Source organism: Pseudomonas sp. C2B4 (genome assembly GCF_013359695.1).
Taxonomy (GTDB): domain Bacteria; phylum Pseudomonadota; class Gammaproteobacteria; order Pseudomonadales; family Pseudomonadaceae; genus Aquipseudomonas.
In genome coordinates, this window is record NZ_JABFMU010000040.1 from 1 (window position 1) to 56,072 (window position 56,072).

General features: G+C 59.2%; 50 protein-coding genes and 5 tRNA genes. 32 read left to right on the top strand and 23 right to left on the bottom strand.

Features of this window, described 5'->3' with window-relative positions:
* Positions 1–263 precede the first annotated feature (263 nt).
* Positions 264–887: a glutathione S-transferase family protein gene (locus HNQ83_RS21815; protein ID WP_175390851.1), complete on the top strand. Its 624-nt coding sequence runs from the start codon at positions 264–266 to the stop codon at positions 885–887.
* A 128-nt stretch (positions 888–1,015) separates the two neighbouring features.
* On the opposite strand, the gene HNQ83_RS21820 is transcribed toward HNQ83_RS21815, so the two are convergent.
* Positions 1,016–1,456, bottom strand: coding sequence for a CBS domain-containing protein (locus tag HNQ83_RS21820; protein ID WP_175390852.1), 441 nt, complete (start codon positions 1,454–1,456; stop codon positions 1,016–1,018).
* Positions 1,457–1,772: 316 nt separating this feature from the next.
* Between HNQ83_RS21820 and HNQ83_RS21825 the strand changes: the two genes are divergently transcribed.
* Positions 1,773–4,133, top strand: a complete 2,361-nt coding sequence (locus HNQ83_RS21825; protein WP_175390853.1) for a DNA polymerase II — start codon at positions 1,773–1,775, stop codon at positions 4,131–4,133.
* On the opposite strand, the gene HNQ83_RS21830 is transcribed toward HNQ83_RS21825, so the two are convergent.
* Complete coding sequence (locus HNQ83_RS21830) at positions 4,098–4,568, bottom strand: DUF1810 domain-containing protein (protein ID WP_175390854.1); 471 nt, start codon at positions 4,566–4,568, stop codon at positions 4,098–4,100. The genes HNQ83_RS21825 and HNQ83_RS21830 overlap by 36 nt on opposite strands.
* A gap of 27 nt (positions 4,569–4,595) precedes the next feature.
* On the bottom strand, positions 4,596–5,417 hold the full coding sequence (locus HNQ83_RS21835) for an aldo/keto reductase (RefSeq protein WP_175390855.1): 822 nt from the start codon (positions 5,415–5,417) through the stop codon (positions 4,596–4,598).
* 175 nt (positions 5,418–5,592) lie between these two features.
* On the opposite strand from HNQ83_RS21835, the gene HNQ83_RS21840 reads away from it, so the two are divergent.
* Positions 5,593–6,342 carry a hypothetical protein gene (locus HNQ83_RS21840; RefSeq protein WP_175390856.1) on the top strand — a complete coding sequence of 250 codons (750 nt, stop codon included), beginning with the start codon at positions 5,593–5,595 and terminating at the stop codon, positions 6,340–6,342.
* A gap of 216 nt (positions 6,343–6,558) precedes the next feature.
* Positions 6,559–7,344, top strand: a complete 786-nt coding sequence (locus tag HNQ83_RS21845) for a sulfite exporter TauE/SafE family protein (protein ID WP_175390857.1) — start codon at positions 6,559–6,561, stop codon at positions 7,342–7,344.
* Positions 7,345–7,378: 34 nt separating this feature from the next.
* Here HNQ83_RS21845 and HNQ83_RS21850 read toward each other — a convergent pair whose 3' ends face one another.
* On the bottom strand, positions 7,379–7,747 hold the full coding sequence (locus HNQ83_RS21850) for a VOC family protein (RefSeq protein WP_175390858.1): 369 nt from the start codon (positions 7,745–7,747) through the stop codon (positions 7,379–7,381).
* Between the two features lie 181 nt (positions 7,748–7,928).
* On the opposite strand from HNQ83_RS21850, the gene HNQ83_RS21855 reads away from it, so the two are divergent.
* Positions 7,929–8,492 (top strand): DUF4174 domain-containing protein, encoded by a 564-nt coding sequence (locus tag HNQ83_RS21855; protein ID WP_175390859.1) that lies wholly within the window; start codon positions 7,929–7,931, stop codon positions 8,490–8,492.
* Between the two features lie 345 nt (positions 8,493–8,837).
* Here HNQ83_RS21855 and HNQ83_RS21860 read toward each other — a convergent pair whose 3' ends face one another.
* From HNQ83_RS21860 to ampC, 4 genes are all read right to left on the bottom strand, one after another.
* Complete coding sequence (locus HNQ83_RS21860; RefSeq protein ID WP_175390860.1) at positions 8,838–11,006, bottom strand: autotransporter outer membrane beta-barrel domain-containing protein; 2,169 nt, start codon at positions 11,004–11,006, stop codon at positions 8,838–8,840.
* 104 nt (positions 11,007–11,110) lie between these two features.
* Positions 11,111–14,677, bottom strand: a complete 3,567-nt coding sequence (locus tag HNQ83_RS21865; RefSeq protein ID WP_175390861.1) for a transporter substrate-binding domain-containing protein — start codon at positions 14,675–14,677, stop codon at positions 11,111–11,113.
* 3 nt (positions 14,678–14,680) lie between these two features.
* Positions 14,681–15,304, bottom strand: coding sequence for a response regulator transcription factor (locus tag HNQ83_RS21870; protein ID WP_175390862.1), 624 nt, complete (start codon positions 15,302–15,304; stop codon positions 14,681–14,683).
* Between the two features lie 300 nt (positions 15,305–15,604).
* Positions 15,605–16,759: a class C beta-lactamase gene (gene ampC / locus HNQ83_RS21875; protein ID WP_175390863.1), complete on the bottom strand. Its 1,155-nt coding sequence runs from the start codon at positions 16,757–16,759 to the stop codon at positions 15,605–15,607.
* 149 nt (positions 16,760–16,908) lie between these two features.
* On the opposite strand from ampC, the gene HNQ83_RS21880 reads away from it, so the two are divergent.
* The gene (locus HNQ83_RS21880; RefSeq protein ID WP_175390864.1) at positions 16,909–17,787 is read left to right on the top strand and encodes a LysR family transcriptional regulator; all 879 of its coding nucleotides are present in this window, start codon (positions 16,909–16,911) and stop codon (positions 17,785–17,787) included.
* A gap of 124 nt (positions 17,788–17,911) precedes the next feature.
* Here the strand turns inward: HNQ83_RS21880 and gudD are convergent, their stop codons facing one another.
* Positions 17,912–19,255, bottom strand: a complete 1,344-nt coding sequence (gene gudD / locus HNQ83_RS21885; RefSeq protein WP_175390865.1) for a glucarate dehydratase — start codon at positions 19,253–19,255, stop codon at positions 17,912–17,914.
* A gap of 26 nt (positions 19,256–19,281) precedes the next feature.
* Complete coding sequence (locus tag HNQ83_RS21890) at positions 19,282–20,628, bottom strand: MFS transporter (protein WP_175390866.1); 1,347 nt, start codon at positions 20,626–20,628, stop codon at positions 19,282–19,284.
* 281 nt (positions 20,629–20,909) lie between these two features.
* Between HNQ83_RS21890 and HNQ83_RS21895 the strand changes: the two genes are divergently transcribed.
* The gene (locus HNQ83_RS21895) at positions 20,910–21,620 is read left to right on the top strand and encodes a FadR/GntR family transcriptional regulator (RefSeq protein ID WP_175390867.1); all 711 of its coding nucleotides are present in this window, start codon (positions 20,910–20,912) and stop codon (positions 21,618–21,620) included.
* Between the two features lie 125 nt (positions 21,621–21,745).
* Here HNQ83_RS21895 and HNQ83_RS21900 read toward each other — a convergent pair whose 3' ends face one another.
* Positions 21,746–22,654 carry a DMT family transporter gene (locus HNQ83_RS21900; protein ID WP_175390868.1) on the bottom strand — a complete coding sequence of 303 codons (909 nt, stop codon included), beginning with the start codon at positions 22,652–22,654 and terminating at the stop codon, positions 21,746–21,748.
* Positions 22,655–22,752: 98 nt separating this feature from the next.
* On the opposite strand from HNQ83_RS21900, the gene HNQ83_RS21905 reads away from it, so the two are divergent.
* Positions 22,753–23,616, top strand: a complete 864-nt coding sequence (locus HNQ83_RS21905; RefSeq protein WP_175390869.1) for a LysR family transcriptional regulator — start codon at positions 22,753–22,755, stop codon at positions 23,614–23,616.
* Positions 23,617–23,721: 105 nt separating this feature from the next.
* Here HNQ83_RS21905 and yegQ read toward each other — a convergent pair whose 3' ends face one another.
* The gene (yegQ, locus tag HNQ83_RS21910) at positions 23,722–25,047 is read right to left on the bottom strand and encodes a tRNA 5-hydroxyuridine modification protein YegQ (RefSeq protein WP_175390870.1); all 1,326 of its coding nucleotides are present in this window, start codon (positions 25,045–25,047) and stop codon (positions 23,722–23,724) included.
* 167 nt (positions 25,048–25,214) lie between these two features.
* Here yegQ and HNQ83_RS21915 point away from each other — a divergent pair, with 167 nt between their 5' ends.
* On the top strand, positions 25,215–26,282 hold the full coding sequence (locus tag HNQ83_RS21915) for an AI-2E family transporter (RefSeq protein ID WP_175390871.1): 1,068 nt from the start codon (positions 25,215–25,217) through the stop codon (positions 26,280–26,282).
* On the opposite strand, the gene HNQ83_RS21920 is transcribed toward HNQ83_RS21915, so the two are convergent.
* The 3 genes from HNQ83_RS21920 to HNQ83_RS21930 form a co-directional block, all read right to left on the bottom strand.
* Positions 26,279–26,470 (bottom strand): hypothetical protein, encoded by a 192-nt coding sequence (locus HNQ83_RS21920; protein WP_175390872.1) that lies wholly within the window; start codon positions 26,468–26,470, stop codon positions 26,279–26,281. The genes HNQ83_RS21915 and HNQ83_RS21920 overlap by 4 nt on opposite strands.
* A 115-nt stretch (positions 26,471–26,585) precedes the next feature.
* Positions 26,586–26,780 (bottom strand): hypothetical protein, encoded by a 195-nt coding sequence (locus tag HNQ83_RS21925; RefSeq protein ID WP_175390873.1) that lies wholly within the window; start codon positions 26,778–26,780, stop codon positions 26,586–26,588.
* Between the two features lie 346 nt (positions 26,781–27,126).
* Entirely contained in the window at positions 27,127–27,492 is a 366-nt protein-coding gene (locus tag HNQ83_RS21930; RefSeq protein ID WP_175390874.1) for a hypothetical protein, read from the bottom strand.
* Positions 27,493–27,736: 244 nt separating this feature from the next.
* Here HNQ83_RS21930 and HNQ83_RS21935 point away from each other — a divergent pair, with 244 nt between their 5' ends.
* Positions 27,737–28,555, top strand: a complete 819-nt coding sequence (locus HNQ83_RS21935) for a shikimate 5-dehydrogenase (protein ID WP_175390875.1) — start codon at positions 27,737–27,739, stop codon at positions 28,553–28,555.
* A gap of 213 nt (positions 28,556–28,768) precedes the next feature.
* Positions 28,769–29,287 (top strand): cupin domain-containing protein, encoded by a 519-nt coding sequence (locus tag HNQ83_RS21940; RefSeq protein ID WP_175390876.1) that lies wholly within the window; start codon positions 28,769–28,771, stop codon positions 29,285–29,287.
* Positions 29,288–29,407: 120 nt separating this feature from the next.
* On the opposite strand, the gene HNQ83_RS21945 is transcribed toward HNQ83_RS21940, so the two are convergent.
* Positions 29,408–30,052: a YceH family protein gene (locus tag HNQ83_RS21945; RefSeq protein ID WP_175390877.1), complete on the bottom strand. Its 645-nt coding sequence runs from the start codon at positions 30,050–30,052 to the stop codon at positions 29,408–29,410.
* A gap of 139 nt (positions 30,053–30,191) precedes the next feature.
* Here HNQ83_RS21945 and HNQ83_RS21950 point away from each other — a divergent pair, with 139 nt between their 5' ends.
* Positions 30,192–30,701, top strand: a complete 510-nt coding sequence (locus HNQ83_RS21950) for a DUF1993 family protein (RefSeq protein WP_175390878.1) — start codon at positions 30,192–30,194, stop codon at positions 30,699–30,701.
* Between the two features lie 77 nt (positions 30,702–30,778).
* Here HNQ83_RS21950 and sstT read toward each other — a convergent pair whose 3' ends face one another.
* Positions 30,779–32,011, bottom strand: coding sequence for a serine/threonine transporter SstT (gene sstT / locus HNQ83_RS21955; protein WP_175390879.1), 1,233 nt, complete (start codon positions 32,009–32,011; stop codon positions 30,779–30,781).
* Positions 32,012–32,290: 279 nt separating this feature from the next.
* Between sstT and HNQ83_RS21960 the strand changes: the two genes are divergently transcribed.
* Positions 32,291–33,451 (top strand): MFS transporter, encoded by a 1,161-nt coding sequence (locus HNQ83_RS21960; protein WP_096510023.1) that lies wholly within the window; start codon positions 32,291–32,293, stop codon positions 33,449–33,451.
* Here HNQ83_RS21960 and nhaR read toward each other — a convergent pair.
* The gene (gene nhaR / locus HNQ83_RS21965) at positions 33,438–34,337 is read right to left on the bottom strand and encodes a transcriptional activator NhaR (protein ID WP_175390880.1); all 900 of its coding nucleotides are present in this window, start codon (positions 34,335–34,337) and stop codon (positions 33,438–33,440) included. The two genes, HNQ83_RS21960 and nhaR, sit on opposite strands and share 14 nt — an antisense overlap.
* Positions 34,338–34,472: 135 nt before the next feature.
* Between nhaR and HNQ83_RS21970 the strand changes: the two genes are divergently transcribed.
* Positions 34,473–34,715: a hypothetical protein gene (locus tag HNQ83_RS21970; RefSeq protein WP_175390881.1), complete on the top strand. Its 243-nt coding sequence runs from the start codon at positions 34,473–34,475 to the stop codon at positions 34,713–34,715.
* Between the two features lie 28 nt (positions 34,716–34,743).
* Positions 34,744–35,493: a TerC family protein gene (locus HNQ83_RS21975; protein WP_175390882.1), complete on the top strand. Its 750-nt coding sequence runs from the start codon at positions 34,744–34,746 to the stop codon at positions 35,491–35,493.
* Positions 35,494–35,564: 71 nt separating this feature from the next.
* On the opposite strand, the gene HNQ83_RS21980 is transcribed toward HNQ83_RS21975, so the two are convergent.
* Positions 35,565–35,735, bottom strand: coding sequence for a hypothetical protein (locus HNQ83_RS21980; protein ID WP_175390883.1), 171 nt, complete (start codon positions 35,733–35,735; stop codon positions 35,565–35,567).
* A 167-nt stretch (positions 35,736–35,902) separates the two neighbouring features.
* On the opposite strand from HNQ83_RS21980, the gene HNQ83_RS21985 reads away from it, so the two are divergent.
* The 3 genes from HNQ83_RS21985 to HNQ83_RS21995 all read left to right on the top strand — a co-directional run bounded on the left by HNQ83_RS21985 (position 35,903) and on the right by HNQ83_RS21995 (position 37,161).
* A complete protein-coding gene (locus HNQ83_RS21985; protein ID WP_175390884.1) occupies positions 35,903–36,631 on the top strand; it encodes a peptidase C39 family protein in 729 nt (242 codons plus the stop codon).
* 90 nt (positions 36,632–36,721) lie between these two features.
* Positions 36,722–36,928: a DUF6021 family protein gene (locus HNQ83_RS21990; protein WP_175390885.1), complete on the top strand. Its 207-nt coding sequence runs from the start codon at positions 36,722–36,724 to the stop codon at positions 36,926–36,928.
* Positions 36,929–36,945: 17 nt separating this feature from the next.
* Positions 36,946–37,161: a hypothetical protein gene (locus HNQ83_RS21995; protein ID WP_175390886.1), complete on the top strand. Its 216-nt coding sequence runs from the start codon at positions 36,946–36,948 to the stop codon at positions 37,159–37,161.
* Between the two features lie 58 nt (positions 37,162–37,219).
* On the opposite strand, the gene pbpG is transcribed toward HNQ83_RS21995, so the two are convergent.
* Together pbpG and folD are read right to left on the bottom strand one after the other, a co-directional pair.
* Positions 37,220–38,158, bottom strand: coding sequence for a D-alanyl-D-alanine endopeptidase (gene pbpG / locus HNQ83_RS22000; RefSeq protein ID WP_175390887.1), 939 nt, complete (start codon positions 38,156–38,158; stop codon positions 37,220–37,222).
* Between the two features lie 237 nt (positions 38,159–38,395).
* Positions 38,396–39,250, bottom strand: a complete 855-nt coding sequence (gene folD / locus HNQ83_RS22005; RefSeq protein WP_175390888.1) for a bifunctional methylenetetrahydrofolate dehydrogenase/methenyltetrahydrofolate cyclohydrolase FolD — start codon at positions 39,248–39,250, stop codon at positions 38,396–38,398.
* A gap of 275 nt (positions 39,251–39,525) precedes the next feature.
* Between folD and HNQ83_RS22010 the strand changes: the two genes are divergently transcribed.
* The 12 genes from HNQ83_RS22010 (at position 39,526) to HNQ83_RS22065 (ending at position 49,971) form a co-directional block, all read left to right on the top strand.
* Positions 39,526–39,602: transfer RNA gene (locus tag HNQ83_RS22010), tRNA-Arg, on the top strand.
* 32 nt (positions 39,603–39,634) lie between these two features.
* Positions 39,635–39,710, top strand: a tRNA-His gene (locus tag HNQ83_RS22015).
* 57 nt (positions 39,711–39,767) lie between these two features.
* Positions 39,768–39,852, top strand: a tRNA-Leu gene (locus tag HNQ83_RS22020).
* Between the two features lie 78 nt (positions 39,853–39,930).
* Positions 39,931–40,006 (top strand) — tRNA-His (locus HNQ83_RS22025).
* Positions 40,007–40,408: 402 nt separating this feature from the next.
* On the top strand, positions 40,409–41,719 hold the full coding sequence (gene tig, locus HNQ83_RS22030) for a trigger factor (RefSeq protein WP_175390889.1): 1,311 nt from the start codon (positions 40,409–40,411) through the stop codon (positions 41,717–41,719).
* A gap of 93 nt (positions 41,720–41,812) precedes the next feature.
* Positions 41,813–42,448 (top strand): ATP-dependent Clp endopeptidase proteolytic subunit ClpP, encoded by a 636-nt coding sequence (clpP, locus tag HNQ83_RS22035; protein WP_090456702.1) that lies wholly within the window; start codon positions 41,813–41,815, stop codon positions 42,446–42,448.
* A 112-nt stretch (positions 42,449–42,560) separates the two neighbouring features.
* On the top strand, positions 42,561–43,844 hold the full coding sequence (clpX, locus tag HNQ83_RS22040; RefSeq protein ID WP_175390890.1) for an ATP-dependent Clp protease ATP-binding subunit ClpX: 1,284 nt from the start codon (positions 42,561–42,563) through the stop codon (positions 43,842–43,844).
* Between the two features lie 161 nt (positions 43,845–44,005).
* Positions 44,006–46,402 carry an endopeptidase La gene (gene lon, locus HNQ83_RS22045; RefSeq protein ID WP_175390891.1) on the top strand — a complete coding sequence of 799 codons (2,397 nt, stop codon included), beginning with the start codon at positions 44,006–44,008 and terminating at the stop codon, positions 46,400–46,402.
* Between the two features lie 149 nt (positions 46,403–46,551).
* Positions 46,552–46,824 carry an HU family DNA-binding protein gene (locus HNQ83_RS22050; protein WP_002552737.1) on the top strand — a complete coding sequence of 91 codons (273 nt, stop codon included), beginning with the start codon at positions 46,552–46,554 and terminating at the stop codon, positions 46,822–46,824.
* Positions 46,825–46,877: 53 nt separating this feature from the next.
* Positions 46,878–46,955, top strand: a tRNA-Leu gene (locus tag HNQ83_RS22055).
* A 102-nt stretch (positions 46,956–47,057) separates the two neighbouring features.
* Positions 47,058–48,929, top strand: coding sequence for a SurA N-terminal domain-containing protein (locus HNQ83_RS22060; protein WP_175390892.1), 1,872 nt, complete (start codon positions 47,058–47,060; stop codon positions 48,927–48,929).
* A 199-nt stretch (positions 48,930–49,128) separates the two neighbouring features.
* The gene (locus HNQ83_RS22065) at positions 49,129–49,971 is read left to right on the top strand and encodes a DUF2242 domain-containing protein (RefSeq protein ID WP_175390893.1); all 843 of its coding nucleotides are present in this window, start codon (positions 49,129–49,131) and stop codon (positions 49,969–49,971) included.
* Between the two features lie 382 nt (positions 49,972–50,353).
* Here the strand turns inward: HNQ83_RS22065 and HNQ83_RS22070 are convergent, their stop codons facing one another.
* Both HNQ83_RS22070 and HNQ83_RS22075 read right to left on the bottom strand, forming a co-directional pair.
* Positions 50,354–51,394, bottom strand: a complete 1,041-nt coding sequence (locus HNQ83_RS22070; RefSeq protein WP_175390894.1) for an AraC family transcriptional regulator — start codon at positions 51,392–51,394, stop codon at positions 50,354–50,356.
* A gap of 3 nt (positions 51,395–51,397) precedes the next feature.
* Positions 51,398–52,528: a nitrilase-related carbon-nitrogen hydrolase gene (locus tag HNQ83_RS22075; protein ID WP_175390895.1), complete on the bottom strand. Its 1,131-nt coding sequence runs from the start codon at positions 52,526–52,528 to the stop codon at positions 51,398–51,400.
* A 549-nt stretch (positions 52,529–53,077) separates the two neighbouring features.
* Here HNQ83_RS22075 and HNQ83_RS22080 point away from each other — a divergent pair.
* Both HNQ83_RS22080 and HNQ83_RS22085 read left to right on the top strand, forming a co-directional pair.
* Entirely contained in the window at positions 53,078–53,767 is a 690-nt protein-coding gene (locus HNQ83_RS22080) for a chitosanase (RefSeq protein ID WP_175390896.1), read from the top strand.
* A gap of 253 nt (positions 53,768–54,020) precedes the next feature.
* The gene (locus HNQ83_RS22085) at positions 54,021–56,060 is read left to right on the top strand and encodes an FAD-dependent oxidoreductase (protein ID WP_175390897.1); all 2,040 of its coding nucleotides are present in this window, start codon (positions 54,021–54,023) and stop codon (positions 56,058–56,060) included.
* Positions 56,061–56,072 lie beyond the last annotated feature (12 nt).

The window sequence follows — 56,072 nt, forward strand, 5'->3', positions numbered from 1 at the left end:
GAAAACCGAGAAAGCGATGCTGAGAAGGGTTTGGCGTTTCATGATCGTGTGCTCCGGGGTGTAATGGGTTGGTATGGAGCAGATGTTACGCCGCAGGATTTTTAAGAGAACTTGATTGAGGTGATTGCGAACATCGACGGGATTGATAGACCGGGCGACTCACCCCTTGCGGGTTTGATGATGCAGTCGTCGGATCGCTGGGGCGCGGTCGGTGGCGGGTTCTACACTGGTTAGCTGGCGCGAGCCATCGCAAGGAGAGGTGTATGTATCAGCTCTACGGTTATCAAAACTCTGGCGCCGCGGCGATTGAGGCTGCCCTTGTGCTGTGCGGGGTTGCGTTTCGCTTCATCGATGTCGAGTCGTCCGCGGAAGCCGCCCAGGATCTGCGCAAGCTCAATCCCCTCAAGCAGATCCCGACCCTGCAGTTGCCTGACGGCAGCATCCTGACCGAGAGCGCGGCCATCCTGATTCACCTGGGGCTGACGTTTCCCGAGTCGAAACTGCTGCCGGACAACCCTGCCGACCGCGATCAGGCCATACGCGGCCTGGTCTACATTGTCAGTAATTGCTACGCCGCCATCGGCGTCATCGATTACCCGGAACGCTGGCTGGCCGAGGCGGATGACGCTTCGCGCAAAAACCTGATCGCGGGCAGTCGCGCGCGGCTGCACTGGAGTTGGGAAGTGTTTGCCGATCAGTTTTCGGCAGAGTTGTATCTGGACGACGAGAGGCCTGGCGCTCTGGATGTACTGGCGGCGGTGATTACACGTTGGGCAGGGACCCGGGAGCATCTGCGCAACACCCGGCCGGGCTTTTTCGCCTGGCTGGAACGCATCGACCGCCATCCGATATTGGCCCCGGTCTTTGCCCGGCACTGGCCCTCCTGAACACTGAAAATCTTCCCTGTGGGAGCGAGCCTGCTCGCGAATACGGTGTATCAGCCAATGCATGCGGCGACTGACACACCGCTTTCGCGAGCAGGCTCGCTCCCACAGGGATGTGTGGTGATTTCCAGTTACTCGCCGCGAATGTACTGCTCCAGCTGGCGAATCAACTCTGCCTGTTCGGCGATGGCTTCCTTGACCAGGTCACCGATCGACAGCAGGCCGATCAGCTTGCCGTCTTCCACTACCGGCAGGTGACGCAGGCGTTTGTCGGACATGATGCCCAGGCAGGTATCGACAGTCTGGTGGGTGTCCACGGTAATCACTGGGGAGACCATGATGTCGCGCACCGGCGTGCCCACCGAAGAGCGCCCGTGCAGTACCAGTTTGCGCGCATAGTCGCGTTCACTGATGATGCCCAGCACCTGGTCGTTATCCACCACCAGCAAGGCACCGACGTTCTTTTCGGCCATCTTCATCAGCGCTTCCAGCACCATGTGATCAGGTTTGATCTGGTGCACTTCCTGGTTTTTCTGATCTTTCAACTTGAGCAGTTGCGCGACGGTTTTCATGGCGGTTTCCCGGGTGTTGTCGTTGTCCTTGAAGAATCGTAGACCCAAGCGCGCAGGGCAAGAGCGAAAGCGTCGGATAATGCGCAAAAAACGTCATTTGGTGGTTTTTCCTCTTCAAACTTCACCTGGACGCGGTTACCGACACACCACATATCCAATGTGGGAGCGAGCCTGCTCGCGAATGCGGTGGGTCAGTCGGCACTTGTATTGGTTGACACACCGCCTTCGCGAGCAGGCTCGCTCCCACAGAGATCGCATCCAGGTCTCATTGAGCGCGTAGAATCAACACCCTGAATCAACTCCGAGGTTTGCAGTGGTGGATTTACCCCAGGGCTTCGTCCTGACCCGGCATTGGCGCGATACCCCGGCGGGTACGGAAGTCGAGTTCTGGCTGGCAACCGACAGCGGTCCCCGGCGCCTCCGTCTGCCTTATCAGCCGTCGGTGGCGTTCATCCCGGCTTGCCAGCGCGAGCAGGCCGAGGCGTTGTTGCATGACGAAAAGAACGTCGAGCTCAAGCCCCTGGCCCTGCAGGATTTCGAACACCGGCAGGTCGTCGGCCTGTATTGCCGACAGCACGGCCAATTGATGCGCCTGGAAACCAGTCTGCGCCGGGCCGGCGTCGACGTGTACGAAGCCGACGTGCGTCCGCCGGAGCGCTACCTGATGGAGCGCTTCATCACCGCACCGGTGCGCTTTGGCGGCACACCGGGGGCCGATGGCCTGCTGCTCGATGCGCAGATGAAACCCGACCCCGACTACCGGCCGAACCTCAGGCTGGTGTCCCTGGACATCGAAACCACCGCCCAGGGCGATTTGTACTCCATTGCCCTGGAGGGCTGTGGCGAGCGTCAGGTGTACATGCTCGGCCCGGCCAATGGCGACGACAGCGCGGTAGATTTCCAGCTCGAGTACTGCGAGTCGCGCACCGTGCTGCTGAAAAGGCTCAACGACTGGTTCGCCCGACATGACCCCGACGCCCTCATCGGCTGGAACGTCGTGCAGTTCGACCTTCGGGTGTTGCACGAGCACGCCCGGCGTCTGGGCGTGCCGTTGAAACTGGGACGCGGCGGCGAGGAAATGCAGTGGCGCGAACACGGCAGCGGCAACCATTACTTCGCGTCCGCCGCCGGCCGGCTGATCATCGACGGCATCGAAGCCCTGCGTTCGGCGACCTGGAGTTTCCCGTCATTCAGCCTGGAAAACGTCGCGCAAACCCTGCTCGGCGAAGGCAAGTCAATCGACAACCCTTACCAGCGCATGGACGAAATCAACCGCATGTTCGCCGAGGACAAACCGGCGCTGGCCAAGTACAACCTCAAGGACTGCGAGCTGGTCACGCGGATCTTCGCCAAGACCGAGCTACTGAAGTTTTTGCTGGAGCGATCCAGCGTCACCGGTTTGCCGGTGGACCGCATGGGCGGCTCGGTGGCGGCGTTCACCCATCTCTACATGCCCTTGATGCATCGCCAGGGCTTCGTCGCCCCCAATCTGGGCGGCAAACCACCGCAAGCCAGCCCCGGCGGTTTTGTCATGGACTCGCAACCGGGCCTGTACGAATCGGTGCTGGTGTTCGACTACAAAAGCCTCTACCCCTCGATCATCCGCACGTTTCTCATCGACCCGGTGGGCCTGATCGAGGGGCTCAAACATCCTGACGATGCCGATTCGGTGCCGGGTTTTCGCGGGGCGCGGTTTTCCCGTACCCGTCATTGCCTGCCGTCCATCGTCGCCAGGGTTGCCGAAGGCCGGGAAACCGCCAAGCGCGAGCACAACGCGCCGTTGTCCCAGGCGCTGAAGATCATCATGAACGCGTTCTACGGCGTACTCGGTTCCAGCGGTTGCCGCTTCTTCGACACGCGCCTGGCGTCGTCCATTACCTTGCGCGGCCACGAAATCATGCTGCGCACCCGCCAGTTGATCGAAGCCCAGGGGCACACGGTGATATATGGCGACACCGACTCTACCTTCGTCTGGCTGCGTCGCGCCCATGGCCAACAGGAAGCGGCGCAGATTGGCCAGGCACTGGTGGGCTACGTCAACCAGTGGTGGCGAGACCACGTGCGTGAAGAGTACGGCCTGGAGAGTGCCCTGGAGTTGCAGTACGAAACCCACTACAAGCGCTTTCTGATGCCGACCATTCGCGGCGCGGAGGAGGGCAGCAAGAAGCGTTATGCGGGGTTGGTCACCCGTGCCGATGGCACTGACGAGATGGTCTACAAAGGCCTGGAAACGGTGCGGACCGATTGGTCGCCGCTGGCCCGGCAATTCCAGCAGGAGCTGTACCTGCGGATCTTTCAACGCAAGCCCTATCAGGACTACGTGCGCGACTACGTGGCCAAGACCCTGGCGGGCGAGTTCGACGAGCGCCTGATTTATCGCAAGCGCCTGCGCCGTACCCTCGACGACTACCAGCGCAACGTCCCGCCGCACGTTCGGGCGGCACGCATCGCGGACGATTACAACGACAGTCAGGGCCGTCCGCGTCAGTACCAGAACGGTGGCTGGATCAGTTACGTGATCACCGCCGCCGGCCCCGAACCGCTGGAAATCCGCACGGCGCCCATCGACTACGACCACTACATCAGCAAACAACTGCAACCGGTGGCGGACGCGATCCTGCCGTTTGTCGACGATGATTTCTCAACCCTGATTGGGGGGCAACTGGGCCTGTTTTGAGTCCATCAGCGACAATGTCCAGTCGTCCAGGATGCCATGGAAGTACTGGTTCAAGGCTTGATGAAACGGACTGTTTTCGGGAGCGACCTCGGCAAACAGCGTCATCGACGAATGAAATTTCAGGTCGTCCGGATGGCCGAAAATCGCCGCCACCGAACGCTGCTGGATGTTCAGCACTTCATGGGTGCACGTGCGCAACCGGGCACCGAGCACAGGGTGATCAAGGTAGGCCTGGGCCTCTTCCCGGGAGCGGATCGCATAGCGCCGGGACATTTCGCTGTCACCCAGGCCGGCGAATTGTGGAAACACGAACCACATCCAGTGGCTGCGCTTGTGACCGGCGTTCAGTTCGGCCTGGACCCGGTCGAACACCGGGTCTTGCGCCTGGATAAAGCGCTGCAGGTTAAAGGCGTCCGATTGATCGGTGCTTCTCATGGCGAAGCCCTCTGGCAGCGTGATGGCTCAGACCATGGCCAGCCGCTGCTTGCGTTTGGGCGCGTGAAACGCTTGGTCCAGCGCCTCCAGATCCCCGGTTTCAAGCTGCAGTCCGGCGGCTTGGGCGTTGAGTTGCACATGCTCGGGGCGAACTGCCTTGGGAATGGCGATCACGCCATTCTGGCGCAGTAGCCAGGCCAGCGAAACCTGGGCAGGCGTCACGCCATGACGGCTGGCTACCTGCTTGAGTATGGCATTGGCCAACATCTGCCCTCCCTGGCCAATCGGACAATAGGCCATGACGGGCATCCTGTGCTGCTGGCACCAGGGCAGTAAATCAAATTCTATCCCGCGTTCCTCCAGGTTGTAGAGCACCTGATTGGTGGCGCAGGCCGGGGCGTCCAGTTCCAGCAGATCATCGACGTCAAAATTGGACACACCCCAACGGCCGATCTTGCCGGCTTCGCGCAGGCGTTCGAAGGCGTCGACGGTTTCTTCCAGTGGGTACTGGCCGCGCCAGTGCAGCAGGTACATATCGATGTAATCGGTGTCGAGCCGGCGAAGGCTGCGTTCGCAGGCCTCGGGGATGCCCTTGCGACTGGCGTTGTGCGGGTAGACCTTGCTGACCAGGAACACCTTGTCGCGCTGACCGGCGATGGCTTGCGCCACGACCTCCTCGGCGCCGCCTTCGGCATACATTTCGGCGGTGTCGATCAGGGTCATGCCCAACTCGATACCCAGGCGCAGGGCGGCGACTTCCTCGTTGTGGCGGGATCGGTCTTCGCCCATTTGCCAGGTGCCCTGGCCGATGGCTGGCACGTTGATACCGGCCAATTCCACAGTGCGCATTGATACCTCCTTTGATGACCCAATCATGTGTGATGGGCAACAGCATAGCCCCCGAGGTTCCTGCCGGTGATCGATTGCTTGCCGCCGACACTGCACTTTTTTGCAAACGATGGCTCTACCCTTGGCCAGCCCGCGGCGATCCCCACCGCAGGCCCATGCCCAAGTTCAAGAACCCATGGCTCGAGCGTTACCCTTCGATTCCCCCCATTTGCGTCGCTGTCGCCTGCTGCTGAGCGGCCTGTTCATGTGCCTCGCCACCGGCTGCAGCCACCAGGACGGCAATGGCCTGTTCACCCAGTTGCGCGAAGGCAAACCCCAGGAATTCCTGCAAACCAGCGTCGACCGCATGGCCACCCTGACCATGCGCGACAACCTCGACAGCCTCTATGTGCTGATGAACAAGCTCTACCTGCGTAATCCGGACGAGTTGAAAAAATCCGGTTTCCTCGACGCCCGCACCGCGGGCAAGCAAGTGCGCATGGCGATCGAACAGCAACAGCCGCTGCCCACCCTGGGCGGTAAAAAAGACCTGGCGGCGCTGCGCTTCGCCATGAGCCCGGAATTTCTCGGTGACCGGGTCGGCGCGTTCATCTATGCCATTGGCAGCATGCTGGTCACCGCCCACGGCAATCGCCTGGAGTTTTACATGACGGATGCGATCAACCCGACCTTCGTCAGCAACGCCGCGCGCAACATCGAAATCGCCACCTGGATCTTGAGCCAGCGGCAGAACAAGGAGGGCCAGCCCCTGCTGTTCTCCAATGAGATCTCGGAGGAGGGCAGCAACCTGAGTTTTGCCGTGGAGTTCGGGAAGATCGTTGCCCGGCTGGACCTGCTGACCCAGATGCTGGATGAGCGCTATCGGCGGATCGGCTTGAATTATGCGCAGAGTTTGCTGTTTCTGAATTTCCTCCCAGTGCAGTAGCAGCGCCAATTTCCCTGTGGGAGCGAGCCTGCTCGCGAAGAGGGGGTGTCAGTCAACATTTGAAGCGACTGACATTACGCCTTCGCGAGCAGGCTCGCTCCCACAGGGTCAAGTGTGTGTTGGGTATAAAGATAGATCGCATCGATATATGTAGTTATAAGAAAAATCGCTATGCTGCGGGCCTGAAATTTCCCTGCGGTCTATGTGGGCGTATTAATGGATTTAGTGAACATCGGGTTGGTCGTTGCCGGGCTGGTCGTCGGCTTCATTGTCGGCATGACGGGCGTGGGTGGCGGATCGTTGATGACCCCCATCCTGCTCTGGTTCGGCATTAACCCGGCCACCGCCGTCGGCACCGACCTGTTGTACGCGGCCATCACCAAATCCAGTGGTGTGCTGGTTCACAGAAAGAACAAAAACATCGACTGGGCGATTACCGGTTGGCTGACCCTCGGCAGTGTGCCGGCGGTGGCGATGACGCTGTGGTTCCTGAGCAGTCTGAACGAAGCGCCCGATGCGATGAACGCCATCATCAAACAGGCCCTGGGCTTCGTCCTCTTTGCCACGGCGCTGGCGATCCTGTTCAAGAAACGCCTGCTCGATTTCGCCCACAAACGTGCCGGTGGCCACTACAACCCCACTGGCCTGCGTTTGAATGTGCTGACAGTGATTACCGGCCTGGTGCTGGGCACTATGGTGGCGCTGACCTCCATCGGCGCCGGGGCCCTGGGTACTGTCGCGTTGTTCATCCTCTATCCGATGCTGCCGACCCGCCGACTGGTGGGCACGGAAATCGCGCACGCGGTACCCCTGACGCTGGTCGCCGGCCTTGGCCATGCGAGCATGGGCAATATGGATTGGCACGTACTGGGTTACTTGCTGGTGGGTTCGTTGCCGGGGATTTACCTGGGCAGCCACCTGACCGGGCGCGTCTCCGATGAGTTGTTGCGTCCTTGCCTGGCCACGATGCTGGTATTGATCGGGTACAAATTGGCGTTCTAAGTTGCGCTGAAGTAAGAAAGGCGTAACGCCGACTTCATTCGCGGGTGAATATTTCCAACAGATGCCCGTCCGGGTCATCGAAATACACCCGCCGTCCCCCCGCGTAATCATTGATCTGCTTCGGCCGCTGTTTGCCCGGATCGGCCCACCACGGCTGCCCGCGCGCCTCCAGGCGTGCGAATGCATGGTCGAAAGCATTGTCATCGAGCAAAAACGCGTAGTGCTGCGAGGCAATCGGTGGGTCGTTGTCGTAGAAGTCCAGCGACACATGATTGTCGAACCGCACGATCAGCATCGGCCCGAAGGGTTCCGGGGCGGACAGACCGAGCACTTCGACCAGAAAATGTGCCGACCGGTGTTTGTCGCGGCACCAGACAATGGTGTGGTTCAGCCGGACGCTCATGGAAGGGGCCTCGCGCGGGATCAGGCAACTGCTTTGTGATGTTTTCAGATTAGCCCAGCCTGTTGCGCATTGACTGCCCTGACCTAAGCTTGGGTCAAGGCGAGACACATTTGCGAAGCGTCACCGGAACGAACGCCGCAATGCGCAATCAGTAGAGCGTGGATATCAAAAGGAGATGCGCATGCTCATCAGGTCACTGACCCTGGCTACCCTGCTGGCGATTGCCGGCCCCCTGTTCGCCGCCGATGGCGATTCACCGCTGGATATCGACAGGGGCAGGGCTCGACCACTGATTGTCATCGCGCCGAGTACCGCAGATCCCGTCTGGAGAAACCTGAAACAATCCATGGAAGAGCCGGCCAACAAGCAGGGGCTGACCGAGCGCAACATCAGGGTGTACAGCGTGCTGAACATGTCCGGCCAACTCGACGGCAAGGATCTCGGCCAGCAGGACACCATGGCCTTGATCCGTGCATTGAAACTGGGAGCCGGCGCGTTGCCGAAAGTGATTCTCGTGGGCAAGGACGGCGAGAAGAAACTCGAAAGTTCGGGGGAGGAATCGAAGACGGTCGACCTGAAAAAAATCTTCGACACCGTCGACGCCCTGCCGGCGACCGAGAAGGAAGCGGTTGTGCCAACACCGCCACCGGTGGCCGCGGAAGCCGCTCCGGCCAAGGGCGCCAAAAACGGCAAACCCGCCAAACCGGCGAAGCCCGCCAAGCCGCCTGAGCAGCCGGATGATTGATTTGATGCCCGGCTTTTGTGTCGAATGATGTACCTGTGGGAGCGAGCCTGCTCGCGAAGGCGTCAGGTCAGTCGCCATAGGTATTGACTGATACACCGCATTCGCGAGCAGGCTCGCTCCGACATTGTTTTTTAGCGCCAGCCTGTTTACCAGTTGTAGCGATACCCCACAAAACCCGCCTGAGCAGCCGGATGATTGATTTGATGCACGACCTTTGCTGCGAATGATGTACCTGTGGGAGCGAGCCTGCTCGCGAAGGCGTCAGGTCAGTCGCCATAGGTATTGACTGATATACCGCATTCGCGAGCAGGCTCGCTCCCACATTGTTTTTTAGCGCCAGCCTGTTTACCAGTTGTAGCGATACCCCACCGTCACTGCCCACGGCTGTTCGATGTCGCTGCCCTTGGTGTAGGCGCCTTCGACGTAGACGTTGTGCTTCTCGGCCGCCGTCACCATCACTCCGCCACCGATCTCGCCCCGTGATCCCGGCAAGCTACTGTCCAGTTTCGCCCCACTGACCATCACGTGGCTGTCACCGGCGTGTTCGGTGATCCAGGTGGCCTTGGCGTACGGTTTTACCGTGACACCCTTGCCCAGTTGCAGGTCGCGCCCAACCACACCACCGACACGGCTTTGCACCGACATCATTGCATCCTGTTCGACACTCAAACCGTTGCTGGCGGTGTAGCGGCCTTCGCTGATACGTGCCACTTGCAGTCCCGCTTGAGGCTCGACGAACCAGCCCTGACCCAGGTCGATGTGCTTGCCGACCTGCACGTCCGCGCTCACCGCATGGTTTTTGTAATGCGCCTTGACCTTGTCGCCGAGATTGCTGGTGATGTTGATGTCATTGTCCAGGCGGCTGTACTTCAGTGCGCCATCGACATACAGGCCACTGCGGTCCAGGTAACTGGCATAGCCGCCGAGCGTCATGCTGTCGATCGTGCCTTTGCTGGCTTCGCCGAAATCCTGCCGGCCCTGACCCTGGCCAACCAGTCCACCGACGTAGAGCGTGCCGTCGGCGAAGGGCAGGGCCTTGTCTGCACCGATCTCCATGCCATTGATCTGTTGCTGGAAAGCGCGGCTGCTGCCGGTGTCCAGGCGCTGTTCGGCGCCATAGCCACGGGTCCACAGACCACCCTGATCCTTGCCCGAGCGCAGGTCGCCGAAATGGTCGACGGTGGCGCTCATCTGGGCGCCGATCAAGGCCGCACTGGCGGCCTGACTGGCGACCGCTGCGTTGGCGCCCTTGCTCAGGGTTTCAGCTTGAGGACGGCGCGGTGGCTGCACAGGGTTGTCCGGCTCAGCAGGCGCCACAGGAAAAACCGGAGCCACCGGGTCCACCGGGTCCACCGGCGCCACCGGATCGGCTGGATCAACCGGCTCTTGTGTTTCATTCGTGCCTTCTGGCTGCTCGACTTCGGCGAGATTGGCCAGGTACCAATCGTCACCTTGCTGCTGCAACTGATAGCGATAGGCGCCGGCATCCACGGTCTGGCCATGGAGGTTGAAGCTGCCGCTGCCGCCATTGCCGTCCACCAGCAGCAGTCTCTGCAGTGCGCCACTGGGCGCGTTACCCGAATCGGCGACCACCAGCGTATGCGTGTCGCTGACCGGGCCCTGTACCTTGAGCAGGTCACCTTGCAGCGCGGCGAGGTCAGTGTTCATCAGGAAGCTGCCGTTGCCGGTCAGCGGGCCTTTGATTGTCAGGGTGTGGAAGCCGTTGACCGCCGGGTCGGCGAAGCTGACGTTGCCGTCGACGTGGGTGTTGAAGCCGAGGATCGCATCACCCTTGAGTTGCAGCGATCCCCCCTGATTGATCGTGGTTTCACTGGCTTGGGCCTGATCACCCATGACCATGAGGCCGCCCTGATTGACGGTCGTGTTGTGCACGACGGTGCCCGCCTCGATATCCAGTTGGCCGCCCTGATTGACCACGGTATCGCTGATGGACGCACTGTCGAACACCGACATAAGGCCGCCATTATTCACGGTCGTGTGGTCGGCAAGGGCGTCGCCGAAGACATTCATCTCGCTATTGTTGACGCTGGTGTTGCGAGCCTGCGCTTGCATGGAGACAAACATCGCACCGCCCTCGAGCCGGGTGTTGCTGACGGTCGCGTTTTCCGAAGCATCGAAAAAACCACGGTTGACCAGGGTGCCGACGGCTGTGGCCGAACCCACTACGACCATCTGGCCACCATTCACAATGCTGTCCTGGGCGGACGCGTTGTCATTGATTTGCAGCCATCCGGTGTTGTGGACCTCGGTACCGACCGATGCTCCCAAATCATAGATATTGATGTGGCCGTAGCTCACCGTACTGTTGACGATCGTCCCGCCGGTGCCGATGTTCACCGTGCTGTTGTCATTGACCACCAGGTTGGTTTCGGAGGTCGTTTGGCAACTGATCGTGTCGCAACTGTCCGCGAACGACGCACCAGGCGCAGCACCCAACAGCAGCAAGGCGCTTGAAACCGATACACGCGATAACCGCAAACCAACCTTGATCATTTGGAGCCACCGTCTGGATGGGAAAGTGGCGCGAATTCTCCGGTTGGGGGTGATGTGGGTAACGCGGCGGTTTCCTAATTTCTTGTGGGAAACTTCCTACAAGGCTAGGGGATGATGCTGGCCCGAATGCTGTCCTGAAGGCAGGTCATTTGCAGGGTAAAGGCCTCCACCAATCGGGCCAGTTCGTGGCTTGGCGCTTGAGCTTCGCACCCCTGTTCGAGCTGTTCGCAAGCGCCGATCAACGGCATTGCGTGGATGATCCGCGCACTGCCGAGGATCTTGTGGCAACGACGTTTGACCGCCACCAGGTCACCGGCCGCGTGCAGTTGTTGCAGCGCATCGAAGTCCTCCTGATTGGTGCGCAGCACGGTGGCGAGTAACTGCCGCGTCATCGCCTCATCGCCATCGGTGATTTCCTGGACCTTGTTGATATCGAAGCAGGCGGTCGTGTCCTGCCCGACCTGCTCAGCCTGGTGCAGGTAGCGTTCGAGGGCCGGGCGCGTCACCGGTTTGAACAGGCAGTCGTTCATGCCCGCTTCGATGCAACGTTGGACTTCCTGCGGCTGGGCATTGGCCGTCAAGCCGACGATGTGGGTGACGGTTCGCCCTTCACGGGCTTCGATTTCTCTCATGCGACGGGCCATCTGCTCGCCACTCATCTGCGGCATATTGCTGTCGGTAATGACGTAATCGAACGTTTCCTGCTGCCACAGGCGCAAGCCTTCCACGCCGTTCTCCGCGCAGCGCACCCGCATGCCCAGGGATTCCAGCTGCCGTTGCAGCACCACGCGATTGAACTCGTGATCCTCGACAATCAGGATGGTGCGCTCGGGCAGGGTCCAGACCTGTTCAGGCTCGAGCGATGGCGTGGCTTCGTCCTCGGTCATCGCGGCCACATCCAGCGTCAGTGTGAAACTTGAACCCTGTCCCGGTTCGCTGACACAGGTCAACCGCCCGCCCATCAGTTGCGTCAGTTGCTGACAGATCGCCAGGCCCAGGCCGGTACCGATCTGCACTTCGGTATCGCTCGATCCGAACTGCGTATACGGCTGGAACAGGCGCTCGCGCTGCTGCCCGGTCATGCCGATGCCGGTATCCCGCACGTGCAGGTTCAGCAGGGTGGGTTCGTTCTCGGGGGCAAGCGTCAGCTCGACACTGACCGTGCCCTGCGGGGTGAACTTGATGGCGTTGCTGATCAGGTTGGACACGATCTGCCGGAACCGCAGCGAGTCCAGGTCCACGGCAATGTCCGGTCCGTGATTGACGAAGGTCAGCGCCACGTTTTTCTGTTGGGCGAGGCTGGCGAAACCCTCGATGACGGTGGTGACCAGGCGCACGGGATGACAGGCGCCACTGCGCAACTCGAACTTTCCCGACTCGATTTTCGACAGGTCGAGAATTTCGCCGATCAGCTCCATCATGCCGCCCGCGGACTTCTGCGCGATGTCGATCAGCTCGCTGTCGGGACGCTGGTCACGCAGCAATTCGAGCACACCAATCAGCGCGCTCATCGGTGTGCGGATTTCATGGCTCATCACCGCCAGGAAGTGACTCTTGCCGCGGCTGGCCGCTTCTGCCAGGTCTTTGGCCTGGTGCAGGGCGTGTTGCAGGTGTTGCTGTTCGGTCAGGTCGATCCAGCCGCCGATGACACCGGTCATGGTGCCATCGGAATCACGATAGGGCAGGGCCCAGTGATAGATGTGGTAGGTCCTGTCGTTGACCGTCATGGTGAAGTTATCGAAGGACGGTTCGCCACTGGCGAGGGTGGCGCGGTGGATGCGGTTGTAACTGCGGGCGTCGTCCAGGAGCAGGATGTCCGCTTCGATCAGGCTCTTGTTCAACACATGATTGAGACTGACTTGCATGGTTTGCAGATAGGCACGGTTGCAGGTCAGCAGCAGGCCCTGGCGGTCGCGTACGTAGATGGGATGTGGCGTGCCATCGACCAACACCTTCATGAACACCAGTTGGTCGTTCAAGGCTTTTTGCGCCTTCTGCCGTTCGGCGATCTGCCGGCGCAGCCCCAGGTTCCAGGCCAGAAAGGCCAGTACCACCACCCCCAACCCCAGCACCGCCCGGTAGAACCAGTTTTTGTAGGCATTCCAGCCACCCTGGCTTTCCTGCGGGTCCTGCCAGCGAGTGGCCAGGTCGGTGAGCTGGTCGGGACTGATGTCGAGCAATGCTTTGTTGAGGATCGACATCAGTTCGGTGTTTTGATGGCCGGTCGCGAAACTGACCAGCGCAGGTTGGGCACCGATCACCGAATCGATTTGCAGGCGGCCACGGAAAAAGCGGTCGATCAGGTAAGAAGCGCCCAGTTGCGGCTGAATGACGCCTTCTACGCTACCTTCGGCGAGCAATTCGTAGGATTCGATGGGGGCGTCGACCTCCACCCGTTGAATGTCCGGCCACTCACGCTCCAGCCAATTGGCGGCAGGCGAACCCTTTATGATCGCCACGCGCTGGCCTTTCAGACCGGTCAGGCCCGTGTGTTCGGGCTGGACGCGGGTTGCCAGCACGAAGGGGTTCATCACGTAAGGGCGGGTGAACGCCAGGCTGGCCTCACGGTGTTCGCTGTACGTCAGCGCACCAATGATGCTCGCCGGGTCACGCTGCACCCGGCTGACCATGGCGTCGACAGAGGTAATATTGACCGGGCGGAAAACCAGCCCCGTGCGATCGTTGATCGCTTCCAGCACATCAGCCGCCATGCCCCGCAGCTGCCCGTCGGCATTGAAGAAACTGAAGGGCGAGTACAGGTCGTTGGCCAGCACATCGATGTACGGATGATCCTTGATCCATTGCTGTTCCGACGGCGTCAGTTGCAGCCGGTTATAACCCAGTTTCGGGTTGTCACCGATGCCCCAGCGGCGGGCGATCGCGGCGTGTTCCTGGGGTGAAATCCTGGACAGGGCATTGTTGAGCAAGGTGCGCAGCTGGTTATCCTGAAGCCGGACGGCAAAGCTGAAGCCCAACCCTTCGGAGTCGCGCTGGATCATCTGCTTCAGGCTCTGTTGATAGTTGCGGTCCAGCATGTACTGCGCGGAAATGGCGTCAGTCAGCAACACGGTGCCTTCGCCATAGGCCACCAACCCGAGCCCTTGCATGGTCGAGAGCACCGGCTTTACGGTCAGCTCTGGAAACAGGGCGCTCACGCGCTCCTGTGAAATCCAGTCGGGATCGAACAATACTGTGGTGCCCGACGGTGGCCGTTTATCTGGCCAGTGGGTGCCGAATCGGCTGACCAAAACGGCCTGGTCGTAGGCGTAGGGGGCGCTCATCAACAGATCGGCATGGTTTGCCTCCAGGTGATTGATCCGCGGCACCAGATCCACTTCATTGTGCTGCAGGGCGGCCAGGGCCTGTTCCTGGCTGGCAAAGCGTTCCACCTGTAGGCGAACGCCCAGCCCCCGGGCCAGGACATCCAGGTAATCAGCCGACAAGCCTTCGTAATCCTTGTGACTGGCGGTCAGGTCCAGCGGCGGTCGGTCGGGCAGGTACACGCCAACGCGCAACACGGCTTTATCCGCGAGCCATTGGCGTTGCGAGGTATTGAGCGTCAGGGCAATGCTGCTGTCGGCGGCACGGCTGAGCAAAGACAGGGTTTCGGCGGGCGCCGGCAATGACAGGAGCAACAGCAGGCCCAGCAGCATTCGAGAAATCGTGGTCATGATTCAGACCAGATCATTGCGCTTGGCGAATTCGATCAGTTCCAACAGCGTGTTTACCTTGAGTTTTTGCATCAGTCGGGTTTTGTAGGTGCTGACGGTTTTGTTGCTCAGCAGCATGTCGTCGGCGATTTCCTTGTTGCTCCTGCCCAGCGCCAGGCCGTGCAGCACCTTGAGTTCACGGCGTGAAACGGCACTGAGCAATTGCGCATCGTTCTGGGCGAAATCGCTTTTGCGTACCGAGCTGTAGGTGCCGATGGGAAACCAGGTCTTGCCGCTGGCCACGGCCTTGAGTGCGGTGGTGATCTCCACGGGATCGTCGGCTTTCGAAAGATAGCCCGTGGCACCGGCGCGCATGCACTGTGCCGCATAGGCCTGGCTTTTCAGACCGGTATGCACCAGCACATGGGCGCGATTGCCGGCGATGCGCAAACGCTCGATAACGGTAATGCCATCGATTTGCGGGATGTCGAGGTCCAGCACTATGGCATCGGGATCCAGCTCGAGCGCTTTGCTCAGGGCGTCCACGCCGTTGTCGCACTCGCCGACGATCTCATGACCTTCACGGGTCAGAATCATCCCGATTGCCATGCGCACCACTGCGTGATCATCGACCAACAGCACTTTCATCGATCCGTCCTCATGCTCTGATTCAGCATAGTCCCGCTACCGGATAGAACCCGACGGAGCTGATGCATGACCTGACGCGGTAAAAAAGAGGCGCGAATCCTACTGGTTTTGTGTGGGTATGCAAGGCGGGGATGGCGTGGGGGCGCTTGTAGATGTCGGGGAGGCCCGGTTTAAAGCGGGTATCCGATTAACCCTGTGGGAGCGAGCCTGCTCGCGAAAGCGGTGTGTCAGGCAACATCAACGTTGAAGGCGCCGGCCTCTTCGCGAGCAGGCTCGCTCCCACAGGTGAGGGTTTTCGGATTACTTGCCCAGCGCCGTCAATATTGAATGAGCGATTTTGATCCGTTCCGGGTTCGGGTAGTTTTTGTTGGCGAGGATCACGATGCCGATGTCTTTCGCGGGCACGTACGCCACGTAGGCACCGAAGCCGCCCGTGGAGCCGGTTTTGTTGAACAGTACGCTTCCCGGTCGAGCCTGCGGTGGGTTCAGCCACTGGACTTTTTGCGCTTCCAGGGCCATCTGCGAAGAGTTGCCCGCCTGCAATGTCTCGAGGGTGACCGGGTAGTGGTAGTACTCCCAGCCCAGGCCCTGGGTCATGTCGCCGACGGTGTAGTAACCGGTGTGGGTGGTGGCGATGGCCTGTTGCAAGGGCTTTTCCAGCGCCATCGGTTTCATGTTCGCTTCGACATAACGCAGCAGATCGGCGGCGCTGGTTTTCACGCCATAGGCCTCTGAATCCAGTGCGCCAGGGCCGACCCGCACTGGTTTGCCGTCCTTGTTGTAGCCTTGGGCGTAAAGGCTCATCTGATCCTGCGGCACGTTGAGGAAGGTGTGCTTCAAGCCGAGTTTTGGCAGCAGGGTTTTCTCCATGACCTCTTCAAAGGGTGCGCCCAGGCTTTGCGCCGCCAGATAGCCGAACAACCCCAGGCTCGGGTTGGAATACTGCCGATGGCTGCCAGGGGCGTACACCGGTTTCCACTGTTTGAAATAACCGAGCATCTTGTCCGGCGCGTCGGCTTCGCTTGGAAATTGCAACGGGAGGCCGCCGCCCGAGTAGGTCCCCAGTTGCAGCACGCTGATGTCGTCGAATGCACTGCCCCGCAGCGATGGCAGGAGGTGACTGGCCTTGTCCGACAGAGCGAGTTTGCCGTTGGCCTGTGCATAGGCGGCGAGGGTGGCGGTGTAGGTTTTGCTCACCGAGCCAATCTCGAACAGGGTGTTTTCGGAGACGGCGCTGCCGTTTTCCTTCGAGGCGACACCGTAGTTAAAGTAATGCGGCTGGCCATTGAGGGTAATGGCAATGGCCATGCCGGGGATTTGCTGTTGTTGCATCACCGGTTCGATGACGGCGTTGACGATGGATTCGATGCGGTCGTCAGCCATGGAGGGGCTGGCGCCGAGGAGCAGTGCCAGAGCACCGTAGAGTTTGAGCTTGTTGAGGTTTTTATCAGGCATGACTGAGTCACTTCCATGAGTATTCAGGATGTTGGTCGAACAGTTTTGCGATCCCGGCCCCGGATCGGCGAAGCAAATCTATGCAGTCTGTTTCGGTTGGACAACCGATGATATTTTGCACGAGCCATTAGAAAAATTTGGGGGTGGTCATGATCCGGCCGCAATTACCGCTCAATGCGCTGCGCGCCTTCGAGGCTTCGGCGCGGCACTTGAGTTTTACCCGGGCCGCTGTGGAACTGTGCGTCACGCAGGCCGCGGTGAGTCATCAGGTCAAAAGCCTGGAGTCGCAACTTGGCGTGACGCTGTTCAAGCGCTTGCCTCGCGGGCTGATGCTGACCCGTGAAGGGGAAACCCTGTTGCCGGTGCTGCGCGAGTGCTTTGACCGTATTGCCGACACCCTGGAGTGTTTCGAGGGCGGGCATTTTCGTGAAGTGTTGACGGTAGGGGCGGTGGGGACGTTCGCGGTGGGTTGGCTGTTGCCACGCCTGGCGGACTTCCAGGCGAAACATCCGTACATAGATTTACGTCTGTCGACCAACAACAATCGCGTGGATGTCGCTGCGGAAGGACTGGATTACGCCATTCGTTTTGGCGCCGGGGCGTGGCATGGCATTGAAGCAGTACGGGTGATCGAGGCGCCGCTGTCGGTGTTGTGCGTGCCCGGGATTGCCCGGCAATTGAAATCACCGACTGATCTGTTGCAGCAAACGCTTTTGCGCTCCTATCGCACGGACGAGTGGCCGGAGTGGTTCCTTGCGGCCGGGCTTTCGACGCTGGGGGCCTCGCCGGGGAGCATTGTCTTCGACTCGTCACTGGCGATGATGGAGGCTGCTCTGCAAGGCGCAGGCGTGGCGTTGGCGCCGCCGCTGATGTTTTCGCGGCAATTGGCGGCGGGGGTGATCCAGCAGCCTTTTGCGATTCATATCACCACCGGCAGCTACTGGTTGACCCGATTGCAGTCGCGACCGGAAACGTCTGCGATGGGGGCGTTTCGCGGGTGGTTGTTGCAAACGGCACAGATGAATTAACTAACTCAACACCTGTGGGAGCGAGCCTGCTCGCGAAGGCATTCTGTCAGTCACATTGATGCTGGATGTGCCGACGCCTTCGCGAGCAGGCTCGCTCCCACAGGGATGTTCAGTGATACCGTGCTTAGCGCACCAGACACGGCCGCTTGTTATCGAACGTCCAGCCGGGAATCAGGAACTGCATCGCCACGCTGTCATCCCGCGCACCCAGGCCCATGCCTTTGTACAGTTCATGGGCCTTGGCCAGTTGATCCCTATCCAGCTCGACCCCCAGCCCCGGTTTTTGCGGCACCTGCACGCAACCGTCGACGATCTGCAGCGGTGCTTTGGTCAGGCGCTGGCCGTCCTGCCAGATCCAGTGGGTGTCGATGGCGGTGATCTCGCCCGGTGCGGCCGCCGCGACGTGGGTGAACATCGCCAGGGAAATATCGAAGTGGTTGTTGGAGTGCGAACCCCAGGTCAGGCCCCATTCGTGGCACATCTGCGCGACGCGGACCGAACCCTGCATGGTCCAGAAATGTGGGTCGGCCAACGGGATGTCCACCGATTGCAACTGGATCGCGTGACCCATTTCCCGCCAGTCGGTGGCGATCATGTTGGTTGCGGTTTTCAGGCCCGTGGCACGGCGGAACTCGGCCATGACTTCGCGACCCGAGTAGCCGTTTTCCGCGCCGCAGGGGTCTTCTGCATAAGCCAGCACCTTGTGCTGGTCGCGGCATAAACGGATGGCTTCCTTCAGTGACCAGGCACCATTCGGGTCGAGGGTGATGCGTGCATCGGGGAAGCGTTCGGCCAGGGCGGTGACCGCTTCGATTTCGGCGTCGCCGCTGAGCACGCCGCCCTTGAGCTTGAAGTCCTTGAAGCCGTACCGCGCATGGGCGGCTTCGGCGAGGCGTACCACGGCGTCGGCGGTCATGGCCTTTTCGTGGCGCACGCGGAACCAGTCGTTGTCGGCGTCCGGCTCGCTGCGATAGGCGAGGTCGGTGTCGTTGCGGTCACCGACGTAGAACAGATAGCCGAGCATCTTCACTTCGTCGCGTTGCTGGCCTTCACCGAGCAGGGCCGCGACCGGCACGTCCAGATGCTGGCCGAGCAGGTCGAGCAGGGCGGCCTCCAGACCTGTGACGGCATGAATGGTGATGCGCAGGTCGAACGTCTGCAAACCACGGCCGCCGGCATCGCGGTCGGCGAAGGTCTGGCGCACCTGGTTGAGGATCTTCTGATAAGTGCCGATCGGGCTGCCGACCACCAGGCTGCGGGCGTCTTCGAGGGTCTGACGAATGCGCTCGCCACCCGGTACTTCGCCGACGCCGGTGTGGCCGGCGTTGTCCTTGAGGATCACGATATTGCGGGTGAAAAACGGGCCATGGGCGCCGCTCAGGTTGAGGAGCATCCCATCGTGGCCGGCCACCGGGACGACTTCCATGCTGGTGATGATCGGGGCTTTGGCGGTTTCGTGCGTGGTCATTTTCTTGTCCTTCTCAAAAGCAGAATTCAGGCGTGATTCGTCGCAGGGGCACCGGCTGCAACGGCAGGTGCGGACTTGGGTTTATTGCGGGCGGCGAAGACGATGATCGCAGCGATGATCGAGGTCGCGGCCAGGCCATACAGCCCGCCCTGGATGGAGCCGGTACGCTCTTCCAGCAGGCCGAAAGTGGTGGGTGCGACGAAGCCGCCGAGGTTGCCCACCGAGTTGATCAGTGCGATCACGCCCGCAGCGATGCGTGCATCCAGATAGGCCTGGGGAATCGGCCAGAAACACGACGACGCCGATTTGAAACCCAGTGCGGCAAAGCAGATCGCCACGAAGGCGAAGATCGGCCCTCCGGTGGTGGACATGAACATCCCGGCAGCAGCGATCAGCAGGGCGACCGCGACCCAGGCTTGCTGGTGCTTCCACTTGGCCGACAGCGAAGCGAAGGCATACATGCCGATGATCGACAGCAACCACGGAATCGAGTTGAACATCCCGACCTGGAAGTCGCTCAGGTCGCCCATCTTCTTGATGATGCTTGGCAGCCAGAAGGTGGCGGCGTAGATGGTCAGCTGGATGAAGAAGTAGATCACGCAGAAGAGGATGATCTGCCGGTCCTTGAGCAGTCTGCCCAGTGACGGCTTGATCGGCGTCGCCGCCTCACGAGCCAACTGTTCGTCGTCGATGGCCTTGACCAGTGCGTCTTGCTCGTCGCGGGTCAGCCATTTGGCGTCGTGGGGTTTGGAGTCCAGCCAGAACCAGACAAAGGCGCACAAGCCCACCGAGAACATGCCCTCGATGAAGTACATCCATTGCCAGCCATGCATGCCCAGGCCGCTGATTTGCAGGAGCAGGCCGGACAGGGGGCCGGAAATCAGCGAGGCAATCGCCGAGCCGCTGAGGAAAATCGCAATCGCCTTGCCGCGCTCCGCCCCGGGCAGCCAGCGGGTGAAGTAGTAGATCACGCCGGGAAAGAAGCCGGCTTCCGCCACGCCCAGCAGGAACCGCAAGATATAGAAATGGGTTTCGTTCTGGATGAAGGCCATGCCGGCGGCCACCAGGCCCCAGGTCAGCATGATGCGGGTCAGCCAGATACGGGCGCCGACTTTCTGCAGAAGGATGTTGGAAGGGACCTCGAACAGCGCGTAACCGATGAAGAACAGACCGGCGCCGAACCCGTAGGCCGCAGCGCCAATGCCCAGGTCGTGCTCCATGTGGGCGCGGACGAAGCCGATGTTCACGCGGTCAATGTAGTTGACGATGAACATGATGACGAACAGCGGCAAGACGTGGCGTTTGACTTTCGAGATCGCGGACTTCAGGGCCGAATCGCCACCCTGGTCCATTGCGGAAATGGATGTATTCACTGCGTTTTCTCCCACTCGTTATTTTTATGCGGGGTGTGACAAGGTGTTGTGTTGTTGATAGACATCATACAACTAGATTTTTTCGATCTGCAACCGCCTTTGTTCAATGAAATCGCCATTATTCAGCTATCTGTTATTCTTTTTGGGGTTTTTCAGGGCGTAAAATTTTACTGCTTTTCGGAGTTTGTTGAGTGTTGTCATACAAGTTGAGCGATGTTTTCAGGAGATTCCACACAAGCGCAGTGCTACGATTCCATTAGCGCTGCCTTTGGATGAACGCCATGCAAGAAGACCTCGACGCCCCTGCCCGCAAGCGCAGCCACAATCTGGCCCACGACCTGGTGGCCAAGCTGACCCAGAGCATCCTGCTGGGACAGATGCTGCCCGGCGACAAGCTGCCCTCAGAGAACTCGATCGTTCAGGAGTACGGTGTCAGCCGCACCGTGGTGCGCGAGGCGATTTCCAAATTGCAGGCCTCCGGGCTGGTGGAAACCCGCCACGGCATCGGCACCTTTGTGCTGGAGCGCGCACCGGAGCAGGGTTTGCGGCTGAATGTCGATACCGCGCTGGGAGTGCGCAGCATTCTGGAATTGCGCATGGGCCTGGAAACCCAGGCGGCGGCACTGGCCGCGAGCCGTCGCACCGACCAGCAACTGGCACAGATGCGCGAAGCCCTCGATGACTATCAAAGCCTGCTGGCCAACAACGACAGCTGCGTCGAAGCCGACCGGCGTTTTCATCTGCTGATCGCCGAGGCCACGGGCAATCTGTGTTTCACCGAGATCATGCAGCACCTGGGCAGTGCCATGATTCCCCGAACCCGGGTCAATGCCGTCGAGCGCGGGGCGGTGGACTTGAGCAAGCTCGGGCAACTGGCGAACCTGGAGCACGAGGCGATTCTCAACGCCATCAAGCGCCAGGACCCGGACGCGGCGCGGGCGGCGATGTGGCTGCATTTGACCAACAGTCGGGACCGGTTTTCGCCGGGTTGATCGGGCCAGCATCGCATTTCCCCTGTGGGAGCGAGCCTGCTCGCGAAGACGGCGGCACATCCAGCATTAATGTGTCTGATAGTCCGCCTTCGCGAGCAGGCTCGCTCCCACAGGAACTTCATAGATCAGACACGCGCGGCTTGAACAACGGGCCGCCGCTCCAGATTCAACGCCAGCACACTGATCAACACCACCACCGCACCCACCGCCACCATCAAGGTCGGCCGCTCACCCAGTCCCACGGACGCCATGGCCATCGCCGTCGGCGGCACCAGATACAACGTCATCGTCGCCCGGCTCAGGTCCACATGCGCCAGCACGTAAGCCCAGGCCAGATAGGCCAGCGCACTCGGGAAAATCCCCAAGGCAACCACCGCGAACTGCACGCGCAGTGGCGCATTGACGACCTGATCCGCCAATCCGGGCAGGAAAATCAACAGCAGCGCCGTGCCGGACCAGACCGTGTAACACACCAGCGTCAACCCGTCGTATCGCCCGGTGTGATGTTTTTGCAGGGCGAAGTAAAGACTCCAGGACAACGCTGCCAACAGGATCAGCAAGCCGTGGGCGTCGATGCTGCCCAAGCCATGATCGCCCGCCACCACAATTACCACGCCGATCAAGCCGAGGATCACGCAGCCCCAGCGCCAGACGCTCACCCGATCCTTGAACACAAAGCGCGCCAGCAAGGTGCTGAACAGTGGCGTCGATTGCGCCAGCACGCTCGACGCGCCGGCGCTGACCCCTTGTTGGCCAAAGTTGATCGCCACGTGATGCAGGCTCACAGCGAAGAAACCCAGTGCGATCAGCAGAGGCACGTCGCGCAGTGTCGGCAGATGAATACCCTTGAACACCGCGACCGCAGCCATGAACAACGACGCCAGCAGAAAGCGCAATAACGCCAGGTGCACCGGGTCGTAAGCCTGCAGGCCAATGTGGATGCCGGTGGGGGAGTAACCCCAGCAGGCCACGACGAAGGCCATGGCCAGGATGATTTTCAAGGGAGTGCTGGAGGAGGGCGTGAGGTCATTCATCGTTGTGCACCGAGAGGCAGGTGCGTTGAGTATCAGAACTCCGTTTATTCGCCACAACTGACTTATACTGCGTGAATCGTTCACTTTGAGTGATGTATATGGAACTGGCACAGATTCGCATGTTCAAGACCGTTGCCGAGGTGGGCAGCATCGCCCGTGCAGCGCAGGTGCTGCACTGCGTGCCGTCGAACATCACGGCGCGGATCAAGGCACTGGAGGCGGAGTTGGGTGTCGCGCTGTTTCTGCGCGAGGGGCGCGGACTGCGCATCAGTCCATCGGGGCAGACCTTTCTGGACTACGCCTCGAAGATCCTCGCCCTGACTGCGGAAGCCAAGCGCGCGGTGGACCCGGCCGCAGAACCGTCCGGGCCATTGCGCATCGGCGCCATCGAATCTTCCGCCACCGGCCGCTTGCCGCGCTTGCTGGCGAAATTCCATAAGCGCTTTCCGGCGGTGGCGCTGGAACTGACCACCGGCACCTGGGGCCAGTTGCTCGATGACACGCTGAGCCATCGGCTCGACGGCGCCATCGTTGCGGTGGATGTCGAACGCTCGCACCTCAAGCGCACGCCGATGTATCGCGAAGACCTGTTGCTGATTGCCTCGACATCCCTCGGGCCGGTGCGTGACATCACGGATTTGCACGACAAAACCGTGTTCATGTGGCCCCAGGGTTGTCCGTATCGGGCGGCGCTGGAGCATTGGTTGTTGCGCCAGGGGCAGGCGCTGCCGATTGTCAGCCTGGCCAGTTACGGCGCGATCGTGGGGTGTGTCAGCGCCGGGGCCGGCGTGGCGCTGGTGCCAAAAGGGGTGTTCGATCAATACGCCAAGGGCGCGGGGTGCGTGGGTTACGAGTTCCCCGAGCTGACGGCCATCGACAACCTGTTCTACTGGCATGAAAACGCCGGGGTGCACCCGGCGCGGGAGGCGTTTGTGGCGATGTTGCGCGAGGAATTCGCGTAACTTTTTTCTGTGGGCGCGAGCCTGCTCGCGAAGAGGGTGTGTCAGTCGACATCCTTGCTGGATGACACAGCGCTTTCGCGAGCAGGCTCGCTCCCACAGAGATTGTTATGTTGCATTGATATCCCGCATCAACAATCCAAACCGCAAATCCACCGCATCCGGAATCGGCAAGTACACCGTATGCCCATCCCCCGGCGCCACGTCGATAGGCTCGCCCTGGGCGTTTTGCAATTGATGCAGGTCGAAGTGGAAGTTGCCCTTGGGGGTCATCAGTTCCATGTGATCGCCCAGCGCAAAGCGGTTTTTCACCTTCACTTCCGCCAGGCGATCCCGTCGTTCGCCGGTCAGTTCGCCGACAAATTGCTGCCGTTCAGACACCGAGCTGCCGTTCTGGTAGTTCTGGTATTCGTCATGCACATGTCGACGCAGAAAACCCTCGGTGTAGCCGCGTTGGGCGAGGGACTCCAGGTCGGTCATGAGGTTGCGGTCAAATGCCCGGCCCGCCACCGCGTCGTCGATGGCCCGGCGATAGACTTGCGTGGTCCGTGCGCAATAGAAGTGCGATTTGGTCCGTCCTTCGATCTTCAGTGAATGCACGCCCATCTGCGTCAAACGGCCGACATGCTGCACGGCGCGCAGGTCCTTGGCGTTCATGATGTAGGTGCCATGCTCGTCTTCGAAGGCCGGCATCAGTTCGCCCGGGCGATTGGCTTCCTGCAAGAGGAATACTTGATCGGTGGGCGCGCCGATACCCAGGGTCGGTTCCGGTTGATAGTGCTGGACGATCTCTCCGAGCGGGTTCTCCGTGGCTTCCTGTGCCGAGTACTTCCAGCGACAGGCGTTGGTGCAGCTGCCCTGATTGGCATCGCGCTTGTTCATGTAGCCCGACAGCAGGCAGCGACCTGAATAGGCCATGCACAAGGCGCCGTGGACGAACACTTCCAGCTCCATGGCCGGGACCTGTTGGCGGATTTCGGCGATTTCTTCCAGGGACAGCTCCCGCGACAGGATGACCCGGCTCAGGCCCTGTTGCTGCCAGAACTCGACGCTCGCCCAGTTCACCGTGTTGGCCTGCACCGAGAGGTGAATCGGCGTCTGCGGATAATGCCTGCGCACCAACATGATCAGGCCGGGGTCAGACATGATCAGGGCGTCGGGCGCCATGGCGATGATGGGGGCCAGGTCCTTGAGAAAGGTCTTGAGCTTGGCGTTGTGCGGCGCGATGTTCACCACCACATAGAAACGCTTGCCCTGGGCTTGTGCCTCGGCAATGCCCAGGGCCAGGTTTTCATGATCGAACTCGTTGTTGCGCACCCGCAGGCTGTAGCGCGGCTGGCCGGCATAGACGGCATCGGCGCCATAGGCAAAGGCATAGCGCATGTTTTTCAGGGTGCCGGCGGGGGCGAGCAATTCTGGAGCGATGAGATTCATGGCGGGTGTGATCGCAAAAGCCGCGCAGCGTATACGGCTTGTCCCGAGGCTTTATTGATCTGGATCTATGCTTGATGAACACATCAAGGGCACTCCTGCGAACCGTGGTGGCCTAAGCATCAAGGCGCCCATTGGTTGGCGTCCCGGCGCACTGGCAGGGATCGGACATGAACGACGAGACACAGCAACAGCAGGACAAATCGCTGACGGTTTTGCTGGGGCTGGTCAGCATCGCCTTCATCTGGATTCTGCTGCCGTTTTACGGCGCGGTGTTCTGGGCCGTGATTCTCGGCATCCTCTTTGCGCCCATGCAGCGTCGGCTGCAATTGAAGTTCGGCTGGGAGCGCAACCTGACGTCGCTGCTGACCTTGAGCATCTGCCTGGTGATCGCGATTCTGCCGGTGATCATCATCGGCGCGTTGCTGGTTCAGGAAGGGGCTGCGGTGTACCAGCGCATCGAGAGCGGCGAGCTGGACATCGCCGGGTATGTCTTGCAGTTCAAACACAGCCTGCCGCCGTATTTCCAGCACTTGCTTGATCGGTTCGGTGTCGGCGGGCTGGAGGGGATGCGCGATAAAGTCGTCAAGAGCGCGGTGTCTGGCGGGCAAGCGCTGGCGACTCAGGCATTCAGTTTCGGCCAGGGGACGTTCGAGTTCATCGTCAGTTTTTTCATCATGCTGTACCTGTTGTTCTTTTTCCTGCGCGACGGCGCGGAGCTCGCACGCAAGGTGCGCACCGCCATACCGCTGGAGGAGCAGCAGAAGCGTCGGCTGCAGCTCAAGTTCAATCGCGTGGTCAGGGCCACCGTGAAAGGCAATTTGCTGGTGGCGGTCACGCAGGGCGCATTGGGCGGTTTGATTTTCTGGTTTCTGGACATACCCAACGTGTTGCTGTGGGCGGTATTGATGGCGTTACTGTCGCTGTTGCCAGCGGTGGGGGCGGGGATTGTCTGGGCGCCGGTGGCGGCGTTTTTCCTGTTTACGGGGGCGATCTGGCAGGGCGTGGTGCTGGGGTTGTTCGGGGTGTTCGTGATCGGGCTGGTGGATAACGTGCTGCGTCCGATCCTGGTGGGCAAGGACACGAAGATGCCGGACTACATGATCCTGATCTCGACCCTCGGTGGTTTGGCGATTTTCGGGTTGAACGGCTTTGTCATCGGCCCATTGATTGCGGCCCTGTTCATGTCCAGTTGGGACATTTTCCTCGAGACCAAACCGCGGGTTCAGCTGCCTTAGGCGCTGAACTTGCCACTCTGCTCCGTGCTGACGCGTTGCGACATCGCCTGGGCGGCCGGCAACGAGGTGAGCGGACCGCTGATCGGTTCGCCATCGAGTACCAGGTACCAGCAGGCAAGCAGGCCTGATTCTCTGAGCGAGGCGGGAACGGCGCTGCCGATAACGGACATGATCTGAACCTGAGACATTACAAGTACCTCCACCAATCTATGGAGGTACCTTACGGGGCCGGCGATTTTTCCGACAATCACCGTTTTCGATAGTGGTCATTGACGCCGTTGAGGCCAGTTGGCCGTCTGTCGCTCAATCAACCACCTGATCCAGCATATGAACCACTTCCTGCTCGTTGAGCAGGCCTTTGCGCACCAGGTTTTGCGTCAGCAGCGAGAGGAACTTGGCGCTGCGATGACCTTCCAGCTGCTTGAGTTCGGTCAAGACGTTGTACACCTTGCTGGAGGTGCAAAGACCGACAATACGGTGCGGGTTCTGCGTAGGCATGAGGGCGTCCTTGTTGTTATCAACCTGTTGTTGGCGGACAGGTTCAAGCTTGCGGATCTGACATGACATCAATATGACCGGTTTCCCCAATGGCAGGGGGCGAGTCAATCTTGCCCGCTTGAACAGGCCATGCTGTCCCGATAACGACACTGACGAGATTTATCCAGACCTGTGCCGACGAACGGCAACCCTGTAGGAGCGAGCCCTGCTCGCGATGGAGGTCGGCGATGACGCGCGCCCGGCGGATGTACGCGGTGCTCTCGGGATCAGCGCGAGCAGGGCTCGCTCCGGCAAGAAATCGCAGGCATAAAAAAGCCCCGCTGTCGGGCGGGGCCTGTGGCGTCTGTTACCAGCGGCCATAGCCGCGTGGAGGACCGTAGTAACCGCGTGGCGGGCCGTAATAGCCACGGGGTGGTCCGTAGTACACCGGCGCTGGACGGTAGTAGATCGGTTGTTGCACGTACACCGGCGCCGGCTGGTAGTAAACCGGTGGGGGCGGAGGCGCGTAATACACCGGTGGGGGTGCGGCGTAAACCGGTTGTGGCGCGACATACACCGGCCGGTTGGCGTTGATCAGGGCCGAGCCGACGATGGCCGTACCGACGATCGCTCCAAATACCGCCGCGTCATTACCACCACCATGGGCTTGCGCCTGGCCTGCGATAGCGAGTGCGCCAATCAGCAAGGCAACTGTGGGGATTTTACGGATCATGATAGTTCCTCGGTTCTTCGACCCGGCGCTTGTGCCTGCAATAGACCCAAGGATCGTCGCGGGGATACTACTAAGACAGCGTTTTTTTGAAATTCAGCACAGCCGTTGGGTAAATTTTGTGTAAGGTCTGTACCGGCTTGCTTACGGTCTTTTGAGGTTCCGGGCAGGCACGGGAATATGATCGATCAGAACAGGATGGCCGGCTAATCCCGTCCATCTGAAAGTGCATTGCAAGGAGATCCGCATGCAGATGAACCCGAACAAAGACACCCAGTTGTGCATGTCCCTCTCCGGGCGCCCGGGCAACTTCGGCCTGCGATTTCACAATCATCTGTATGAACAATTGGGGTTGAATTTTTACTACAAGGCCTTCAGCAGCCAGGACCTGCCGGGTGCGATAGGCGGCATTCGCGCCCTGGGCATTCGCGGTTGTGGGGTGTCGATGCCCTTCAAGGAAGCCTGCATTGCCCTGGTCGATGAGCTGGACGCGTCTGCCGCCGCCATCCAGTCGATCAATACCATCGTCAACACCGCCGGCCACCTCAAGGCCTACAACACCGATTACATCGCCATCGCTCAGTTGCTGGACACCCACGCAGTGCCCAGGGACACCACGTTTGCCCTGCGCGGCAGTGGCGGCATGGCCAAGGCTGTCGCCAGTGCCTTGCGCGACGGGGGGTACAAAAACGGTCGGATCGTGGCCCGAAACGAGCGTGCTGGCCGGGCGCTGGCCGACTCCCTGGGCTACCCATGGCAAGCTGAACTGGGCACGCAACGCCCGCAAATGCTGGTCAACGTCACGCCGGTCGGCATGGATGGCGGGCCGGAGGCCGGTCAACTGGCGTTTGAACTCGAAGCGATCAAGGCTGCGGATATTGTCTTCGATGTGGTGGCGATTCCCTCGGAAACACCGCTGATCGTGCGCGGTCGTGCCGAGGGTAAGCGTGTGATCACCGGGCTGGAGGTGATTGCGATCCAGGCGCTTGAGCAGTTTGTGCTTTATACCGGCGTTCGACCGACTGAAGAGCAGTTTCAGGCTGCGGTGGCGTTTGCCCGGGGTTAAACCTCTCAAGATCCTGAGTTGTCTGGAATGGCCTCTTCGCGAGCAGGCTCGCTCCCACAGTTGACTGTATTTCTTCTGGAGAAACCTGGTCGAATGTGGGAGCGAGCCTGCTCGCGAAAGCGGCGACTCGGTCTGGCAGATGAACCACTCTCTATACTGTTGGCCAGCAAGCCAAGACTTGCCCTCCCAACAATCACCGTGACCGAGGTTTCCATGCATCCCGCGATTCTCAATCTGGATCAGGTCGAACTTGAGCCGTTACCCGAAGCATTTGCCCCAACCGGTGAAACGGCCGGTCGCTATCGGCAGCGCCAGGCGCGCATTGGCCAGCAACTAGGTGCGCAAAAGCTGGGTTATCGCTTGTACGCACTGGAGCCGGGTATGCGCGGTAGCCCGTTTCACAGCCATCGGGTCAACGAAGAAATGTTCTACATCGTGGCTGGGGAGGGTGAAGTACGACTCGGCGACGAACGTTTTGCGATCCGGGCCGGTGATGTGATTGCCTGCCCGGCGGGTGGTCCGGAGAAGGCTCACCAGATCATCAACACCAGCAATGCCGAACTGCGTTACCTGGCGGTCAGTACCCAGCAATCACCGGAGATCTGCGAATATCCCGACTCTGGCAAGTACGCGGTGATGGATGATTTCAAGGTCGACGCCCAAGGCAATGCCTCGGGGTTCGTCGCCGTGGCCCGGCAGGCGGACGGGGTGGATTACTGGGAGGGGGAATAAGGCCCGCCACCAATCCAATGTGGGAGCGAGCCTGCTCGCGAAGGCGGCGGCACATCCGGCATTGATGTGACAGACAGTCCTATTTCGCGAGCAGGCTCGCTCCCACAGGGTTCAGTGTTGTTACTCCAACCGTGCCAATCGCTCTTCCAGCGCCGCAATCCGCGCTTCAAGCTCTTCGATCCGCTCGACCGAAACGCCGACGCCACTGCGCTCAACCGGGTTCTGCCGCGCAGCGAGGATCACTTCGATGTCCGCCGGATCACCCATGGCATGCATGTAGCGGTCCTCCCGCTGGCCGGCCTGGCGCGGAATCAGCATGGCCAGATCCCGGGCAATCAAACGTTCAAGCTGATGCACGACTTGCTCTGTATCTTCGAAGTCATGCATGCGTCCGCTGCGGGTCAGCAGTTCGTTGACGGTTTGCGGGCCGCGCAGAAACAGCAGTCCCATCAGAATCACCTGGGCCGGCACCAGCTCCAGGGCCTTGTCGACCTTGTGCTCCCAGCGATCCGCGCGGCTGCCCATCACCAGTTTGGTGAAACCGCGTCCCTCGAGGGCGCGCAGGCTCTGGCCGACCTGACCCTGGGTCAGGTTCATCACCGGTTCGCGGCTGGTTTTCTGATTGCAGGCAATCACCAGCGCATTGAGGGTCAGCGGATAGGTTTCCGGGCTGGTGGCCTGTTTCTCGATCAACGAACCCAGAATGCGGATTTCCGTGCTGTTGAGGCGCGGTTCGTCGAAGGTTTGCTCTTGTTCAGTGCTCATCGCGCTTTTCCCTATGCAGTCGAAGCATGCAGTCGAAGCCGCCTAGCCTAATCCTTGCAGGATAAAAGACAAGCCGCAGGACGGGCGGGCATGGCTATAATCGGCCGACGTTTCCCACCTGTCATCACACGAGACTGCCATGACCATTTCCCTGTACGACGCCTCCGTCCCTGTTTTCCAGCAAATGCTTAACGCACTGAGCGATGTACTGAAAAAGGCCGAGGCCCACGCCACCGCCAAAAACATCGACCCGAACGCTTTCCTGCAAGCTCGTTTGTATCCGGACATGTTCCCGCTGGTGCGCCAGGTACAGATCGCCGTGGACTTCAGTAAAGGCGTTTCGGCACGTCTGGCCGAGATCGAGTTGCCGAAGTACGACGACACTGAAACCACCTTCGCCGAGCTGCAAGCGCTGATCGCCAAGGTGCTGGCGTTCATTGGCGAGATCAAACCGGAGCAGATCAACGGCAAGGAAGGCATCGAAATCGTGACCCGTCCGGGCACGCCTAAAGAGAAGCGCTTTTCCGGCCAGGCTTACCTGCTGACCTACGGCCTGCCGCAGTTCTTCTTCCACGTCACCACCACTTACGCACTGCTGCGTCACAACGGCGTGGAAGTGGGCAAGCGCGATTACATGGGCGCGTTCTAAACCGCCCGGGTACAAAAAAGCCCGCCAAGGTACAAGCCTTGGCGGGCTTTTTCGTTGTCCCTGTGGGGGATGGGTGTTTAGGCCATACGCTGTGTTTTTGCTTCTTCACCCAGGCAAGCCGCCGCCGTGAACAACACATCGGTCGAGGAATTCAACGCCGTCTCCGCCGAATCCTGCAGCACACCAATGATGAAACCGACAGCCACCACCTGCATGGCGATTTCACTCGGGATGCCAAACAAGCTGCACGCCAGCGGGATGAGCAGCAGCGAACCACCGGCCACGCCGGAAGCGCCACAGGCGCAAATCGCCGCGACGACACTCAGCAGAATGGCTGTCGGAATGTCCACCGCGATGCCCAGTGTGTGCACGGCCGCCAACGTCAGCACGGTGATGGTGATCGCCGCGCCGGCCATGTTGATGGTCGCTCCAAGCGGGATCGACACCGAATACGTATCTTCGTGCAGGCCCAGGCGCTTGCTCAATTCGAGATTGACCGGAATATTCGCCGCCGAACTGCGGGTGAAGAACGCGGTGATGCCGCTTTCCCGCAGGCACATCAGCACCAGCGGATAGGGGTTGCGGCGCAGCTTCCAGAACACGATGACCGGGTTCATCACCAGGGCCACGAACAGCATGCAGCCCAGCAACACGGCCAGCAGGTGCGCATAGCCGATCAAGGCGCCGAAACCGGAGGTGGCCAGGGTCGAGGCCACGAGGCCGAAGATTCCCAGCGGGGCAAAGCAAATCACCAGGCGCACGATCACCGTCACGCCATTGGACAGGTCGCCCAGCACTTCGCGGGTGGTGTCACCGGCATGGCGAATGGCGATGCCCATGCCGATGGCCCAGGCCAGGATGCCGATGAAGTTGGCGTTCATCAGTGCACTGACCGGGTTGTCGACCACGCTGAGCAGCAGGCTTTGCAGCACTTCGCTGATGCCGCCCGGGGCGGTGACGGCGACGTCCTGGGTCGACAGCACGAGGTTCGACGGGAACATCATGCTGGCAACCACCGCGACCACGGCAGCCGCGAAGGTGCCCAGCAGGTACAGGAACAGGATCGGCCGGATATGGGTTTCCTGGCCGTGCTTGTGGTTGGCGATCGAGGCCATGACCAGCACGAAGACCAGGATCGGCGCGACGGCCTTGAGCGCGGACACGAAGACTTTGCCGATGAAGGCCGTGGATTTAGCCGCTTCGGGCGCAATCAGGGCCAGGCTGATCCCGGCGATCAGGCCGATGATGATCTGCGTGACCAGGCTGGTGCCTTTCAGGCGTTGCAATAGAGAAGGGGATGAAGCAGTCATAAACGGCATCTCGGATTTTATTGGGTGCGGGGGTGTTGCAGCATCGAGGCCGGAAAAGGGCCGGTGAACAGGGTGTACGTTTTGCGGGGCGCGGACTTTATCACAGCGGGGTCCGGATCCTTCAGTCCTGTGACGATCTGCCACCCAAATGTGCGGCGCGATTTGCAGGTTCGTGCAACCGCCTCCGGAAACACTCTGTTAAGCTTCGCCATCCTCATTTTCATGTCTGCCAGTGAGCCTTCGGGCTATCGCTGGTGTTGTCGTTTTCTGGAGTTCTGCATGCTGTTGCCCATTCTTCTGTTGTCGGCCGCCGGTTTTACGGTGCTGACCACGGAATTCATCATCGTCGGCCTGTTGCCCGCCATCGCCCGTGACCTCGACGTCAGCATCCCGCAAGCGGGGTTGCTGGTGACCCTGTTTGCCTTCACCGTCGCTGCGTTCGGGCCGTTCCTCACGGCGTACTTCGCCCGCTTCGAGCGGCGCAAGTTGTTCATCTCGGTGCTGATCATGTTCGGCCTGGCCAACACTCTGGCGGCGCTGGCGCCGAATATCTGGGTGATGGCATTCGCCCGGTTGATTCCGGCCTTGGGCCTGCCTGTGTTCTGGGCGCTGGCCAGTGAGACGGCGGTGGACATCGTCGGGCCGGACTACGCCGGGCGTGCCATTGCCAAGATCGGCTTCGGCATTGTCTGCGCCACGGTGTTCGGCATTCCGGTGGGCACGCTGATTTCCGATGCATTCGGCTGGCGCAGTGCCTTCGCCATTCTGGCGTTCATTGCATTTGCCAAGGCGCTGCTGCTGTTTATCTACTTGCCGAAAACCAACCTGCATCAGCATCAAGTCAGCTTCCGGTCGCAGTTCAAGATTCTGCGCAGCCCGTTGATGGTGGGGCATGTACTGCTGTCGATCGTGGTGTTCAGCGGCATGTTTACCGCCTACACCTACTTGGCGGACATCCTTGAACGTCTGGCCGGGTTCAACGGCACGGTGGTCGGCTGGTGCTTGATGGGTTTCGGCGCGGTAGGGCTGATCGGCAACTCCCTGGGCGGTCGCGCGGTGGATCGTCATCCGCTGGTGGCGTCGATGATGTTCTGCGCCTTCATGATTGCCGGGCTGGTGACGCTGGTGCCGAACATTCATTCGCCCTTTGGCCTGGCGGCGGCGATGGGCATCTGGGGTGTGACCCAGGCAGCGTTGTTCCTGGTCAGTCACGTGCGCCTGATGAAGGCCGCGCCAGAGGCACCAGCATTCGCCGCGTCGCTGAACATCGCCGGGGCCAACCTCGGGATCGGCCTGGGTGCCATGATCGGCGGTCGGGTGATCGACAGTGTCGGCCTGCAAGGCCTGGGTTTTGCCGCGGCCGGATTTATCCTGGCTTCGATCCTGTTGGCCATCGCCCTGATGACCTTCAAGCCCCGGGAAGTCGTCACAGCGCTGTAAACAGCTCGCGTCGGGCACCTTCGGTAATGGCGACAATGCCGGGGTGCTTGACCTTGCGTTCCACCGAAATGGCGTAGAACGACTCGCTCACCGCGTCGGTCTGGCCGATGACCTCCACGCCATATTGGCGCCTCACTTCGTCGGCGATCACGCTCGGGCCGATGAAAATCCCGCTGCCGGACTGGCCGAAGGCCTGCATCAAGGCACTGTCGTCGAACTCGCCAACAATTTGTGGCTGGATCTGCTGTTCGGCGAACCAGCGTTGCAAGCGGCTGCGCACCACGGTCTCCGGCCCGGGAATCAACAGCGGCGCGCCGTGCAGGCTGCGGGGGAAGTCCTGGCCATAACGCGCTGCCAATTCGGCGGTGGCGAAGAAACTGATCCCGCATTCGCCGAGCTTCTGGCTGTAGCCCTTGATGTCCAGGTGCGAGGGCATCGGGCTGTCGGAAATCACCAGGTCCAGGCGCTGGATCGCCAGGTCGGCCAACAAACGTTCAAGCTTGTCCTCGCGGCAAGTGATGCGCAGCGGCTCGCTCAACTCCATCGTTGGCGCAATCAGGCGATAGACGATGGATTTGGGCACCACGTCGGCCACGCCCACGCGAAACAGTATCTGCTGTTCATTGGGTTGCGCCCGCAGCATCAACTCCAGTTCGCCGCCTAGCTGAAACATTTGTTCGGCGTAGGGCAGTGTCTGGCGGCCGGCTTCGGTGAGTTCAAGTTGCCGGCCAACTCGCCGAAACAGCTCTATGCCGTAGGTTTGTTCGAGCAGTGAGATCTGCCCGCTGATGGTTTGTGGCGTCAGATTCAGCTGTTCGCAGGCGCGCACGATGCTGCCGGTCTTGGCCACCACCCAGAAGTAATGCAATTGCCGATAGTTGAGCATGCGGGTTCACAGTTCGTAAAAACCGAAGTATAGCCGCTGAAAATACGAATTTTCCTGAAGTATTCATCTCCCTAGAATGCGTCGCTATCAACGGGCCATCGTTGCGGTCCCGTTTGTTCTATTGAGGAAAACATCATGAAGCTTAAATCCGCGGCTCTGCTGATCACGTCCTTACTGGTTCTGGCCGGTTGTGATCAGGCCGAAAAAAGCGCTCAGCAACTGATGGGCAAGGCTGCCGAAAGTGCCAAACAGGCCATCGACGATACCCACAAAGCCGCCGAACAAGCACTCAGCGAGGCCACCGGCGGTTTGATCAGCAAGAAAGAATCATCGGAAAAAGAAGCGGAAAAAACCGAATCTTCGTCCCAGGAAATCTAAACCGACTTAAACGAATCAGGACTGACCCATGGAATACCTTTTACAGCTAGCCGCAAGCCCCACTGCCTGGGTCGCCCTGGCCACCCTGGTGGTGATGGAGATCGTGCTGGGCATCGACAACCTGATTTTTATCTCGATCCTGACCAACAAGCTGCCCGAGAAGCACCGGCAGAAAGCGCGACGCATCGGCATTGGTATGGCGCTGATCCTGCGCCTCGGCCTGTTGAGCACCATTGCGTTCATCGTCCAGCTGACGGCGCCGGTGATCGAGGTGTTCGGCCATGCGTTCTCCTGGAAGGACATGATCCTGATCGCCGGTGGCCTGTTCCTGTTGTGGAAAGCCACCACCGAGATCCATCACAGCATGGACCCGGCGCCGGAAGATCCGAAGTCGGCGACCTCGACCGTGACCCTGGGCTTTGCCGCGGCGATCGGCCAGATCCTGATGCTGGACATGGTGTTCTCCATCGACAGCATCATTACCGCTGTCGGCATGACCGAGCATTTGCCGATCATGATCATCGCGGTGGTGGTGTCGGTACTGGTGATGTTGCTGGCGGCTGATCCACTGGCCAAGTTCATCAACGACAACCCGACCGTGGTGATGCTGGCCCTGGGCTTCCTGATCATGATCGGCATGACGCTGATCGCCGAAGGCTTCGGTGCCCACGTACCGAAAGGCTACGTCTACGCTGCCATGGCGTTCTCGGCTGCGATCGAGGTGTTGAACATGATGTCCCGCCGGGCGAAGCAGAAGCGCGTTATCGCTGAAGCCTGACCTGCGCTGAATGAAACGGCCGCCTGAACTCGGAAGAGTCCAGGCGGCCGTTTTTGTTTGTACGGTTGGCGTCAGTGAGCGGTGGCGTGACGCGCGGCGGCTTTATCGGTTTTCTTCGCAGATGCCGGTTGAACAGGGTGGTGGTGATGGCGGCGGGTTATGCGCAGAACGCCCCACAACATGGCGGCAGCCACGGCCAGCCAGCCGGAAATCAACATCACGATTGTCATTGTCAGGCTCATCGATGCCTCCTCTTTGCCCTGCAGCGGGCACACACGCTTTGCAGGTGACAGTCTAGTCGCTGCCGTGTTGCAGGCTATTGACCGAAGGTCGACTGGGATCAACCAGTTTGCTCTATCGAATGCAATCAACTACGGGTTAAGGCTATACCGCCATCGCGCGGCGTCCTATGATCGACGGCCAAGCCGGGAAGCGGATTGCCGGGTGTCTGAACAAGAGAGTGATGATGGTGCGGGTAATTTCTCGAATTCTATCGGTGGCAGTGATCGTGGGTTGCGCCGCCAGTCTGGCCGGTTGCGCGGGCACTGTTGCGCCGCAGATCAAGCGCCTGCCGGAGCGGGTTGAGCTCAGCGGCAGGTTCTACCGTGGCGTGGCCAATCAAAGCGGGCCGCAAGTATTGGCGAGCCTGTTGTCCCAGCAGGGCATCGTGATTACGCCGGGGTTGCTCGACAAGCCACTGCATTTGCCGGGCGCCGAAGCCCAGTTGCAACAAAACATGCAGAACCTGGCCCGTGAATACGGAATGATGGTCTATCCCCTGGACAGCAATCTGCCCGCCTTGTTGACCCAAGTGGCAGCCGGTTACCCGGTGATGGTGCGCTTTACCGAGGGTTCGGCACTCTGGGCCGAGCCGCGTTACGCCATTCTGTCCGGGTATAATCGTCAGAAGCAGACCGTGTTGTTGCGTGCGGGAATGGACCAGCGGGTGCTGATGAGTTTCGGCTCGTTCGAATCGGCATTCAAGGACGCCGGTGGCTGGGCGGTTTTGATTCAAGCGCCGACGCAGGTTCCAGCGGAAGTCGATCAGCAACGCTGGCTCAAGGCCGCGAACGATCTTGCCCAGGCCGGACAGGAGCAGGCGGCGGCAAAAGCCAGAAAAGCCCTGGCCGCGCAGTAAGCCCGTTCGTCATTTGCCGGGCACCGCGCAGCGCTGGCGTTATCTGAGAGACAAGGCCCGGAGGTTTTGGGTCGCGATCAGGAGGCGTCCATGGCACATTCCAATACCCCTACAGGCCCGCACTCGTCTGAGCATTCGTCCGGCGATGAGTTGGGCTTCGACCCCGATTCCCCGGACCTCTCCGACCCTCAGGTCGATCCTGTGGGTCCCGCCAAGGCGCCGAAGGATGTAAAGCCGGGTGATAATCCCAAGGCGCCGGCAAAGCCCTATGATCCACTCGGCGATCTCAAGCCCTAGGTTCCGTGGAGGTGCGTATGTCTACCGATTCGAGCTTCAACGACAAACGTCCGGAAAACGTTCCGACAACGCCTGAAGGAAGTGTCGATCCGGTATTGGATCCGGACAGCCCGTTGCGAGATCCGCTGGCCCGTCCGACCGTTGTACCTACGGAGCATCCGCAGGGCTGGCGAGACCCGAGCAGAGGGGATGGCATCCCGGATGACGACCAGATGCCGCTGCCTAATGATTAGTCGCTGACAAAGAAAAGCCCCGGATGTCCGGGGCTTTTTCGTGGGGGCGGCGGCAAGGTTATTTCGAAGCTTCAACCACGCCACTTTGGCGATGCTTGAGGTTCTTGTCCGATTTGTACTGCAAGGCTGCGGACGCTACGTTGGCGCTTTTACCGGTCTCAACCCAATTACGGATGCGCGCGGCATCGGCAAAGTGGGTGTATTTGCCGTAAGCGTCCAGGAGCACCAGGACAACCGGGCGGTTGCTCATCCGTGTCACCAGCACCAGGCAATGACCTGCTTCGTTGGTGAACCCGGTTTTCGTCAGTTGGATGTCCCAGTCTGGCTTGCGCACCAAGTGGTCAGTGTTGCGAAAGCCCAGGCTGTAGGTGGGCTTGCGGAACGTGACGGTTTTTTCCTTGGTCGTGCTCAGCTCCGTCAGCAACGGATACTTGTGCGCGGCAATCAACAGTTTGCTCAGGTCGCGAGCGGTGGACACGTTGCGCGGTGAGAGACCAGTGGGTTCGACAAAGTGGGTGTTGGTCATGCCCAGGGCCTTGGCCTTGGCGTTCATCGCGGCGATGAACGCGGCGTAACCACCCGGATAGTGGTGGGCCAGGCTCGCGGCCGCCCTGTTTTCAGAAGACATCAGGGCGATCAGCAGCATTTCCCGGCGCGGCAGTTCACTCTTGAGTTTTACCCGAGAGAACACGCCTTTCATTTCAGGTGTGTCGCTGATGTTGATGTTGATGTACTCGTCCATGTTCTGCCTGGCTTCCACCACGACCAGGCCAGTCATAAGCTTGCTGACGGACGCGATAGGGACGACCACGTCGGGATTGTTGGCATAGATGACTTTGTTGGTCTGCATATCCAGCAACAGGGTGCTGCCGGAAGCGAGCTTGAGTTGCGAGGTGTCACGAGGCGCTGCGGTGGTTTCGCCAGCGCTGGCGATTGGCGTGATGAAAGTCCCTGTAACTGCAAAAAATAGGCTCAGGATGGAAAGACGGATTTTCACGCTGGCAGACTCATAAAGTGTTGATACGCCGTTATGTAACGGGCTATTTCCGAAAAAGCGCGACATTCTGGAGTATGGCTGAATAACTGTCGATGGTTGTTCGAGGGTGGCGTGAAAGTACTGGGAAACATGAAAAAAAAGTCATTTTCCGGCGGATGGTCGATTCTTTTCCGCAGGCAAAAAAGAACCCCGCGGGGGCGGGGTTCCTTGAGTCACCGGCTAGCTCGCCAACAAGGCTCAGCTGTGCAGGGTTTCTGCTGCGTACAGCGTGTTTTCCAGCAGGCAGGCGCGGGTCATCGGGCCGACGCCACCCGGCACCGGAGTGATCCAGCCGGCGCGGGGCAGGGCGGTTTCATAGATAACGTCACCAACCAGTTTGCCATCATCCTGACGGTTGATGCCGACGTCGATCACGATCGCGCCTTCCTTGATCCACTCGCCCTTGACCAGGCCAGGCTTGCCGGCGGCCACCACGACCAGGTCGGCACGACCGATGTGGCCGGCCAGGTCCTTGGTGAAGCGATGGGTGACGGTCACGGTGCAACCGGCCAGCAACAGTTCCATCGCCATCGGACGGCCAACAATGTTGGAGGCGCCGACAACCACGGCATTCATGCCGTACAGATCGGCGCCGGTGCTTTCCAGCAGGGTCATGATGCCTTTAGGCGTGCATGGGCGAAGCAGTGGAATGCGTTGGGCCAGGCGACCGACGTTGTAAGGATGAAAACCGTCAACGTCCTTGTCCGGCCGAATGCGTTCCAGCAATTTGGACGCATCCAGGTGTTCAGGGAGAGGGAGTTGCAGCAGGACACCGTCAATCGCCGGATCGTCATTGAGGCGATCGATCAGTTCGGCCAGTGCTTCTTGAGTGGTATCGGAAGGCAGGTCATAAGCTTGGGAAAGGAAGCCGACCTCTTCACAGTCTTTACGCTTGTGCGAGACATAAACCTGAGAGGCGGGATCGCTGCCGACCAGGATCACCGCGAGGCCAGGCGTACGCAAGCCTTGCTGGCGACGCTCGGTAACGCGTTGGGCGATCTGCTGGCGCAGGCTGGCGGCGATCGATTTGCCGTCGATTAGTTGTGCAGTCATTGCGCGTGATTAACCATCGAGAGGGGAAAAAAAGAGAGCGCATTCTCGCATGTCATGAGGTGAGGGCAAAGGCGCTTGGTCTGTAAATTCCCCTAAGCCCTTTAATTAAATGAATTTTTTTTAAAAAGGATTTGACGACCTCCGGGGGGCTCTATACTATTCGTCGCACTTGTCGGGCACAGCCTAGCACTGGTTAAGAAGGTCAAGCGGAATTACGGTTCTGCAAGACTGGAAAGCATTTAGTTTGTAGTCCTCCAAGAGTACAGATTAATAAGGCGCCCGTAGCTCAGCTGGATAGAGCATCCGCCTTCTAAGCGGATGGTCGCAGGTTCGAGTCCTGCCGGGTGCGCCATTAGGCAGCTTTGGCACAAGTAGCGCGATATGGTGGGCGTAGCTCAGTTGGTAGAGCACGGGATTGTGACTCCCGTTGTCGTGGGTTCGATCCCCATCGTCCACCCCATATTTCGAAAGGCGCCAGATTAACAGTCTGGCGCCTTTGCTTTAAAAGCTTCAATCCGCGGATGTGGTGGAATTGGTAGACACACTGGATTTAGGTTCCAGCGCCGCGAGGCGTAAGAGTTCGAGTCTCTTCATCCGCACCAAATAAAGCTTCACTCATGCCGGTTGGCCTGGTTGGGGCTTCACAAAGAAGTTGTTTGGCTTCTTTGACACGCAATATGGTGGGCGTAGCTCAGTTGGTAGAGCACGGGATTGTGACTCCCGTTGTCGTGGGTTCGATCCCCATCGTCCACCCCATATTTCGAAAGGCGCCAGATTTAACAGTCTGGCGCCTTTTTTGTTTCAGTGGTTTGAGTGTTTGGCGGCTGCTGGTTCCGGGTCGCAGGGGCAGGGCGTTTCGTCGTATTTATGTTTCTTGATGATGCCGCGCTGCCCGTCGGCCTTGCTCGCAAGGTCGGCTGTCAGGGAGATGATTGGCAACCTCTTCTATATATAGAAAGGTTGGCGCAGAGCCCTGGCGTGAATGGCTGTATTTGCCACCGGGGCGAGGTGCATCCGTGCATTCGCACCTATAAATTGCCTGCTGCGTTTTTACCCGTTTTCAGTAGGGTGACTTCTTGAGTTTGACCCACTAGAATGCATGCCCTTGATTCTGGGGTCGGAAACGGCCGGCTAACGTCTGTGCAACGAGGAATATCCATGCAAGTTTCTGTTGAAAATACTTCTGCTCTTGAGCGCCGCATGAGCATCACCGTGCCGGCTGAGCGCATCGAGACTCAGGTCAACAAGCGTCTGCAGCAGACTGCCCAAAAGGCCAAGATCGCAGGCTTCCGTCCAGGCAAAGTGCCAATGAGCGAAATCAAGCGTCGTTTCGGTGCTGAAGCTCGCCAGGAAGCTGTAGGCGACGTGATCCAGTCTTCCTTCTACGAAGCAGTGGTTGAGCAAAAGCTGAACCCGGCTGGTTCGCCGTCGATCGAGCCAAAATCCCTGGAAGCAGGCAAGGACCTGGAATACGTTGCCGTATTCGAAGTGTTCCCTGAGTTCACCGTTGCCGGTTTCGAAGGTATCACTGTTGAGCGTCTGAGCGCTGACGTCGCTGATGCCGATCTGGACAAGATGCTGGACATCCTGCGCAAGCAGAACACCCGTTTCGAAGTAGCCGATCGTGCTGCCCAGAACGAAGATCAACTGAACATCGATTTCGTTGGCAAGGTCGACGGTGAAGTGTTCGCGGGTGGTTCCGCCAAAGGTACTCAGCTGGTTCTGGGTTCCGGCCGCATGATCCCTGGCTTCGAAGACGGTCTGGTTGGCGCCAAGGCTGGCGAAGAGCGCGTTCTGAACCTGACCTTCCCTGAGGACTATCAGAACCTGGACCTGGCTGGCAAAACCGCTGAGTTCACCGTGACCGTGAACACTGTTTCCGAGCCAAAACTGCCTGAACTGACCGAAGAGTTCTTCGCTCAATTCGGCATCAAGGAAACCGGTCTGGAAGGCTTCCGCGCCGAAGTTCGCAAGAACATGGAGCGCGAACTGCGTCAGGCGATCAAATCCAAGGTCAAGAATCAGGTCATGGACGGTCTGCTGGCCACCAACCCGATCGAAGTGCCTAAGGCCCTGCTGTCCAACGAAGTTGACCGTCTGCGCGTACAGGCTGTTCAGCAGTTCGGTGGCAACATCAAGCCTGACCAACTGCCGGCAGAGCTGTTCGAAGAGCAAGCCAAGCGCCGTGTTGTCCTGGGTCTGATCGTGGCTGAAGTGGTCAAGCAGTTCGACCTCAAGCCTGACGAAACCCGCGTTCGCGAAATGATCCAGGAAATGGCTTCGGCTTACCAAGAGCCTGAGCAAGTTGTGTCCTGGTACTACAAGAACGACCAGCAACTGAACGAAGTTCGTTCGGTTGTGCTGGAAGAGCAAGTTGTGGATACTGTTCTGCAGAAAGCTAGCGTGACCGACAAATCGGTCTCTTACGAAGAAGCGGTCAAGCCGGTAGAAGCTCCACAAGCCGACTGATTGTTCCTGCGGTAAGAAGTACACACCATAAGCCAGCCTTCGTGCTGGCTTATGCGTATTCAAGACATAACTATTTGGGAGTGACTGCAGAGCATGTTCCGTAATTCGTATATTCAGCAGAACTCTGATATCCAGGCCGCAGGCGGTCTGGTCCCGATGGTTGTCGAGCAGTCTGCTCGTGGCGAGCGCGCCTACGACATTTACTCGCGCCTCCTCAAGGAGCGAGTGATCTTTCTGGTGGGTCCGGTAGAGGACTACATGGCCAACCTGATTTGTGCGCAGCTGCTGTTCCTTGAAGCGGAAAACCCGGACAAGGACATCCATCTCTACATCAACTCCCCGGGCGGTTCGGTGACGGCGGGCATGTCGATCTATGACACCATGCAGTTCATCAAGCCAAACGTATCGACCACCTGTATCGGCCAGGCGTGCAGCATGGGCGCGTTCCTGCTGACAGCCGGCGCCCCCGGCAAGCGTTACTGCCTGCCGAACTCGCGTGTGATGATTCACCAGCCTCTGGGCGGTTTCCAGGGCCAGGCATCGGACATCGAAATCCATGCCAAGGAAATCCTCTTCATCCGCGAGCGTCTGAACACGCTGATGGCCAAGCATAGCGGGCGCACCCTTGAAGAAATCGAGCGCGATACCAACCGCGATAACTTCATGAGTGCAGACGCTGCGCGTGAGTATGGGTTGATCGATGAAGTGATCACCCAGCGCCCCGCTTAAAATAAGCAGCTCAAAATAAGGTGGGTCGGCTGGTCCGATCACCGGCGGGCTTGAAAAAGCCCGCAATAGCCTTCATCTTGTGTTGCAAGCCTATCGGATTTGGATCGAACGAATGACTGACACCCGCAACGGCGAGGACAACGGCAAGCTGCTCTATTGCTCCTTCTGTGGCAAAAGCCAGCATGAAGTACGCAAATTGATTGCCGGCCCCTCGGTCTTTATCTGCGACGAGTGCGTCGACCTGTGCAATGACATCATCCGTGAGGAGGTGCAGGAAGCCCAGGCCGAGAGCAGCGCGCATAAATTGCCTTCGCCTAAAGAAATCAGCGGCATCCTTGATCAGTATGTGATTGGTCAGGAGCGTGCGAAAAAGGTTCTGGCCGTAGCGGTGTACAACCACTACAAGCGTCTGAACCAGCGTGACAAAAAGAATGACGACGTCGAACTCGGCAAGAGCAACATCTTGCTGATCGGCCCGACAGGCTCGGGTAAAACCCTGCTTGCCGAAACACTGGCCCGCTTGCTGAACGTTCCGTTCACCATCGCCGATGCAACCACCCTCACCGAGGCGGGTTACGTGGGTGAGGATGTCGAGAACATCATTCAGAAGCTGCTGCAGAAGTGCGACTACGACGTGGAAAAGGCCCAGATGGGCATTGTCTACATCGATGAGATCGACAAAATCTCGCGCAAATCCGACAACCCGTCGATCACTCGGGACGTTTCCGGTGAAGGCGTGCAGCAGGCCCTGCTCAAGTTGATCGAAGGCACGGTCGCTTCCGTTCCGCCTCAAGGTGGTCGCAAGCATCCGCAGCAGGAATTCCTTCAGGTTGACACCCGCAACATCCTGTTCATCTGCGGTGGTGCGTTCTCCGGTCTGGAAAAGGTTATCCAGAACCGTTCCACCAAGGGTGGCATTGGTTTCAGCGCGGAAGTCCGCAGCAAGGAAGAAGGCAAGAAAGTCGGTGAGTCCCTGCGTGAAGTCGAGCCTGACGATCTGGTCAAGTTCGGTCTGATCCCGGAATTCGTCGGTCGTCTGCCGGTCCTTGCGACGCTGGACGAACTGGATGAGGCTGCTTTGATGCAGATTCTCACCGAGCCGAAAAACGCGCTGACCAAGCAGTACGCCAAGTTGTTCGAGATGGAAGATGTGGACCTGGAATTCCGGGCCGACGCACTGAAGGCCGTCGCCAAGCGCGCGCTGGAACGCAAGACCGGGGCTCGTGGGCTGCGTTCGATTCTTGAAGGTGTATTGCTCGACACTATGTATGAAATTCCCTCGCAGTCCGAGGTGAGTAAAGTAGTGATCGATGAAAGCGTTATAGAAGGCAAGTCCAAGCCACTGTTTATCTATGAAAACAGTGAGCCTGCTGCCAAGGCCGCGCCAGACGCCTAAGCGTCACGCAGCCGGTACAAAGAAGGGGCCTTCGGGCCCCTTTGCTTTTTGCAGGTTTTTACACAGTCTTTGTGCTTGTTTTTTTTGAAGGCTGCCCCCATCTTGGTTTCAAGCTTACTTCCATCTGTTTCCGGCCTTGTGGCCGCCGTAGAGGCGAAATCATGAAGACAACCATCGAATTGCCTCTCCTGCCATTGCGTGATGTCGTGGTTTATCCGCACATGGTTATCCCGCTGTTCGTGGGGCGCGAGAAATCCATCGAAGCCCTTGAGGCAGCGATGACGGGCGATAAGCAGATCCTTCTGCTGGCTCAGAGAAACCCTGCTGACGACGATCCCGGTGAAGACGCACTTTATCGCGTAGGTACGATTGCGACCGTTCTGCAGCTGCTGAAGCTGCCTGACGGTACGGTCAAGGTTCTGGTCGAAGGCGAGCAGCGGGGCGCCGTGGAGCGCTTCAGCGAAGTGGACGGTCACTGCCGCGCCGAGGTCTCGCTGATTGACGAAGTCGACGCGCCTGAGCGCGAGTCGGAAGTGTTTGTTCGCAGCCTGCTGTCCCAGTTCGAGCAATATGTGCAGTTGGGCAAGAAAGTGCCCGCCGAGGTTCTGTCGTCGCTCAATAGCATCGACGAGCCAGGGCGCCTGGTCGATACCATGGCCGCACACATGGCCCTGAAGATCGAGCAGAAGCAGGAAATCCTCGAAATCATCGATCTGTCGGCGCGGGTCGAACACGTTCTCGCGCTGCTGGATGCCGAAATCGATTTGCTGCAAGTCGAAAAACGCATTCGCGGCCGTGTCAAAAAGCAAATGGAGCGCAGTCAGCGCGAGTACTACCTGAATGAGCAGATGAAGGCCATCCAGAAAGAACTCGGCGACAGCGACGAAGGCCATAACGAAATCGAAGAGCTGAAAAAGCGTATCGATGCCGCTGGCTTGCCAAAAGACGCGCTTGCCAAGGCCCAGGCCGAACTGAACAAGCTCAAGCAAATGTCGCCAATGTCCGCAGAAGCGACTGTGGTGCGTTCATACATTGATTGGCTGGTTCAGGTGCCGTGGAAAGCCCAGAGCAAGGTTCGTCTGGATCTGGCGCGTGCCGAAGACATTCTCGATGCCGACCACTATGGTCTGGAAGAGGTCAAAGAGCGGATTCTCGAATACCTCGCCGTGCAAAAGCGCGTGAAGAAAATTCGTGGTCCGGTGTTGTGCCTGGTAGGTCCTCCAGGGGTGGGTAAAACCTCTCTGGCAGAGTCGATCGCCCATGCCACCAACCGCAAATTCGTGCGCATGGCCCTCGGCGGTGTGCGTGATGAAGCGGAAATTCGTGGTCATCGCCGTACTTACATCGGGTCGATGCCAGGAAGATTGATTCAAAAGATGACGAAAGTGGGCGTCCGCAACCCGCTGTTCCTGCTCGATGAAATCGACAAGATGGGCAGCGACATGCGTGGCGATCCGGCATCGGCGTTGCTGGAAGTGCTCGATCCTGAACAGAACCACAACTTCAACGATCACTATCTGGAAGTCGATTACGACCTGTCGGATGTGATGTTCCTGTGCACCTCGAACTCCATGAACATCCCGCCGGCATTGCTGGACCGGATGGAAGTGATTCGTCTGCCGGGCTACACCGAAGACGAGAAGATCAACATCGCCGTCAAATACCTGTCGCCCAAGCAGATTCAGGCCAATGGCTTGAAAAAAGGCGAGCTGGAGTTCGACGAAGAGGCAATTCGCGACATCATCCGCTACTACACCCGAGAAGCCGGTGTGCGTGGCCTGGAGCGCCAGATTGCCAAGGTCTGCCGCAAGGCGGTCAAAGAGCACGCATTGGAAAAACGCTTCTCTGTGAAGGTCACGGCAGACGCGCTGGAGCACTTCCTGGGTGTGCGCAAATTCCGCTACGGCCTGGCTGAGCAGCAGGACCAGATCGGTCAGGTTACCGGGTTGGCGTGGACTCAGGTGGGCGGCGAATTGCTGACCATCGAAGCCGCTGTCGTGCCGGGCAAAGGTCAGTTGATCAAGACCGGTTCCCTGGGTGACGTGATGGTCGAGTCGATCACCGCAGCCCTGACCGTGGTGCGCAGCCGCGCGAAGAGCCTGGGGATTCCCCTGGACTTCCACGAGAAGCGCGATACCCACATCCACATGCCGGAAGGGGCGACGCCGAAGGACGGTCCTAGCGCGGGTGTAGGCATGTGCACGGCGCTGGTATCGGCCCTGACCAGCATCCCCGTGCGTGCGGACGTGGCAATGACCGGTGAAATCACCTTGCGTGGTCAAGTACTGGCGATTGGTGGTTTGAAAGAAAAACTGCTCGCTGCCCACCGTGGCGGAATCAAGACTGTGATCATTCCCGAAGAGAATGTTCGTGATCTGAAGGAAATTCCTGACAATATCAAGCAAGATCTCCAGATTAAACCAGTTAAATGGATTGACGAGGTCCTGCAAATTGCGCTGCAATACGCGCCGGAGCCCTTGCCGGATGTGGCTCCGGAGATTGTCGCGAAGGATGAAAAACGCGAGTCCGATTCTAAGGAAAGAATTAGCACGCATTAGTACGTATTTGCCTGGGGGGCTTCCTTGACAGCTTTTTAGAGCCCTTGTTATAAAGCGGCTCTTAAGTGTCTGTAGGCCATTCAGCACTCGTTTTTGCTTTCACCAAAAAAACTTAGAATCATACTCAAATAGATATAAGGGGACTTAGAGTGAACAAGTCGGAACTGATTGATGCTATCGCTGCATCCGCTGATATCCCGAAAGCTGCTGCTGGCCGTGCGCTGGACGCTGTAATCGAATCCGTCACTGGCGCTCTCAAGGCTGGCGACTCTGTTGTTCTGGTTGGTTTCGGTACCTTCTCCGTGACTGATCGTCCAGCTCGCATTGGTCGTAACCCACAGACCGGTAAGACGCTGGAAATCGCAGCCGCCAAAAAACCAGGTTTCAAAGCCGGTAAAGCACTGAAAGAAGCTGTCAACTAAGTTCGATTCAGGTTTTTGCCTATCCGGGTCGGGGTCATGCCTGACCTGGCAGCGGAGCGGTAGTCCAGTCGGCAGGTCGCCGGTCCGAGACACCGAGGCTCGCAAGTTCGAGTCATCGGTCCGCTCCGCCAGTTACGAGAAGGCGCATCCTCGGATGCGCCTTTCTTCTATCCGGATTCTACCCACGCTCCACGGTTGCCTAATTTTGAAGTTCAACCGTTTATGGGGGACGCATGCTGCAGAATATCAGGGACAATTCACAAGGCTGGATTGCCAAGACCATTATCGGGGTCATCGTTGCACTGATGGCTTTGACCGGTTTCGACGCCATTTTTCAGGCTACGACGCACAAAAATGAGGCGGCGAAGGTCAATGGTGAGGAAATCAGCCAGAACGAGCTGAGCCAGGCGGTCGATATGCAACGCCGTCAACTCATGCAACAGCTGGGCAAGGATTTCGATGCTTCCTTGCTCGACGAAAAGATGCTGCGCGAATCGGCTCTCAAAGGCCTGATCGATCGCAAGTTGCTGTTGCAGGGCGCGGAAAACTCGAAATTTGCTTTCTCCGAAGCGGCTCTGGATCAGGTCATCCTGCAAACGCCTGAGTTCCAGGTGGATGGCAAGTTCAGTCCTGAGCGTTTCGATCAGGTTATTCGCCAACTCGGTTACAGCCGTATGCAGTTCCGCCAGATGCTGGCGCAGGAAATGCTGATCGGCCAACTGCGCGCCGGTCTGGCGGGTAGTGGTTTCGTCACCGATGCACAGGTACTGGCGTTCGCCCGTCTGGAAAAACAGACTCGCGATTTCGCTTCCCTGAACATCAAGGCTGACCCGGCAGCGGTCAAACTGACCGACGATGAAGTCAAGGCCTACTACGACGAACACGCCAAGGAGTTCATGACGCCGGATCAGGTGGTCATCGATTATCTGGAGTTGAAGAAGGCCTCCTTCTTTGATCAGGTCGGCGTCAAGGACGAAGACCTGCAAGCGGCGTATCAGAAAGAAATCGCGAATCTGTCCGAGCAACGCCGGGCTGCGCATATTCTGATCGAAGTGAACGACAAGACCACCGAAGCGCAAGCCAAGGCCAAGATCGACGATATCCAGGCCCGTCTGGCCAAAGGCGAGAAGTTCGAGGCCTTGGCCAAGGAGTTCTCCCAGGATCCGGGTTCGGCGAACAATGGCGGTGACTTGGGCTATGCAGGCCCTGGTGTCTACGATCCAGTGTTCGAAAAAGCCCTGTATTCCTTGGCCAAGGACCAGGTGTCCGAACCTGTTCGCACTGACTTCGGTTTCCACCTGATCAAGCTGTTGGGTGTGGAAGCGCCTGAAGTGCCGACATTCGCCAGCCTGAAAGACAAGCTGACCCGCGAACTGAAAGCCCAGCAGGTCGAGCAGCGTTTTGTCGAAGCAACCAAGCAATTGGAGGACGCTTCGTTCGAAGCCTCCGATCTGGCCCAGCCGGCGCAGGACCTGAAGCTGACCGTTCACACCTCCAAGCCGTTCGGCCGTGAAGGTGGTGAGGGTATTACAGCCAACCGTGCCGTGATCACTGCCGCGTTCAGCCAGGAAGTGCTGGATGAGGGTGCCAACAGCACCGCCATCGAGCTCGATCCGGAAACCGTGATCGTGTTGCGCGCCAAGGAGCACCTCAAGCCTGCGCAATTGCCGCTGGAAAGCGTGGCTGGTCCGATCCGTGCGCAATTGGCCAAGGAGCACGCCAGTGCTGCCGCCAAGACCAAGGCTGACGAGTTGATTGCCAGCCTGCGCGATGGCAAGACCGCTCTGGACAAGCCAATCGATGGTCAGAACTGGAAGGTTACCGAAGCCGCGACCCGCGCTCAGGAAGGGGTAGACCCAACCGTGCTGCAGGCGTTGTTCCGCATGCCCAAGCCTGCCGCCAAAGACAAGCCGACGTTCACCAGCGTGACCCTGCCTGATGGCAGCCTGATGATCGTCCGTCTGAACGGCGTCAACGAAGCGGCAACACCGACTGAAGAAGAGAAGGCTCAATACCGTCGCTTCCTCGCTTCGCGCGTTGGCCAGCAAGATTTTGCAGCCTACCGCAAGCAGCTTGAAAGCCAGGCGGACATCAAGCGTTTCTGATGTCGCACTGAGCAGCGCTATACAAGAACCCCGGCCGAAAGGCCGGGGTTTTTTGTTAAAGCCGAGCTGACAAGCGTGGGGGACTTTTTCCTCATATCGGAGTCAACACCCCTGTAACTGTTTTAAGACACAATCGATGCGACGCTAAGCATCGATCTGTTGCACAATACGCACCGAACCGTTTTCCTCAGGATGTTCAATGTCTAAATCATTTCCCATGCGTGTTGCCGGGTTGGCGCTGGTGCTGGCCGCAGCGGCCGGGTGCTCGTCGAAGAAAGCCGCCATCTATGAGCATGAGAACTTCGACGACTCCGGAACGTTTTCCCGTAATTACCCTGTGACAGACGCCCAAAGCTGCGAAGCCGCGCGCCGGGCTTTGCTGAGCCAGGGCTACATCATTACCAGCAGTGATCCGAAACTCGTCAGCGGGCACAAGAGCTTCCAGCAGACCGGCGAGACCCACATGGAAATCAGTTTCAGTGTGGTCTGCGCCGAAGACGGCAGCGCCGGGCATCACGCCACGGTATTCGCTAACGCGCTGCAGGATCGTTATGCGCTGAAGAAGACCAACAACTCCGCCAGTCTCGGTGTCGGCGTGCTGGGCTCGGTTTCGATGCCAATTGGTTCTTCTGACGACTCAATGGTCAAGGTCGCGAGCGAAACCGTATCGTCGCCCAAGTTCTACGAGCGTTTCTTCGCGCTGGTCGAACTGTTCCTGCCCAAGGAAGTGAAAGAGGCGGCCCACATCACCGAGAAGCCGAAAGCCGATCTGGGCGTACCTGAACCTCAGGCCACTCCGGCCCCATTGGCCCCGCAAACCGCGGCAGAACCTGCCCCGGCTGCGCAGGCGCCCACAACGCCCGTTGAAGCTGCTCCCGCCGCGTCCGAGCCGGTAGCGCCACCGCCAGAAGCTGCACCGATCAGCGCGGCCCCAAGCGCTGAGCCGACACCGTCCACGGAAACAATCACCCCACCGGCCAATCCGAGTGATATCCCACCACCTTCGGAGCCCATCCAGGCCATGCCGATTACTGGCCAGTGATCGATGTTATGGGGCCGGGCGAAAGCGCACCGGTCCTGTAGCCACGGCAAAAATTGATTCGCATCAAACAGACCGTAGTCCTGCGGCCTGTATCGAAAAAATCCTGTGATAAATTCCTGACCGCCTGCTACGTTTTATCTTGTAGCGACGAAGTGTCGTGTCTGCGTCATTTTTCTTTCATGCGGGCACTTTATGCTCAAGGCGCTGGTCATTTATTCAGATTTTTTCAATGAGCTGTGGGGGATTCGAACATGGACGATTACCAAGAAGAGTTGCTCGAGTATCAGGCATTCGAACTGGATCCGCTGGAGCCCGCGGAAGACGCCACCGAGCTGTAATCAACGCTTTCCGGCTTCAATCCCGGTGCTGATAGCTTGCGGCTTCAGGATGTTTTTCTATGACTGCGGCGAAACTCGCCGGGTGTCTGCGCGGCCCAGCGCTTGAAGGCACGTTGAAACGCTTCGGCTGAGGCAAAGCCCAACAGGTAAGCGATTTCTCCGAAGGCCAGCTCTGTATCGCGAATGTAGGTCATGGCCAGGTCGCGACGGGTGTCGTTGAGAATGGCGCGAAACTGCGTGCCTTCTTCGGCCAGTTTACGGCGTAATGTCCAGATGGGCAGTTTCAAACGTGCTGCCACTTCTTCCAGGTCGGGTTCCCGGCCACCATTGAGCAACGGCCCCAGCAATTGAGTGATGCGTTCACGCAGGCTGCGGGTGCGTGTCAGTTGTTCCAACTCCCGTTCACACAACTTCAGGAGAAGGCGCCAGGTACTCGGGCAATGCTCCGGGTTGCGTTGTGCGAGGCTGGCCAGGCTCAGGCGCAACTGGTTGTGCTCGGCGCCAAACTGAATCGGGCAGTCCCCCAGCACGTTATAGGCGGCCTGGTAGTCGGGCGCGTCGAACTCGATTTCGATGCGTTCGGCGTGCAGTGGGGCAGGGCTCACGCTGGATAATTGGTGTAGCCAGCCGGAGATGATCGAATCCACCACGAAACGGTTATAGGTGTTGTAAGGACTGATGGAATAAAAGCGCAGCCAGGCCCCCTGAGGGTCTTCGTGAAAGCTTGATTGACCGCGATAGTTGGAACCATACAAGGCTTCGAAGCGAATCAGGCACCGCGCTGCCTCGCGCACTGTCGGCGCCTGGGCTGCAGTGACGCCGGCCAGGCCCACCTGGCTCAAGCGGCTGAGTTGACCCATGCGCAAGCCGAGTGCCGGGTTGTCGGTCAATTGAATGGCACTGTGTCCCAGGCGCATGTAGCGCGGAATGGAAAGGCGAGCGCCCGCTTCGCCCAGACGGGCTGCATCGAGGCCGTACTGCTCAAGCAGGGGCTGCGGATCTGCACCGTGGCTGCGCACGGCGTCCGCCAGGCTGTGAACGATGCCCACCGAGAGATCGCCGAGACGCATCGGCTGCGGTTTCATGGTTTACAACCACAGGTTCAGCAGGCGCGCACCACGTGCATTGCCGTCGGCGAAATGCTGTCCGTTGCTGCTGAGGAAACTCTGGCCGGCGCTGGCCTGATCCCAGAATTGCCCACGCAAAAACACACTCATACCGGCGATCGCCTGGCTGGAAGGGGGTTGAGCGGTCAGGGTCAGACGATGCCAGGCCTGGCCTTCGCTGAGTTCCCCCGCCTTGAGGCTGACGGAACTCGGCGTCGACGAGCCGAGATAGCCGCGCCACGGTTGATCCCACGTCCCACGACCCGCAACGAACGCGGGGACGGCGACAATTCGTGCCTGCAGCTCGTCGAGCTTGCGGTAGTTGTCCGGGTACCAGCTGTCGCTACCGATCAGCACACCCAAGCGTCCAGCCGGTGTATCGACGACGTTGAGCCTGTGTTCGCCATTGGCCTTGATCGCATCCCGCTGTTCGAAAACCGGGTGCATTTGCCGTTGGGGCTGGCCGATCGGCACGCCGTCGCGCCCGAATACAACGCTGGTATTGAACAATGCGCCACGACCGATTTTCAGGTTACCGTCGATGATGCTGGGCTCGGGCAACACGATGGAACCTGCCACCAGGGTCACGCGAAATTCTTTTGCCAGCCCGCCGAACAAGGCCTGGTAATCCTTGGCCATGCCTTTGGCTTTCATGCGCAGGTGGGCGTCATCCAGGCGGCTGCCGCCCTCGGCGCTGATCAGTGCACGGACGAACTTCAGAGGATTGCTCACCGCCAGCCAGTTCATGGCTTCCTTGAGGGTAGTGGCCTGGTACAACTCATCCTTCTCGCCGATGACCATCAGCCAGGTGCCGACATGCTCCGGTAGCACAACGATGGTTTTTTCGTTCAGCAAGCCTTGTTCCTGAGCTTTCTGCAGGTAGGCCGCGAGTTTGCGGTGCAGGCGCTCCGGGCTTTGATAGTCGGTGGGAAACAGCTCGGGCTGGATGCCCAGCAGGTTGCCACGGTCGGCGGGGGTGCCCTGGTCGATCGCCAGATCGATCCGCAGGTCCGAGAGATAATGGCCCACCGGGCGGTCCGCGGCCCACATGGCGTAGGTCGTCAGTGCGGCGATCAACGCCATGGAGAAAGTCAGGTACAAAAGTTTGCGCATGGGGAAACAGATAACGGCCGTTTGCGAGAGTTCATGAATGTGCATTCATATTTTGAACGAGACTACGGCAAAACAAAGGGTTGGCGAAAGGACTTGCCCTGTTTCGCAGGAGTTTTGTCGTTTGAAATCCAATTGGCTGGCGTCGTTGTGTAGATCCCTTGCGGGGCGATCGCTTTGGCAGTTGGGGAAGATTTGTGAAAACTCGACCTCCTGCCTTCGATGGCTGCATGGTCATCGAAAGGGGGGCAGCTTCTTTCAACTGGATCTGAAGTCGCCAGCGGTATGACCGGATGCCAGGGTCTACGAAATCCGTGCAGTTGTATAAGTTTTAGGGTGAATGCCTTTTTTTGATTTATGGTTTATCGCAAATCAATATTTTGAGCGGGGAGCTTGTTGGCTAAAGTGTTCATTATTAGTTGGTTTTCTGTTGTTTGTTCAATGTCGGATGTGGTGTTGTCTTAGTTTAGGGATAACTTTGTTTCGAAGTCAGGGAAGCTTGTTGGCGTCAATTGCAAGTTTTCGGCAGCTTTTTAATAAGGAGCCTCTGCCATGTTCCTGACCGCGACTCAACGCAACCTGATTGAACGTGTGATCAATACGATTGAAACCGGTAAACCTGATGGCGTTTACGGAGCGATCTCGATCTATGCCGATGGTCCGAATGATATCCGGCAGATCACCTATGGCAGGGCGCAGACGACTGAATACGGAAACCTTCGCAAACTGGTCAAGATGTATGTTGCCGCGGGCGGAGCGCAGAGCGCTGCGCTGGCGCCTTATGCGGACAAGGTCGGCAGCGTGGCCCTGACCGATGATGATACGTTCAAGAACCTGTTGCGAACGGCGGGTCGCAATGACCCTGTCATGCAAAGTATCCAGGATCAGTTCTTTGAAAAGGTCTATTTTTCTCCCGCCATGCAGTGGGCTGACGACAATGGCTTTACCACTGCGTTGTCTGCGTTGGTTATCTATGACTCTTTTATCCACAGTGGACAGATTCTTTGGTTGCTCAGGCAAAGGTTTGATGAGTCGCCTCCGGCGATGGGCGGTGATGAGAAAATCTGGATAAGCGAATACGTCAGTGTCAGGAACAAATGGCTTTCGCAACACCATCGACCAGCTGTGCGCAAGAGTGTTTATAGAACGAAAGCCTTGTTGGCGCAGATCGCAAAAGACAATTGGGATCTGGGAATAGTGCCGATAGAGATGAACGGAACGGATGTGTATCCAAAACTGTGACAACTTTATAAGTTCAACTGTGAACGCAAACTAAAGAGGAAAGGCTCCAAAGGCGCTGGTCAGGGTGAAAAACGATGGGTGCGCTGACCAGGGATGAGTCATGGCAGCGCGCAGGGTGGCTGCACATTTTGATCATTAAGTTGTCACTTACGGTCATTGAGCGGTCCGGAGAGTACTCATAGTCTGTAACACATGACTGAGGGGCGCCGAAGAGCGCCCACATCTTCCGTGATCGCTTGTTGTGGAGTTACCGATGACCGCCGCTCATTACCCGCACCTGTTGGCCCCGCTGGACCTGGGTTTTACCACGTTGCGCAACCGCACCCTGATGGGCTCGATGCATACCGGTCTTGAGGAAAAGCCCGGTGGTTTCGAACGCATGGCGGCGTATTTCGCCGAGCGTGCCCGTGGCGGTGTCGGCCTGATGGTCACCGGCGGTATCGGCCCGAACGACGAAGGTGGCGTTTACTCCGGCGCGGCGAAGCTGACCACCGAGGAAGAAGCGTTCAAGCATCAAATCGTGACCCGCGCGGTGCACGAGGCGGGCGGCAAGATTTGCATGCAGATCCTTCACGCCGGCCGTTATGCCTATAGCCCGAAACAGGTTGCACCCAGCGCTATCCAGGCACCGATCAACCCGTTCAAGCCCAAAGAGCTGGACGAGGAAGGCATCGAGAAACAGATTCGCGATTTCGTCACCTGTTCGACCCTGGCGCAACAGGCCGAGTACGACGGTGTGGAAATCATGGGGTCGGAGGGTTATTTCATTAACCAGTTCCTCGCCGCCCACACCAACCACCGCACCGACCGTTGGGGCGGCAGCTACGAAAACCGTATGCGCCTTCCCGTGGAAATCGTGCGCCGGGTCCGTGAAGCGGTAGGCCCGAATTTCATCATCATTTTCCGTTTGTCGATGCTCGACCTGGTGGAAGGCGGCAGCACCTGGGAAGAAATCGTGCAGCTGGCCAAGGCCATCGAGCAGGCCGGTGCGACGATCATCAACACCGGTATCGGCTGGCACGAGGCGCGGATTCCGACCATCGCCACCAAGGTTCCGCGCGCGGCGTTCAGCAAGGTCACGGCCAAGCTGCGCGGCTCGGTGAGCATTCCGCTGATCACCACCAACCGAATCAACACCCCGGAAGTCGCCGAGCAGATCCTCGCCGAAGGCGATGCCGACATGGTCTCGATGGCGCGGCCGTTCCTCGCCGACCCGGACTTCGTCAACAAGGCCGCTGAAGGTCGCGCTGATGAAATCAACACCTGCATCGGTTGCAACCAGGCGTGCCTGGACCACACGTTCGGCGGCAAGTTGACCAGTTGCCTGGTCAACCCGCGTGCCTGCCACGAAACCGAACTCAACTACCTGCCGGTGCAACAGCTCAAGAAAATCGCCGTGGTCGGTGCCGGCCCGGCCGGTTTGTCCGCCGCGACCGTGGCCGCCGAGCGTGGCCATCAGGTGACGCTGTTCGATTCGGCCAGCGAAATCGGCGGCCAGTTCAACGTCGCCAAGCGCGTGCCGGGCAAGGAAGAGTTTTATGAAACCCTGCGTTACTTCGGCCGCAAACTGCAGACCACCAACGTCGAGGTGTGCCTGAACACCCGCGTCGATGTGGCGAAGCTGGTTGAGGGCGGTTACGACGAAATCATCCTGGCCACCGGTATTGCGCCGCGGTTGCCGGCCATTCCCGGCGTGGAGAATGCCAAGGTGCTGAGCTACCTGGACGTGCTGCTTGAGCGCAAACCGGTGGGCAAGCGCGTCGCGGTGATCGGTGCCGGCGGTATCGGTTTCGACGTTTCGGAATTCCTGGTTCACCAGGGCCAGGCCACCAGCCTGAACCGCGATGAGTTCTGGAAAGAGTGGGGCATCGATACGCATCTTGAGGCGCGTGGCGGTGTCGCCGGGATCAAGGCCGCGCCCCATGCGCCGGCCCGCGAAGTGTTCCTGCTGCAACGCAAGAAATCCAAGGTCGGTGATGGTCTGGGCAAGACCACGGGCTGGATTCACCGCACCGGTCTGAAGAACAAGCAGGTGCAGATGCTCAACAGTGTCGAATACTTGAAGATCGACGATGAGGGTCTGCACATCCGCATCGGCGAAACCGGCGAGCCGCAAGTGCTGCCGGTGGACAATATCGTGATCTGTGCCGGCCAGGATCCGCTGCGGGAGTTGCAGGACGGTCTGGTGGCAGCCGGGCAGAACGTGCATCTGATTGGCGGCGCGGATGTCGCGGCGGAGCTGGATGCCAAGCGGGCGATCAATCAGGGGTCGCGGCTGGCTGCTGAGTTGTAATTCGCAGGCCAA

Bases quoted from the DNA above. Each gene is read 5' to 3' on its own strand.
- HNQ83_RS21815 (WP_175390851.1), top strand. From the start codon at position 264: ATGTATCAGCTCTACGGTTATCAAAACTCTGGCGCCGCGGCGATTGAG.
- HNQ83_RS21820 (WP_175390852.1), bottom strand. From the start codon at position 1,456: ATGAAAACCGTCGCGCAACTGCTCAAGTTGAAAGATCAGAAAAACCAG.
- HNQ83_RS21830 (WP_175390854.1), bottom strand. From the start codon at position 4,568: ATGAGAAGCACCGATCAATCGGACGCCTTTAACCTGCAGCGCTTTATC.
- HNQ83_RS21835 (WP_175390855.1), bottom strand. From the start codon at position 5,417: ATGCGCACTGTGGAATTGGCCGGTATCAACGTGCCAGCCATCGGCCAG.
- HNQ83_RS21840 (WP_175390856.1), top strand. From the start codon at position 5,593: ATGGCTCGAGCGTTACCCTTCGATTCCCCCCATTTGCGTCGCTGTCGC.
- HNQ83_RS21845 (WP_175390857.1), top strand. From the start codon at position 6,559: ATGGATTTAGTGAACATCGGGTTGGTCGTTGCCGGGCTGGTCGTCGGC.
- HNQ83_RS21850 (WP_175390858.1), bottom strand. From the start codon at position 7,747: ATGAGCGTCCGGCTGAACCACACCATTGTCTGGTGCCGCGACAAACAC.
- HNQ83_RS21855 (WP_175390859.1), top strand. From the start codon at position 7,929: ATGCTCATCAGGTCACTGACCCTGGCTACCCTGCTGGCGATTGCCGGC.
- HNQ83_RS21860 (WP_175390860.1), bottom strand. From the start codon at position 11,006: ATGATCAAGGTTGGTTTGCGGTTATCGCGTGTATCGGTTTCAAGCGCC.
- HNQ83_RS21865 (WP_175390861.1), bottom strand. From the start codon at position 14,677: ATGACCACGATTTCTCGAATGCTGCTGGGCCTGCTGTTGCTCCTGTCA.
- HNQ83_RS21870 (WP_175390862.1), bottom strand. From the start codon at position 15,304: ATGAAAGTGCTGTTGGTCGATGATCACGCAGTGGTGCGCATGGCAATC.
- ampC (WP_175390863.1), bottom strand. From the start codon at position 16,759: ATGCCTGATAAAAACCTCAACAAGCTCAAACTCTACGGTGCTCTGGCA.
- HNQ83_RS21880 (WP_175390864.1), top strand. From the start codon at position 16,909: ATGATCCGGCCGCAATTACCGCTCAATGCGCTGCGCGCCTTCGAGGCT.
- gudD (WP_175390865.1), bottom strand. From the start codon at position 19,255: ATGACCACGCACGAAACCGCCAAAGCCCCGATCATCACCAGCATGGAA.
- HNQ83_RS21895 (WP_175390867.1), top strand. From the start codon at position 20,910: ATGCAAGAAGACCTCGACGCCCCTGCCCGCAAGCGCAGCCACAATCTG.
- HNQ83_RS21900 (WP_175390868.1), bottom strand. From the start codon at position 22,654: ATGAATGACCTCACGCCCTCCTCCAGCACTCCCTTGAAAATCATCCTG.
- HNQ83_RS21905 (WP_175390869.1), top strand. From the start codon at position 22,753: ATGGAACTGGCACAGATTCGCATGTTCAAGACCGTTGCCGAGGTGGGC.
- yegQ (WP_175390870.1), bottom strand. From the start codon at position 25,047: ATGAATCTCATCGCTCCAGAATTGCTCGCCCCCGCCGGCACCCTGAAA.
- HNQ83_RS21915 (WP_175390871.1), top strand. From the start codon at position 25,215: ATGAACGACGAGACACAGCAACAGCAGGACAAATCGCTGACGGTTTTG.
- HNQ83_RS21920 (WP_175390872.1), bottom strand. From the start codon at position 26,470: ATGTCTCAGGTTCAGATCATGTCCGTTATCGGCAGCGCCGTTCCCGCC.
- HNQ83_RS21925 (WP_175390873.1), bottom strand. From the start codon at position 26,780: ATGCCTACGCAGAACCCGCACCGTATTGTCGGTCTTTGCACCTCCAGC.
- HNQ83_RS21930 (WP_175390874.1), bottom strand. From the start codon at position 27,492: ATGATCCGTAAAATCCCCACAGTTGCCTTGCTGATTGGCGCACTCGCT.
- HNQ83_RS21935 (WP_175390875.1), top strand. From the start codon at position 27,737: ATGCAGATGAACCCGAACAAAGACACCCAGTTGTGCATGTCCCTCTCC.
- HNQ83_RS21940 (WP_175390876.1), top strand. From the start codon at position 28,769: ATGCATCCCGCGATTCTCAATCTGGATCAGGTCGAACTTGAGCCGTTA.
- HNQ83_RS21945 (WP_175390877.1), bottom strand. From the start codon at position 30,052: ATGAGCACTGAACAAGAGCAAACCTTCGACGAACCGCGCCTCAACAGC.
- HNQ83_RS21950 (WP_175390878.1), top strand. From the start codon at position 30,192: ATGACCATTTCCCTGTACGACGCCTCCGTCCCTGTTTTCCAGCAAATG.
- sstT (WP_175390879.1), bottom strand. From the start codon at position 32,011: ATGACTGCTTCATCCCCTTCTCTATTGCAACGCCTGAAAGGCACCAGC.
- HNQ83_RS21960 (WP_096510023.1), top strand. From the start codon at position 32,291: ATGCTGTTGCCCATTCTTCTGTTGTCGGCCGCCGGTTTTACGGTGCTG.
- nhaR (WP_175390880.1), bottom strand. From the start codon at position 34,337: ATGCTCAACTATCGGCAATTGCATTACTTCTGGGTGGTGGCCAAGACC.
- HNQ83_RS21970 (WP_175390881.1), top strand. From the start codon at position 34,473: ATGAAGCTTAAATCCGCGGCTCTGCTGATCACGTCCTTACTGGTTCTG.
- HNQ83_RS21975 (WP_175390882.1), top strand. From the start codon at position 34,744: ATGGAATACCTTTTACAGCTAGCCGCAAGCCCCACTGCCTGGGTCGCC.
- HNQ83_RS21980 (WP_175390883.1), bottom strand. From the start codon at position 35,735: ATGAGCCTGACAATGACAATCGTGATGTTGATTTCCGGCTGGCTGGCC.
- HNQ83_RS21985 (WP_175390884.1), top strand. From the start codon at position 35,903: ATGATCGACGGCCAAGCCGGGAAGCGGATTGCCGGGTGTCTGAACAAG.
- HNQ83_RS21990 (WP_175390885.1), top strand. From the start codon at position 36,722: ATGGCACATTCCAATACCCCTACAGGCCCGCACTCGTCTGAGCATTCG.
- HNQ83_RS21995 (WP_175390886.1), top strand. From the start codon at position 36,946: ATGTCTACCGATTCGAGCTTCAACGACAAACGTCCGGAAAACGTTCCG.
- folD (WP_175390888.1), bottom strand. From the start codon at position 39,250: ATGACTGCACAACTAATCGACGGCAAATCGATCGCCGCCAGCCTGCGC.
- tig (WP_175390889.1), top strand. From the start codon at position 40,409: ATGCAAGTTTCTGTTGAAAATACTTCTGCTCTTGAGCGCCGCATGAGC.
- clpP (WP_090456702.1), top strand. From the start codon at position 41,813: ATGTTCCGTAATTCGTATATTCAGCAGAACTCTGATATCCAGGCCGCA.
- clpX (WP_175390890.1), top strand. From the start codon at position 42,561: ATGACTGACACCCGCAACGGCGAGGACAACGGCAAGCTGCTCTATTGC.
- lon (WP_175390891.1), top strand. From the start codon at position 44,006: ATGAAGACAACCATCGAATTGCCTCTCCTGCCATTGCGTGATGTCGTG.
- HNQ83_RS22060 (WP_175390892.1), top strand. From the start codon at position 47,058: ATGCTGCAGAATATCAGGGACAATTCACAAGGCTGGATTGCCAAGACC.
- HNQ83_RS22065 (WP_175390893.1), top strand. From the start codon at position 49,129: ATGTCTAAATCATTTCCCATGCGTGTTGCCGGGTTGGCGCTGGTGCTG.
- HNQ83_RS22070 (WP_175390894.1), bottom strand. From the start codon at position 51,394: ATGAAACCGCAGCCGATGCGTCTCGGCGATCTCTCGGTGGGCATCGTT.
- HNQ83_RS22075 (WP_175390895.1), bottom strand. From the start codon at position 52,528: ATGCGCAAACTTTTGTACCTGACTTTCTCCATGGCGTTGATCGCCGCA.
- HNQ83_RS22080 (WP_175390896.1), top strand. From the start codon at position 53,078: ATGTTCCTGACCGCGACTCAACGCAACCTGATTGAACGTGTGATCAAT.
- HNQ83_RS22085 (WP_175390897.1), top strand. From the start codon at position 54,021: ATGACCGCCGCTCATTACCCGCACCTGTTGGCCCCGCTGGACCTGGGT.